The sequence below is a fragment of the Bacillus sp. V59.32b genome, from assembly GCF_003429085.1.
GTDB lineage: Bacteria > Bacillota > Bacilli > Bacillales > DSM-1321 > Peribacillus.
The window spans coordinates 1-44,013 of record NZ_QVTC01000076.1 but is presented as its reverse complement, the minus strand read 5'-3'; the positions used below and the strand labels follow the sequence as shown (position 1 = coordinate 44,013).

Annotated in this window: 33 protein-coding genes, 1 other RNA gene, 1 pseudogene and 1 riboswitch; of the genes and pseudogenes, 11 read left to right on the top strand and 24 right to left on the bottom strand. The window is 38.0% G+C overall.

From position 1 onward, the window contains the following. Nucleotides 1-390: 390 nt before the first annotated feature. The gene (locus D0463_RS16170) at nucleotides 391-1,290 is read left to right on the top strand and encodes a YitT family protein (RefSeq protein ID WP_117308407.1); all 900 of its coding nucleotides are present in this window, start codon (nucleotides 391-393) and stop codon (nucleotides 1,288-1,290) included. 207 nt (nucleotides 1,291-1,497) lie between these two features. Next, on the top strand, nucleotides 1,498-2,793 hold the full coding sequence (locus D0463_RS16165; protein WP_117308406.1) for a hemolysin family protein: 1,296 nt from the start codon (nucleotides 1,498-1,500) through the stop codon (nucleotides 2,791-2,793). A gap of 67 nt (nucleotides 2,794-2,860) precedes the next feature. Here D0463_RS16165 and D0463_RS16160 read toward each other — a convergent pair whose 3' ends face one another. Then, the gene (locus tag D0463_RS16160) at nucleotides 2,861-4,687 is read right to left on the bottom strand and encodes an APC family permease (RefSeq protein ID WP_117308405.1); all 1,827 of its coding nucleotides are present in this window, start codon (nucleotides 4,685-4,687) and stop codon (nucleotides 2,861-2,863) included. 131 nt (nucleotides 4,688-4,818) lie between these two features. Further along, nucleotides 4,819-4,967: riboswitch (cyclic di-AMP (ydaO/yuaA leader) on the bottom strand. A 486-nt stretch (nucleotides 4,968-5,453) separates the two neighbouring features. Beyond that, nucleotides 5,454-5,774, bottom strand: a complete 321-nt coding sequence (locus D0463_RS16155) for a hypothetical protein (protein ID WP_117308404.1) — start codon at nucleotides 5,772-5,774, stop codon at nucleotides 5,454-5,456. A 274-nt stretch (nucleotides 5,775-6,048) separates the two neighbouring features. Between D0463_RS16155 and D0463_RS16150 the strand changes: the two genes are divergently transcribed. Beyond that, a complete protein-coding gene (locus D0463_RS16150) occupies nucleotides 6,049-7,380 on the top strand; it encodes an amino acid permease (protein WP_117308403.1) in 1,332 nt (443 codons plus the stop codon). Between the two features lie 79 nt (nucleotides 7,381-7,459). On the opposite strand, the gene D0463_RS16145 is transcribed toward D0463_RS16150, so the two are convergent. The 5 genes from D0463_RS16145 to D0463_RS16125 all read right to left on the bottom strand — a co-directional run bounded on the left by D0463_RS16145 (nucleotide 7,460) and on the right by D0463_RS16125 (nucleotide 11,645). Further along, on the bottom strand, nucleotides 7,460-7,789 hold the full coding sequence (locus D0463_RS16145) for a MerR family transcriptional regulator (protein WP_117308402.1): 330 nt from the start codon (nucleotides 7,787-7,789) through the stop codon (nucleotides 7,460-7,462). A gap of 325 nt (nucleotides 7,790-8,114) precedes the next feature. Next, complete coding sequence (locus D0463_RS16140) at nucleotides 8,115-8,471, bottom strand: hypothetical protein (RefSeq protein WP_117308401.1); 357 nt, start codon at nucleotides 8,469-8,471, stop codon at nucleotides 8,115-8,117. A gap of 129 nt (nucleotides 8,472-8,600) precedes the next feature. Then, entirely contained in the window at nucleotides 8,601-9,857 is a 1,257-nt protein-coding gene (locus tag D0463_RS16135) for a DUF445 domain-containing protein (protein ID WP_117308400.1), read from the bottom strand. A 282-nt stretch (nucleotides 9,858-10,139) separates the two neighbouring features. Next, entirely contained in the window at nucleotides 10,140-11,039 is a 900-nt protein-coding gene (locus D0463_RS16130) for an aldo/keto reductase (protein ID WP_117308410.1), read from the bottom strand. A gap of 297 nt (nucleotides 11,040-11,336) precedes the next feature. Next, on the bottom strand, nucleotides 11,337-11,645 hold the full coding sequence (locus tag D0463_RS16125) for an iron-sulfur cluster biosynthesis family protein (RefSeq protein WP_117308399.1): 309 nt from the start codon (nucleotides 11,643-11,645) through the stop codon (nucleotides 11,337-11,339). 206 nt (nucleotides 11,646-11,851) lie between these two features. Between D0463_RS16125 and D0463_RS16120 the strand changes: the two are divergent. Further along, nucleotides 11,852-13,482, top strand: a pseudogene (locus D0463_RS16120) (alkaline phosphatase). 74 nt (nucleotides 13,483-13,556) lie between these two features. Here the strand turns inward: D0463_RS16120 and D0463_RS16115 are convergent. After that, complete coding sequence (locus D0463_RS16115; RefSeq protein WP_117308398.1) at nucleotides 13,557-15,314, bottom strand: methyl-accepting chemotaxis protein; 1,758 nt, start codon at nucleotides 15,312-15,314, stop codon at nucleotides 13,557-13,559. A gap of 184 nt (nucleotides 15,315-15,498) precedes the next feature. Continuing rightward, nucleotides 15,499-16,035, bottom strand: a complete 537-nt coding sequence (locus tag D0463_RS16110) for a PilZ domain-containing protein (protein ID WP_160118459.1) — start codon at nucleotides 16,033-16,035, stop codon at nucleotides 15,499-15,501. A gap of 284 nt (nucleotides 16,036-16,319) precedes the next feature. Here D0463_RS16110 and D0463_RS16105 point away from each other — a divergent pair, with 284 nt between their 5' ends. The 3 genes from D0463_RS16105 (at nucleotide 16,320) to D0463_RS16095 (ending at nucleotide 18,191) form a co-directional block, all read left to right on the top strand. Then, nucleotides 16,320-17,018: an SDR family NAD(P)-dependent oxidoreductase gene (locus tag D0463_RS16105; protein WP_117308396.1), complete on the top strand. Its 699-nt coding sequence runs from the start codon at nucleotides 16,320-16,322 to the stop codon at nucleotides 17,016-17,018. 141 nt (nucleotides 17,019-17,159) lie between these two features. Continuing rightward, nucleotides 17,160-17,705 carry a PadR family transcriptional regulator gene (locus D0463_RS16100; protein ID WP_117308395.1) on the top strand — a complete coding sequence of 182 codons (546 nt, stop codon included), beginning with the start codon at nucleotides 17,160-17,162 and terminating at the stop codon, nucleotides 17,703-17,705. Between the two features lie 15 nt (nucleotides 17,706-17,720). Then, a complete protein-coding gene (locus tag D0463_RS16095; protein ID WP_117308394.1) occupies nucleotides 17,721-18,191 on the top strand; it encodes a DUF4188 domain-containing protein in 471 nt (156 codons plus the stop codon). 9 nt (nucleotides 18,192-18,200) lie between these two features. Here the strand turns inward: D0463_RS16095 and D0463_RS16090 are convergent, their stop codons facing one another. From D0463_RS16090 to treP, 6 genes are all read right to left on the bottom strand, one after another. Then, nucleotides 18,201-18,800, bottom strand: coding sequence for a response regulator transcription factor (locus D0463_RS16090; protein WP_117308393.1), 600 nt, complete (start codon nucleotides 18,798-18,800; stop codon nucleotides 18,201-18,203). Then, nucleotides 18,797-19,933, bottom strand: coding sequence for a sensor histidine kinase (locus D0463_RS16085; RefSeq protein ID WP_160118458.1), 1,137 nt, complete (start codon nucleotides 19,931-19,933; stop codon nucleotides 18,797-18,799). The genes D0463_RS16090 and D0463_RS16085 overlap by 4 nt, the downstream gene beginning before the upstream one ends. Before the next feature lie 92 nt (nucleotides 19,934-20,025). Then, nucleotides 20,026-21,015, bottom strand: coding sequence for a Delta(5) desaturase DesA (gene desA / locus D0463_RS16080; protein ID WP_117308392.1), 990 nt, complete (start codon nucleotides 21,013-21,015; stop codon nucleotides 20,026-20,028). Nucleotides 21,016-21,154: 139 nt separating this feature from the next. Beyond that, a complete protein-coding gene (locus D0463_RS16075; RefSeq protein WP_117308391.1) occupies nucleotides 21,155-22,183 on the bottom strand; it encodes a GGDEF domain-containing protein in 1,029 nt (342 codons plus the stop codon). Nucleotides 22,184-22,350: 167 nt separating this feature from the next. Continuing rightward, nucleotides 22,351-23,067: a trehalose operon repressor gene (treR, locus tag D0463_RS16070; protein ID WP_117308390.1), complete on the bottom strand. Its 717-nt coding sequence runs from the start codon at nucleotides 23,065-23,067 to the stop codon at nucleotides 22,351-22,353. Nucleotides 23,068-23,193: 126 nt separating this feature from the next. Continuing rightward, the gene (gene treP / locus D0463_RS16065) at nucleotides 23,194-24,627 is read right to left on the bottom strand and encodes a PTS system trehalose-specific EIIBC component (protein ID WP_117308389.1); all 1,434 of its coding nucleotides are present in this window, start codon (nucleotides 24,625-24,627) and stop codon (nucleotides 23,194-23,196) included. Nucleotides 24,628-25,516: 889 nt separating this feature from the next. Here treP and D0463_RS16060 point away from each other — a divergent pair. From D0463_RS16060 to D0463_RS19495, 3 genes are all read left to right on the top strand, one after another. Beyond that, complete coding sequence (locus tag D0463_RS16060; RefSeq protein ID WP_117308388.1) at nucleotides 25,517-25,696, top strand: Fur-regulated basic protein FbpA; 180 nt, start codon at nucleotides 25,517-25,519, stop codon at nucleotides 25,694-25,696. A gap of 485 nt (nucleotides 25,697-26,181) precedes the next feature. Next, nucleotides 26,182-27,054: a helix-turn-helix domain-containing protein gene (locus D0463_RS16055; protein WP_117308387.1), complete on the top strand. Its 873-nt coding sequence runs from the start codon at nucleotides 26,182-26,184 to the stop codon at nucleotides 27,052-27,054. Nucleotides 27,055-27,097: 43 nt separating this feature from the next. After that, a complete protein-coding gene (locus tag D0463_RS19495; protein WP_160118457.1) occupies nucleotides 27,098-27,265 on the top strand; it encodes a hypothetical protein in 168 nt (55 codons plus the stop codon). A 1,407-nt stretch (nucleotides 27,266-28,672) separates the two neighbouring features. Here the strand turns inward: D0463_RS19495 and D0463_RS16045 are convergent. Further along, on the bottom strand, nucleotides 28,673-30,796 hold the full coding sequence (locus D0463_RS16045; RefSeq protein WP_254052835.1) for a hypothetical protein: 2,124 nt from the start codon (nucleotides 30,794-30,796) through the stop codon (nucleotides 28,673-28,675). Nucleotides 30,797-31,260: 464 nt separating this feature from the next. Further along, complete coding sequence (locus tag D0463_RS16040) at nucleotides 31,261-35,217, bottom strand: hypothetical protein (RefSeq protein ID WP_117308385.1); 3,957 nt, start codon at nucleotides 35,215-35,217, stop codon at nucleotides 31,261-31,263. A 1,063-nt stretch (nucleotides 35,218-36,280) separates the two neighbouring features. Between D0463_RS16040 and D0463_RS20160 the strand changes: the two genes are divergently transcribed. Beyond that, nucleotides 36,281-36,412: a hypothetical protein gene (locus tag D0463_RS20160; RefSeq protein WP_301950654.1), complete on the top strand. Its 132-nt coding sequence runs from the start codon at nucleotides 36,281-36,283 to the stop codon at nucleotides 36,410-36,412. A gap of 5 nt (nucleotides 36,413-36,417) precedes the next feature. Here D0463_RS20160 and D0463_RS16030 read toward each other — a convergent pair whose 3' ends face one another. From D0463_RS16030 to D0463_RS16000, 7 genes are all read right to left on the bottom strand, one after another. Next, on the bottom strand, nucleotides 36,418-37,149 hold the full coding sequence (locus D0463_RS16030) for a hypothetical protein (protein WP_117308383.1): 732 nt from the start codon (nucleotides 37,147-37,149) through the stop codon (nucleotides 36,418-36,420). A gap of 159 nt (nucleotides 37,150-37,308) precedes the next feature. Then, nucleotides 37,309-37,941, bottom strand: coding sequence for a hypothetical protein (locus D0463_RS16025; RefSeq protein ID WP_117308382.1), 633 nt, complete (start codon nucleotides 37,939-37,941; stop codon nucleotides 37,309-37,311). Continuing rightward, entirely contained in the window at nucleotides 37,931-38,842 is a 912-nt protein-coding gene (locus D0463_RS16020; protein WP_117308381.1) for a hypothetical protein, read from the bottom strand. Before D0463_RS16020 ends, D0463_RS16025 begins: the two co-directional genes overlap by 11 nt. 744 nt (nucleotides 38,843-39,586) lie before the next feature. Beyond that, nucleotides 39,587-39,948, bottom strand: a transfer-messenger RNA (tmRNA) gene (ssrA, locus tag D0463_RS16015). Between the two features lie 123 nt (nucleotides 39,949-40,071). Then, on the bottom strand, nucleotides 40,072-40,539 hold the full coding sequence (gene smpB, locus D0463_RS16010; RefSeq protein ID WP_117308380.1) for an SsrA-binding protein SmpB: 468 nt from the start codon (nucleotides 40,537-40,539) through the stop codon (nucleotides 40,072-40,074). An 80-nt stretch (nucleotides 40,540-40,619) separates the two neighbouring features. Beyond that, nucleotides 40,620-42,977, bottom strand: a complete 2,358-nt coding sequence (rnr, locus tag D0463_RS16005; protein WP_117308379.1) for a ribonuclease R — start codon at nucleotides 42,975-42,977, stop codon at nucleotides 40,620-40,622. A 71-nt stretch (nucleotides 42,978-43,048) separates the two neighbouring features. Continuing rightward, complete coding sequence (locus D0463_RS16000) at nucleotides 43,049-43,789, bottom strand: alpha/beta hydrolase (RefSeq protein ID WP_117308378.1); 741 nt, start codon at nucleotides 43,787-43,789, stop codon at nucleotides 43,049-43,051. Nucleotides 43,790-44,013: the final 224 nt, after the last annotated feature.

The following is a 44,013-nucleotide window of genomic DNA, read 5'->3' as shown; positions in this document are numbered from 1 at the left end:
TCGAGGAGTCTCGCAGATTCCCTTCCCAAAAACAACATTATCGTTTAACAGAGCCTATTTTTAAGCTGCTTAATAGTTTTATTTGCTTATATATTGATATAATCATATTAGATATTTCTTCGATAATCAGAAGGTCCCCCTTTTTTTCACACATCCTGGTTTAAAAATCAATTTTCTGCAGGACATTAAGGTAAAGAATATAATGAAGGATCATGGCATATTTTCTTTAGCGAAAAGTAAAAAGGACTTCTAGAATTTATACTCTAAGCACATTTATAAGAATGGATGATTTTCTATCACCGAAAAAATATTACCCATCCTCTTTTCATGCAGCATATCGCTCCCTAATGCACAGTATTTTTCAGAAAATAATTAATCAAGAGGTGGACAATGATCAATACAATTCATCAACCTGAAAGTTTAACGAAAAAGCAGCATCGCCGACGTTCAAAAATTTTGCTTTTCCAGAGGATATTGCTCATTACGTTTGGTGCTATTTTAATGGCAGTGGGCCTTGAAATCTTCCTTGTACCCAATCAGGTAATTGACGGCGGAGTGACAGGTATATCGATTATGCTCGCCTCTACCACAGGCTGGGGAATCGGTGTGTTCTTATTCATTTTAAACTTGCCTTTTATCTTTATTGGCTACAAACAGATTGGAAAAACCTTTGCTTTATCGACTCTCTACGGAATCATCATCCTTTCGATATCCACGACATTACTTCATCCAGTACCTCCTTTTACGGATGATCTGCTTTTAGCCACCGTATTCGGCGGAATTGCGATTGGAGCAGGAATCGGCATTGTCATTCGAAACGGCGGGTCTCTTGATGGAACCGAGGTATTGGCTATCCTTGCCAATAACAAGCTCCCTTTCTCGGTTGGGGAGATTATCATGTTCATCAATATTTTCATTCTTGGCAGTGCCGGATTTGTTTTTTCCTGGGATAGAGCCATGTATTCGCTTATCGCCTACTTTATTGCTTTTAAGGCCATTGATGTTACGATTACCGGACTGGAAGAATCAAAATCGGTTTGGATCATCAGCGACCATTATCAGGATATTGGGGATGCCATTCTCCACCGCTTGGGACGCGGAGTGACTTATTTAAATGGGGAAGGCGCTTTTTCCGGAGACGATAAAAAAGTGATCTTTTGCGTCATCACCCGGCTGGAAGAAGCTAAGCTGAAGGACATTGTAGATGAGGCTGATCCTAGTGCCTTTTTATCAATAGCAGATATTGCGGAAGTGAAAGGCGGACGTTTTAAAAAGAGAGGGATTCATTAAGTATAGCTAGAGGCCAACTCAGATATATTGGCCCCTAGCATATTTAGATTGTACCTTCAAATTCTGGGGGACGTTTCAGAACAAACCACTTTAATATCACTTTTCGAATGAAATAAGTTTGTGATGAGCTTCTTTCAGGGTAATCAAGAAGAAGACTAATATTTCTTAGCACATGGAGGTGAACGCCTTACTAAGTAAGGCTACTTTTTGGAAATTGTTAATGTAATCTTATTGATCTTGTTAATTGCTTTGACCGCATTTTTCGTTGCAACCGAATTTGCGATAATCAGAATTAGAAGTTCAAGGTTGGAACAGCTTATACTTGAGGGCAAGGCAGGAGCCGTAGCGGCTAAAAGGGTAACTTCACATTTGGATGAATATTTATCCGCCTGCCAATTAGGGATTACCGTTACAGCATTGGGAATAGGTTGGCTGGGGGAACCTACAATTGCAGATTTCTTAGAACCGATTTTCCTTAATTATAATATCGGGGAAAATACATCCCATATTATTGCCCTAATTATCGCCTTTTCCCTCGTAACCTTTTTGCACGTGGTAGTGGGTGAACTTGCTCCGAAAACGGTGGCAATCCAAAAATCTGAAGCTGTTACTCTTGCATTCTCTAAACCAATTATTTGGTTTTATAAATTAATGTTTCCGTTTATCTGGGTCCTGAATGGATCTGCCCGTTTCATTGTAGGCCTGTTTGGATTGAAACCAGCTTCAGAGCACGAGTTGGCCCATTCGGAAGAGGAACTGCGGTTTCTTCTCTCTGAGAGTTATAAAAGCGGGGAAATTAATCAAAACGAATTGAAATATGTAAACAACATCTTTGAATTCGATGAGCGGATTGCTAAAGAAATCATGGTGCCCCGCACTGAAATCATCAGTTTTTCGATCGATGATAAAATTGATGATATCCTGACAACCATCCGGGACGAAAAGTACACTAGATACCCTGTAGTTGACGGTGATAAAGATAATATATTAGGGATTGTTAACATTAAAGAAATACTCACAGCTAAGATTTCGAGAGAATCTTTGATGGAAGAAATCCCGTTAAAGCCGTTTATTAAACCGATTATCCGCGTCATTGAAACGATACCGATCCATGATTTATTAGTTAAAATGCAAAAAGAACAGACCCATATGGCCGTTCTTTTTGATGAATATGGCGGAACCTCAGGGATTGTAACAGTTGAGGATATCCTTGAAGAAATTGTCGGCGAAATCCGCGACGAATTTGACGCAGATGAAATTTCCGACGTTCGTAAATTGAATGAGAATCATTATATCTTTAATTCCAAAGTGTTAATCACAGAGGTGAATGACACTCTCGGAACCCATCTATCTGAAGAAGATGTCGATACGCTCGGAGGATGGTTCCTGACCCACAGCTATGATGTCAAAATTGGTGATGAATTAGAAGAAGAAGGTTATACCTTCAAAGTTAAAGAGATAGACGGCCACCATATCTCATTTATCGAAGTTAAAAAAACCTAAATAATTCTTTATCAACAGAAAAAAAAGGGGATCCCTCGTATGAATAACACGAAGGATCCCTTTTTTATTATTTCTTTAGATGATAAGGTACGGTCGTCACAATTATATTCCTTCTATAAAGCAGATAAGCACGAATTAATAAGCTGGATTGATTGTGAAGAATATTGTGCCAGCCTTTTTTTGGGATAAATTGTGGGATGATTACCGTTACCCGGTATTTCGATTCCCTCGCCTTTTTTTCTACTTTATCTATAAACTTAGTCAGCGGTTGAATGATGCTCCGGTAAGATGAGTGTAAAGTGACAAGCCTTATATCAGGCTGCCATTTACTCCATCTCTCTTCAAATCGTTTTTCATCTTCCCTATCAAAAGCAACGTACACAGCAATAATCTGATTGGCTGACAGGGATTTCGCATAATTCAATGAGTTTTCAACCACATGAGTAATCCCGGCAACAGGGACTATAACGACATTCCCTTCAATCGGGATAGCCGGTTCGCAACTTTGTATACTCAATTGTTCACCAACGGATTGATAATGCTTTTTCACCCGGTGAAAGGCAAAAACAATGAGCGGCAAAAAGATTAATACGGGCCATACCTGCCCGAACTTTGTCAAAAAGAAAATCATCATGACGGTAAAGCTAATCAAGGCCCCAACAAAGTTGATCGCTAATTTAACCATCCATCCTTTCGGTTTTTCACGGATCCATTTTACAAGCATTCCTGTCTGCGATAGAGTGAATGGAATGAACACTCCAACTGCATAGAGAGGAATAAGCTGTTCGGTTTGTCCGTTAAACACAACAATCAAAAGGATAGACGTGACTCCAAGCGTAATGATTCCATTTGAGTATCCCAATCGATCTCCTCTGATCGTGAACATTCTAGGAATGTACTTATCACTCGCCAGATTGAACGCAAGTAAAGGAAAGGCCGAGTAACCGGTATTCGCAGCAAGGACCAGGATCAACGCAGTTGTACCTTGTATAAAGAAATACATGAAGTTCCTTCCAAAAGTTTCAGATGCAATCTGTGATATGACCGTTTCTTCCACTTGAGGAGAAATTCCGTAATAATACGCTAAGACAACAATCCCTGAAAATAAGACGGCAAGCAAGCCACCCATAGCAAGCAATGTTTTGGCTGCATTATTTGGAGCCGGATCCTTGAAATTCGGAATAGCATTGGATATAGCTTCAACCCCGGTTAACGCAGAACTTCCAGATGCAAACGCCCTTAATAATAAAAACAACGTGATGCCTGCAACTGGTGTTCCAATTGGAGCATGCAGATCCGGTGAGACATCACCGGTAATGATTTTATACAACCCTACCCCGATTAAGATAAATAGCGCCAGAACAAACAAATAGACCGGGTATGCCAGAATAGAAGCCGACTCGGTTATCCCCCTCAGGTTTAGGATCGTAATGAAAACAACCAGTAAGCTGGCAATCGCCACATTATGGTCATGCAAAACAGGAAACGCGGAAGTAATAGCATCCGTGCCGGCTGAAACACTCACCGCAACGGTCAGAATATAATCGACCAGAAGCGAGCCGCCTGCTATCAATCCCGGATTCTCTCCGAGGTTTTCCTTCGACACCACATATGCTCCGCCACCATGTGAATAGGAAAAAATGATTTGCCTGTATGAAAGAATAAGAGCCGTCAAGAGTATGAGTACTCCGATTGCAATCGGAATCGAATACCAAAAAGCGACTGTACCTACTGTAATTAAAACGAGCAGGATCTGCTCCGGGCCGTAAGCAACTGATGAAAGAGCATCCGAAGAAAGGATAGCCAATGCTTTCCGTTTGTTTAATTTTTGTTCCCCTAGTTCTGTTGATTTTAATGGCCGACCGATTAAAAATCTTTTTAACGCGGATATCATAACCCCACCACCATCATTCTGTTTTTGTATATTTCCTGCTGTTTAAACAAATTTCCCAACAACAAAAAGCCCACAAGGCACAGCAAACAGCCTAGTGGACATTCAAGAAATTTTTGTCTCACCAGCTCCACTTCCTCTCTCAAGAACGCTTACGGAGTTAGCTGTCGGATTCGGGCCAAAAGAGTAGCCCTACCTACGTTAATAGGATTCACCCCAGGTGAAAAAATCACCTTAAATAGTGGGTCCCCCGCTCCAATAAAGGATTAAGCGATATAGAAATCTGAAACTGATGATAACTATACTCCTGTGTACAAAATTTGTAAATAACTATTTTTAAAATTTTTTAAGGCTTGTTCCCCTGACCTAAATAATGTGTTTCAATCACTTCTTCTATTAATTTATCCTTAACGTTTAAGACTCTATCTTTATGAGAATCCCAATAAAATTGCCATTTTTAGAGTACATGAAGCGGCATTTAATCAAGAACCAAAAACGGGCATTATTGGGACATTCCTTTTATGTAAAATGGTTTCCAACCTTAACGTACTTTTTTACCGTTTCTCTGTCTGTACCCTATAAAAGAATAAGAGCCTTACTACACTTCATATGTAGCAAGGCTCTTTATAGTTATTTAATTTATATCATTTCAATCTCTTCTTGGCCTCAAAATCGATAAAAGTTGTTTAATTGGTTATTCTACTAAAGCTCCTGTTAGTCTATTTTCTCAAACCTCTAGAAAAAACCCTTCTGAAAAAACGAAGTGTTTTTACATACTTTTCAATTCTTCTTTTGAAACAACACGCCAACCGTGTGCTTCAAGTTTCCCTATATAGGTTTCTATCTTAATTTCTTCCATTTCTAACACAAGTGGGTGTAGCGAAACAAAACATTCGTTTAAAGCATAATTGATCGTAACTTTTACAACTTCATATCCATTATGAAATCCAGAATGGAATCCTGGATCATCTATTATATCCCCTTCAACAGGACGAATATTAGATTCAAATGTTTTCATCATTAATTCTTGAATATTATTTTCTTTTTGTTCTTTTACTGATGCAATAAAAATCATCAAATTAATTTTCATTGTAGTAGTCTCCTTCTTTACATTTAATTGTACCAATACTCATTTTGTTTTTACATATATTATTCAATGAAAGTTTCTATTATTCAATTATATGTCTCGATTTCAACACCTCATTCATTTCCTTATTTAATTCTATGTCGCCTCGGTGACTCCTGTTTATATGACACATGTTGACATCTTCCATTAAAATGTTATTTTAATATAATGTACTTTAACACCCAAAAGCACGAAAGTGTGTATAGATAACGATTTTAAGAAAGGCAGGAATACCCATATGGAAGAAAGGCATCATGATTTACAAAAAGGGTTATTGCCCAGGCATGTGATGTTTATTGCACTGGCGGGCATGATTGGAACCGGTATTTTTAAAGGCAGCTCAGATACATTAAATATGGCAGGCCCAAGTGTCGTCTTTGCCTATTTAGCCGGGGGGATCCTACTATTCATTGTCATGGCTGCTTTAGGAGAAATGGCGATGGCTTTTCCGGACTCAAACGTTCAAAACCTTGTTAATAAAGCGTTTGGTTTTCGGATATCCTTTGTCGTTGGATGGCTCTATTGGTTTAATTGGATCATTGTAATCATTGTCGAATTGCTGGCAGCAGGAAGCTTCTTGCAATACTGGTACCCCTCTGTCCCGTTATGGCTTTTCAGCTTGCTTTGTGCTGCGGTAGTAATCGGGATTAATTTGTTTCATGTAAAGTTTTATGGAGAACTTGAGTTTTGGTTTGCAGGAATTAAGATAATTGCAATTATTGCTTTTATTGTTCTAGGACTTCTGATCATATTAGGTTTTTTTCCCAGCTCCACTCCCGATCCCTTCTCAAACTATACGGCACATGGCGGATTTTTCCCTAATGGGCTCAACGGAATTTTTAGCGCGCTATTGGTTGTTATGTTTTCCTATGGGGGCGCTGAATTAATTGGGGTGGCCGTGACAGAAACGAGAGATGCTAAGAAGGTGCTCCCCAAAATAATCAAAGGGGCCGTTTGGCGGGTTATCTTTTTTTACATCCTTCCGATTCTTATCATTTGCGGGATCATGCCCTGGAACCAAGTTTCGGGCGAAGACAGTCCTTTCGTTCAGGTTTTCAGTTTATCAGGACTCCCCGGGGCCGCTCATATTATGAATTTCGTTCTGTTAACAGCTGTACTTTCAGCCGCTAACTCGGGCATCTACGCCACATCTCGAACATTGTATTCAATGGCCCAAAGCGGAGAAGCGCCAAAAGGCTTGTTGCAAACAACTAAAAAAGGCATTCCTCTCAAAGGAATTCTGCTAGCTGCAACATGCCTATTGATCGGTGTGTTCTTGGCTTATATGTCACCCGAACGAATCATAAGTTATTTAATGACCATTCCGGGTTTTACGGTTCTTCTGTTATGGATAAGTATTTGTTCAGCTCAACTAAAGCTCCGGACGGGGTACAAAGAACAACCTGACTTCCGGGTGAAGTGGCATCCATATACGACCATATTTGCGATCGTCTCGTTATCGCTTATCTTTCTTGCTTTTATTTTTAATCCAAATAATCTCATCGGATCTGCCGTATGTCTGGTGACTGTATCAATACTTGCAATACTCTCGTTCATTGTCCGAAAATGAAAAGGAAAAAGTCTTAAAAAACACTTTGAAACCTTATTCAAAGTGTTTTTTTCTCTTTTAGGTATCTGCCTTGTTTATTTTATTTTTTTCGTATGCCAAATTGGGCATTCAACTGGCCTCTGAGCATTCTTTCGCGGGTTGTTCGCCGATCTTCCTTCTTGCCCTCTCTTATCATTTCCTGCCTGATTTCGTATGTTTGTACACCATCTTCTATTTTATTCGCGATATCCATTAAGTCTTCAACATCGGCAAAAGAGTACTTGCGGTTACCCTTTTCCGCTCTTTCGGGAAAAATGAGATTTCTTTCTTCATAATATCGAATCTGCCTTTCGGACAGACCCGTTAACTCGCTGACCACTCCTATTGAAATCACCTTTTTATCTTTATAAGATGCATCTCCGTTTCCCATATCATCACCTCGGACAGAAAGTTTATGTTAGGTAATATAACATAAACAAGGCCGAATGAAAATAAATTCCAAAGAATTATCTGTATTTTTAGATAATAAACTTTAAAAATAAAAGTTATGTTATATAATCTAACAAATATTATGATGATTCATACTTATAATTCTAATAAATCCCGATTACGGAATCAACGGATAGTTTTACGGAATAATTCGAATTTTTACGGAATTTACGCTTAGTTTTACGGAATAAATGAAAATTTTACGGAATTACCAAGAAGAGGGTTCCCTTCCATTTTAGGCGGAAACCCTCTTTTAATGAACATAACTATTCATCCAGCTTATAACGAATATAATCATAGTTCGAGGTAGGAATCACTTTCTTAACATTCCCTGCTTGGTCTTCATAGAGCTCGTACTCCCGGTATGTTTCCACAAGATATCCGTCTACCTCTTCACGATCGACCAGTCTTTGATCTAGCTGTAATGTCAAATTTTCTTCAGATGTCTCCTCCTTTTCTTCAGGTATGGCCATGGTGGTTTCATTATTAGCACCGCTCGCTTGTCCAAGCAATAAAGGTTCAGTGTCATACAAAGTTTTCACATATTCAGATTCAAAATATGCGACTGGAACCAAAACTATAGCAAGTAACAGCAGAGGATAAATCTTTATTTTATTTTTCAAAGATATTTCTTCCTTCCTTATCCTATCGTAATTTCTTATCTATTCTATGCATGGTTTTCCAGGGAAATGTCTGTTCTTTAAAAGCTCAAAAAAGCCTCTCAGCATAATGAGAGACTCTTTAAAATGCAATTATACGAGCATTGTAAATCCTGTTAAAAATAATCCGATAATAAATCCGCAAACCGCTCCATTAACTCTGATCCATTGCAGATCTTTCCCAACGTTATTTTCAATCATCTCTATGAGCATCTTATCATCCAGCTTATCCAGGTTCTCCTCTACAAGCTTGCCAATTTTCGAGTGATTGCCTTCTATAAGAACGCTAGCTTGTTCCTGAATCCAACCTTCAATCTGATTGATTCTTTGTTCATCCGCTTTTATCTCATTTAACAAATTTGTTATAAGCGGAAGGAAATATTCATCCATGAATCGGCTGTCTTGGACAAAGGCCAAGACGTGCTGACGAACCTTTTCGAGGATACCAGTTACCTGTTCAGCCGGCTCCCAATCTGAAATAAGACGATCCTTCAGATTTTGTATTTCTTCTACTAATGGCTTGTTCTCCCCTATATTCCGCAATGTCGTGCGAAGCCGCAAGAGGATTGCCTCGCGGTTTGCATCGTCTTCCTGACGCAGGCTTGCTATATTGTTCAGCAAAAGGTTCTGGAGAATATTTCCGAGCTTTTCTTCGTTCACCATGCTTTGAAAAGACTTAAGCGCAAACTGAAAAATCCCGTCTACCTCGATTTTATCGATCGCACGCATTGCGAAGCTCCCCAGTTGATAATTACGGTTTTTTTGGACTAACCATTCTTCCGCTTTTAACAGTAAAAGATCAAAGGCCTGTTTGTCATAACTGCTCAGCAGTGCTTGATTGGCAGCAGACTGAAGAAGCCCGCGCACTTCAAGTGAAGTGAGTGACTCCTTCAGCTGTTTCTCAATAAAAGGCGCTACCCTTTCGGTGTCAATATGGTGGATTAACCGAGTTAAAGTCTGTACGATTCCCTTTTTCAAATAATCCGAGTGAAGCTCTTTTTCGGTAATGTTCAGCAATTTCTCGGTAAAATGAATCTGTTTTAATTTATCTTTAATACTTTCTTTTGAAAGCCAGTCGTTTTCTATCGTAGAGACTAGCGCCTTTGTCACCCGTTTTCGATTTTTCGGTAAAAGCGCAGTGTGAGGAATAGGCACTCCCATTGGATGCCGGAATAGAGCCGTCACGGCAAACCAATCAGCCAATCCCCCTACAAGACCCGCCTCAAAGCCGCCTTGTAATAAATCAATAATGAAAGGCCCTTCAAAAGGAAGAGTGGAAATAAACCCTGTCCCCATGACGGCCAGTGAGATACCAGCTAAGTGCTTTGAATTTTTAGACATATGATTCATTCATCCTTTGTGTAAATAAATATATTATACCCAAATGATATAGTCATACTCTACTAATTACAACGCCTAACAAAAGAAGAACCGACCGTGCGCATCACGACCGGTTCTTCTTTATCTTTTTCCGTCTATTTTTGATTCACTTTAAAACTTACACTTTTACCTTCTTTTTGATCACCATAATGTTTTTTATCATGAACGTTTGATAATAAGCCCGATAATTCTTATGATGCTTGATGGACAAATAAATAACCCCTCAGCGGGAACATCCGAGGGGACAAATATTCATTTAATATCCAAAGGCATCTTCTGACGAGGTTTAGGAAAAATGTCATCAATCCGGTTTAGTTCTTTATCGGTTAATTCAATTGTCGCCGCTTCGGCATTCTCCAAAACATGTTGTTCCTGGACCGCTTTAGGTATGGCTATTACTTGATTCGTCCGTATCGTCCAGGCAAGAGCGATTTGCAGCGGTTCCACATTATGCTTTCCTGCAAGGTCGACCATGACCGGATCGCTCAATAAACGGTTTCTTAAAGAACCGCCTTGAGCAAGGGGACTATACGCCATAATCGGGATATCGTGTTCTTTTTCCCAGGGGAGCAGATCAAAATCAATCCCTCTGGAACCAAGATGGTATAACACCTGGTTCGTCACACATTTTTGCCCGCCCGGGGTGTTCCATAACTCTTCCATATCATCGGTGTCAAAATTAGAAACTCCCCACCTTAAGATCTTACCTTCTTTCTTCAGTTGTTCCATTCCGGCAATCGTTTCCTCTAACGGAATATTCCCTCTCCAGTGCAGAAGGTATAAATCTAAATGGTCAGTTCCTAACCGATTTAAACTGTTTTCGCACGCTGTTGAAATCTTCTGTAATCCTGAATTGTGCGGATACACTTTCGATACTAGAAAGACATCCCCTCTCATCCCTTTTATCGCTTCGCCTACTAGTCGTTCAGAACCGCCATTTCCATACATTTCAGCCGTGTCAATCAGTTTCATGCCCAATTCGATTCCAAGTTGCAAGGCTTTGATTTCCTTGCTTTTCGCTTGAGGGTCCTCTCCCATGTACCACGTCCCTTGCCCTAAGCATGGAAGTGATGTTCCGTCAGACAAAGTCACTCTGCGCTTTTCAAGACGATCTTTGATTTCGGCTACTTTGTTTTGATCCGGTAAACTCATCCGCATCCATTCCTTTCCACTGTAATCGCTCCCTAACATCTTTGGATACGTTCCTTCATTAAATAAGGTTTCCCTACTCTGGAAGATAGAAACCAGAAAAACGGCGACATTCTCCTTTGGAGCATTGCCGCCAGCCCTATTGGTTACAGGATTCGCATAACCGGGCTACTATCATCACATGGTTATGGTCGCGTATAAGGATAGAATGATCGCCTTCTGCCCGCCATGCCGAACCCATAGCGCTACCTACTTTATTGGCAAGGTTTCCACTTGCCTAAAGACCTCTGGTTGTATCTTCTATCTTGCCAGTTTAAGATTATAACGATAGACTTCTTCGTCAGATGAAAGTTTAAATCCAAGAGAAGGATTGAAATCTAAAGATATATTGTGATACAGATGTTTTTGGCTTTCTTTCGAAACTAAAATGGGAATATCCTCAATGACAAACAAATCACCATCGGTTTGCTTTTTATCGATTTTAAGATGATGTTCGGCATATAAAGAACAGCTGCCAACATATATCGCTTCTATTCTGACACCTTCATTTTCCTTAAAGTCATATTTTTTCAATTCCGCTGCTGCGGGTGGTTTTATCATAATTTCCATCATCATCACCCTTTCTTCATACTTTAACTATACTCCTTCTTCAAGAAAATAATGGGTGAAGATATATGTAACTTTATTACATTTCATAAATTGAAATAAAATTACATATATTTTTAACGTAAGTAAAATAGTAACTTAACATTCCTCCTTTATTAATTTGTTGTTAGAAAATTCTAATTTTCTTGGAGGGAAAAGGATTGAACAAAATGAGCAAAAAAGTAGCAGGGTTTACTTTGGCTGGGGCAGTTGCTATTTCATCAATGGGGTTAGCTGCCAATAAGGAAGATGTTCAAGCAAAGGATAGAAAAAAAGAACCGACTAACGTAATCATGATGGTCATGGATGGGACAAGTGCCGGTGCCACGACCCTTTCAAGATGGTATAAAGGCGAAAATCTCGCTATCAATGAAATGGTCGCAGGCGGCGTTAGAACGCATTCTGCAGAATCGGCCATCACTGACTCAGCACCAGCGGCAACAGCACTGGCTACGGGGAATAAATCAAACGATAAATTCGTTGGTGTCCTACCTGCAGTAGTCAATTCACCGGGGGTTAAGCCTGTTTCCGCAAAAGATGCTCATAAACCGGTTGCAAACGTATTGGAAGGTGCCAACAAGGGAAAGCGACGGGTATCATTTCAACATCCGAAATCCAGCATGCGACACCAGCCGGCTTTTCTTCTCATGTGACACATAGAAGCAATTATGGCGACATTGCTGAACAGCAAGTCTATCAAAATATCGATGTAGTGTTAGGCGGAGGAAAGGAATCCCTTTCTCCCGGAACAACAAAAAATGCAAGAAAAGATGGCGAAGACCTCATGAAAGTTCTGCAAAAGAACAAATACGACATCGTTGAAAATCGCAGCGATCTATTAAATTCAAAATCGGACAAGATTTGGGGAAGTTTTGCCCCAAGCGCACTTGCTTACGATTTTGACCGCGAAACAACCAAACCTAGCGAGCCTACTTTAGCAGACATGACAGGTAAGGCAATCAGCACACTGAATAAAGATAAAGACGGTTTCTTCTTGTTCGTGGAAGGAAGCAAAGTTGACTGGGCAGCACACGCAAACGATTCGGTTGGAATGATTAGTGATGTATTAGCATTTGACGCGGCTGTTGAGAAGGCTGTTGATTTCGCGAAAAAGGATGGAAATACAATGGTCATCGCCGTAAGTGACCACGGGAATAGCGGAATTACAATGGGTAACCAAAATACGAATGCTACCTATCCGGAAACCCCTGTGTCAGCGTATATCGATCCATTAAAGAAAGCAAAAATGACGGTTGAAGGTGCATTAAGCCAACTCAAATCAGACAAATCGAACCTTAAAGAAGTAGCAGCATTATATGGTCTGGATAACTTAACGTCTGAAGAAGAAGCAACCTTACATTCTTCTAAAAACCTTGCTTCAGACATGGTAAAAATGCTCGCGAACCGTGCAAACATCGGCTTTACAACGGGAGGACACACAGGTGAAGACGTATTCCTATATTCTTACGGACCTTCCAGACCCATCGGGCTGCTTGAAAACACGGACATTGCCAAAAAGATGGCACAATTCATGGGCTTTGATTTAAATCAATTAACAGAAAAACTTTATATGAATGGCCAAGACGCATTAGAGAAAAAAGGCTACACAACCCGCATTGATGTGACAGACCCAAATAACGTAGTTCTGATTGCCGAAAAAGGAAAACAAAAAGTACAATTCCCGGCAAATAAAAACATCATGATCCAAAGTTCAAATCAACAAAAAACGGTAAACACAATCAATGTGTATAACGGAAAAGACTTCTATATTTCTGAAAGTGCATTGAAGCTTGTGAAATAAGCACTCTCTTCATAGTATGCATGACAAAGGACACATCTTAACCGATGTGTCCTTTGTCCATTTTTCTCCCTTTACTAGATCTTAAATTGCCTTGCAAGGCTTTGCAGTTCTTGTGCGGTTTGAGCCAACGTGACTGTCGCAGCACTTACTTCTTCAATGGATGCGGTTTGCTCTTCCGTGGCAGAGGCAACCTCATGCGTATATCCGCTTGTCTTGGCTGTTATCTCATTCACACCAACCATTGTTTCCACTAAGTTACTAGTTCCCTCGTTAATTTGATTCATAGAGCTTGTTACGTCTTTCAGTCGGTCTACGACTTGAACAACGGCAGTCCCAATCTCCCCGAAAGAGCTCCCAGCGGTATTGACTAATTCTGTTCCTGTCTTCACGGCATTTTCACCATTTTTCGTCGACTCTACCGCCTTGTTGATACTCTCCTGGATGTCTTTTATCAATCCATTGATTTGCTGTGTCGATTCACTGGATTGTTCTGCCAATTTGCGGACTTCATCAGCTACAACGGCAAAACCTTTGCCATGCTCCCCAGCTCTGGCAGCCTCAATTGCCGCGTTTAGAGCTAGTAAGTTCGTTTGTTCCGCAATGCCCTTAATCAGCGATACTATTTTTTCAATTTCAGATGACTTCTCATGTAATAGTTGAATGGCACTTCCTGTTTCAGCAGTATTACTATTAATTATACCCATTTGTGTAATCGCTTGTTTTACGATTTCTTTCCCTTTCTCGGATTGCTCCAAAGAGAAATTTGTGGCTTCCGTTACACGTTCCACCTGATCTGAAATTTCTATCACATCATTCGAGATTTCTTTAGTAAATTGTGTTGATTGTTCAACTCGGTTCGTTTGTTCTTCAGCACCTGCTGCCACGTCCTGCATCGATCCTGCAATTTGCTCTGTTGCTTTAGATGTTTCATCTGCGTTCGCACTCAGCTGTTCAGAGGAAGCTGCTACTTGTTCGGAAGTTTCAACAACATTCATGATTAATTCTTTTAGATTTTCTACCATCTTGTTAAAGCTGTCCGCCAACGATCCAACCTCGTCATTACTTTTCACTTTCACTTTCTCTATCGTTAAATCTCCCGCAGCCACAAGGGTCATCTCTTCGGCTATTTTCCTTATTGGATTTGCGATGCGTCCCGAAAAGAACCATGCGATCACCGAGCCAGCGAGCAATGAAATACCTAATGTAATTAATAAGACATATAAAATGGAATTAGCGCCGCTATTAAAATCCATCATATATGTCCCCGCAGAGACCACCCATCCCCAATTCTCTTCTTTTTTTGCAAATGTTACTTTAGGCTTGATGCTTTCCGGGTCATTAGGCAACGGCCATTGATAATAGGCATATCCATCGCCTTTAAATGCAGCGTCAACAATTTCTTCCCCCACATTTACTCCATTGGGATCTACAGAGTCAAATAGATTATTACCTTCTGTGTTTGGATGAGCCAGTAGTTCTCCCTTCTCATCCATCACAAAAAAGTAACCGTATTCGCCCATGTTAATGCTTTTATCAATCTCTCTTTTACCGTCAGACCCTTTTTCACCAATGAGTGCAACCTTAGCTCTCTCTTGAGCTTCCTCTAAGGAAAGGGCTCCTTTTTCAACTTCTTGATTAAGATTTTCAATTAATTTAATAGCCATATTCACATTATTAGTTAAGTTTGTTTCGCCAAGTTGGTCTAGATTTGCTTTACTGGATTGATAGCCGGTAATCCCGATTACCAGAGATGGAAGCGCTAACAAAATTAAACATAAAAAAATGAGCTTTGTTTTGAGCGTAGTTACGATATTTTTCACTTTTAGATTCATAACGCAATCCCCCGACGCTTTAAATTAGGACTATTTTCATAGTAAATAATGCCTAATTTCAATATAACAAATTTTCAGATTATTACAAGGGGGTATAAAAATATCGTCATTATTGCCACTAAAAAAACAAGCAAAGCTGCTCAAGGCATCTTGCTTGGTTTTTCAAACAATAATAGATATAAAACTAAAAAATCTCTTCAAACTGTTTTCTTCTTCCCGCTTCGATATTATTTAAAATGATGCTTAAATCTGCAATCATTTCCCTTTTTAATTCAAAAAATTCAAATCCGTATCTTAGCTCCCCGTTTAGGTGGTCCTCTCTTCTTACAATCTTGCCCATGAGATTAAATTCTTTTTCTCCCAATGTAAAATATATTTCTCCAATAATTTCATATTTTACAGGCAGCTCATACGTTGAGACAAACTTCACCCCCGTAACACTTATGTTTTCCACTTGGCCAATAAACCGCTTGTTTCGTAAAGATTCAAACTTTTCATTGCCAAAGTCAACAATTTTAACGGTACATTCTATGTACGGGACTAATACCCTATGTGCTCTTTTTTGGATGGAATACTCTATTGAAGTTTCATTGCTTCCTTTTTTCGGATAGTTGTTTGTAGTATGGTATAAGTTCAAATTCTTTAATTTCTTTTCACTGCGTAAATATAATATTAGTAGCAATACGATCAGAAATGCTTCAAATAATACGAGATAATACACTTCTTCACCTCCAACAAACCAAGATCGCTTCTCACATACAAAAGGGATGAATCCAAAAAAAATGTGGAGTCATCTCTTTTAATTAGTTCTTTATCATTAAAACCATTTACCTAATTTATACAGTAAATACTTCTAAAAGTCTAGGAGAAATTAAAATTTTCTAACATTTAATAGATATACAGCAATTGTTTTTATAATTTTCAGAATATATTGACTTTAAAATTACTATATTGTACATTAGTTATCACATATAACTAATAATATTAAAGAAGAGGAGGACATTGATGAGCTGTTTGAAAGGTAAAGTGGTACTGATATCTGGTGCGGGCAGCGGCTTGGGAAAAGAAACAGCTCTTGCTTTTGCGAAGGCAGGAACAAATTTAATCATTTGCGGGCGCGGTTATGGCAAGCTTGAACAAGTGAAGGATTCCATCGCTAACCAATTTGAAGTGGATGTCTTTCCTGTCCGCGCGGATGTATCGTCTGAGCATGATGTGAAAATGCTGATAAAAACAGCGGTAGACAGATTCCAAAAGATTGATATCTTGATCAATAACGCAGCCGTTTTCCACCAGTACCATGTAGTCGATAGTCCCCTCGATTCGTGGGATTACCAAATCAACAATAATGCCACGAGTGTATTTTTAATGATGAGAGAAAGTCTGCCGATTATGAGAAATCAAAAATCAGGACATATTATCAATATTACTTCAGGTTTGGTCAGGGAAGGCGCTGCAGGTTTTGGCGCATACGCAGCAAGTAAAGCAGCGGTAGAAGCACTGACCTATTCTGTTCAAGACGAGGAAACTAAAAACGGTATCCTTGTAAATGTATTTAATCCCGGGGTAATGAAAACTAATCTGGCGACCATTGGTGATGATCCTGCCAATGTAGCACCCTATCTGGTAGAATTGGCCCATACTGATTCACTTAAGGAAAGGAGGGTGATTCAGTTAGAGGATTTTCAATTGTCCGGCGGTTAATCCCATTATAAAATACTTTGAAAAGCCCATCATATTTGGGCTTTTTTTCATGTTCCTGAAAATGATACTTTCTAATTATTTCTTTATTTGGTATCATATATCTAATTGATATATATCAAAAAGATACAAGGAGGTGATTTCATGACAAAAGAGAACCATACAAAGTATGCGGTACTCGGCTTGCTCACCATAGGATGTCATACCGGGTATTCCATAAAACAGATGATTGATGGGAGTTTGAATCATTTCTGGAAAGTTAGCTACGGGCAAATTTATCCGACCCTCAAGCATTTAGTTGAGGAAGGTCTGGCGACTGTAGTTAATTCCACTCAAGATGGGAAACCCGATAAAAAGGAATACCATATCACAGAAAAAGGAGAACTCTCCCTACAATCTTGGCTTCAAACACCCATAAATGATATTCCCACCGAAAAAAACGAATTATTGCTGAAGCTATTTTTCAGCCGTCATCAGAGCAGCCATATAACCATCCATCACATCGACACATACCTGGAAAAACTTCAACAACGATTTATCACCTTTGAAAACATCTCAAACATGATTACAGAAAACCTAATGGAGCAAGCAGATGCAAAATTTTGGCTCACCACATTGGATTATGGCAAAAAAATGACGCAGGCCGCTATCGATTGGTGTGAGGAGACAAAGAAAAAAATTCAAGAATAAAAGGAGGTTATTCAGATGGGTAAAAAAATTTTCCCGGGACGTTTTACTTCTGCAAACGAGAGCGAAATTGTGATATTCATAATTGGGATGCGGGTTAATAAGTGGTGGGCCGTCCATAAATGGGGGCCGGTATTTAAAGCGATACCTTCAATGATACGCGAGCTTTATATGAATAAAGAGCTTGGATGTTTATCAATGGAAACCTTTTGGGGATTACGCTCAACACTGATGGTTCAATATTGGCGTTCCGCTGAAGATCTGCTTGCCTATGCGAAAGGCCAAAAACATTTAACCGCATGGGAAAATTTCAATAAAAAAGTGGGAAATAGCGATGCGGTAGGAATTTATCACGAAACCTATGTCGTTCCTAAGGGCCAGTATGAATCCATCTATGGAAATATGCCAGCATTCGGGCTTGCCAAGGCAGCTGGACACAAACCGATTACACCTTCCTTGAATTCAGCCCGCCAACGACTTAAAGCATAAAAAAAGAGACTACTTAAACCATCCCTTTTCTTTGGATTGAGTAATCGCTTCTATCCGGTTCTTTACTTCCAGCTTATCTAAGATCATTGAAATATAATTTCGTACCGTTCCCGTTTTTAGCCTAAGTTGGTCAGCAATTTCTTTTGTGTTTTTTCCATCGGCAATCAGTTCTAATACTTCCCGCTCCCGTTCGGTAAGAGGATTTTCTTCACTGTATATATCATCCATGAGTTCTGGTGCGTAGATTCTCCTGCCTGCCTTAACGCTGCGGATTGAGCTCGCCAGCTCTTCGCTAGGGCCATCCTTTAGTAAATAGCCGCTTACCCCTGCTTTTAACGCGCGTTGGAAGTAACCTGAACGGGCAAAGGTTGTTAATATGATGACTTTACAGCCTAGCCCTCTCAGTTCTTCCGCCGCCTCAAGACCATTTTTTCCAGGCATTTCAATATCCATGATACACACATCCGGCTGATATCGCTGGACAAGACTAATGGCTTCTTCCCCATTACTCGCCTTTCCAACGACCTCCATATCCTCTTCCAAATTGAGCAGTGAACCTAAAGCTCCCAATAGCATTCGCTGATCTTCAGCAATGACAATTCGAATCATTTAAGCTCCTCCTTATCTGTCTGCTTTACATCATTTGGGACTTTTATGAGTAATGTTGTCCCTTCTTGAGCGATAATCTCGAGGCTGCCATTGACGAATTCCAGGCGTTCCTTCATTCCAATCAGACCGTTTCCTTTTGTAAAGTCGTTTTCCGTCACGCTGCCGACTCCGTTATCCCTAACAGTAATGACAATTTCGTTCCACGATTGCCCGATCGAGATATGGCACATTGAGGCTCCGCTGTGTTTGACAACATTTGTCACCGCTTCTTTCAAACACATACTTAGAATATTCTCAGTCAACAAGGAAACATTCGTTAAAGCTATTTCCTCCTCCCCTACAAACTCAATCTCAGCTGCTTTAAGGATTTGTTTGACACGAATGATTTCTTCTTTCAATCGGATGCCACGCATTTGCGACACCATCTTCCTTACTTCATTCAATGCTGTTCTAGCGGTCTGCTGAACATCCTTCAATTCATCTCGTGCTTGCTCGGGGTCATTGTAAACTAATTTACTGGCCAAATCGCTCTTTAGTCCAATAAGGGAAAGCTTTTGTCCGAGTGTATCATGAAGATCGCGGGCAATCCGCTGACGCTCCTCAAGCTTTCCCAACTCAGAAATCCGATTGTTGGCATCTTCCAGTTTTTCTTCAAGCTGTCCCATCTCATTCCGATTCCGAATGCTGAATGGGAGAAGGATGACACTTATCCAAATGATCACGACAAATGGCAATTGCTTTAAGAACTGGTCATCCTGTAGAACGACATTAAGGTTGATTGAGACGGATGTGCTTACTAAATGAATAATATACAGTGTGATAAACGGATAGCGGCCCTTAATATTTCCGATAAAGTAGGCAATATAAAAGGCAAAATACACATAGTTGAACAGGCTTGTCGATGCAACCGATATACCGATCAATAGAATCGTCCATATATAAACAACCCATCCGTTCGATATAAAAGCTACGCCGTAAAAGAAAAAGAATAAGATTGTCAATAAAATTCCTACGATGATTTCAGTCGTGGAGGAAGATTCAAATATAAAATAGAACGGTAAAATGCTCAGGACCGCCCATATATAGGGCGATATCCCGGTGCTTTTCAGGAATATCATATACCTTTTCAGCATGTTCGAAACCTCTTTTTTTGGTATTAGATATTAACACTCTTTGCTATTTTATCACAGTCATCCCAACTGTCCTGCAATCAAATCTGATCCACTTACGACTTAATCTCTTTATATCCCACGAATTTCTTCTTTTGCTCGTCCCATAGGCGGAATTTAAGTGAACTCAAGCTGGTTGCCAGACTGATAGTCGGTACATTCTGCAAAGGCTGAGTGTTATTGTGAGCCGCTTCAAGCTTATAGTTAGGGACCCTCGGGCTTAAATGGTGTACGTGATGGTAACCGATATTTCCTGTGAGCCATTGCAGTAGTTTCGGAAGCTTGTAGTAGGAACTCCCTTCAACCGCTGCTTTTACATATTCCCAGTCCTTATCTTCTTCAAAATAGGCATCCTCAAAGGTGTGCTGGACGTAAAAAAGCCAGATCCCGGCAGCGCCTGAAATCCAAAAAATCGGCACTTGCACTAAAAGGAATGATTCCCATCCGAGCGTCAGTCCTAACACGACTACCAAAGCAACGATCGCGACATTTGTCAGATAAGTATTCAGCCGCTCCTTCAATCTTGCACCTTTTCTGTTAAACCTGTTTGTAATAAGGAAAACATAGATTGGACCCAAGCCAAACATGACGAACGGGTTTCGGTACAAACGATAAGCCAGTCGCATCCAAATGGACGCTTCCCTATATTCATCCACCGTCAGCACCCATATATCCCCGGTACCTCGCTTATCCAGGTTGCTGCTTGTTGCATGGTGGACAGAGTGCTCGTGCTGCCATTGGCTATACGGGAAAAGAGTTAATATGCCGGTGAACGTTCCAAGTATTCTGTTGGCCTTCCGGTTCCTAAAGAAAGAGTAGTGGCAGCAATCATGAAAAATAATGAAAATCCGCACCAGAAATCCTGCGGCAATCACTGCCAATCCAAGCGTCAGGAAATAAGAAATGGACAGGCTTTGATAAGCAAGATACCATAGCATAAAAAAAGGAACCATGGTATTAATGAGTTGCCTAACACTGTTCTTTGTATCCGATTTTTCAAATGGGGCTACATGCTTTCTTAAGCTTTTTACATTATTTTCGCTCATTTTATCTATTTCCCTTCCTCATTCATTGTTATGATTAATGATAAGTAATCGAAATAGATTTTTGAAGACATACGTGTCATGCAGCGTATATGATAAATGTCATGTTTAAGCTGTCAAACAGGCAAATTAGGCTAAATTTCTACAAAACAGACACCCGGTTCCGCCCGTTTTCTTTTGATAAGTAAAGGGCAGAATCGGCACGGTTAAGCAAAGAGCGTTTATCATCACCTTGTTCATATGTAGCGATTCCAAAACTGGCCGTAACCGTTTGAACATCCATAAACAGATGAGCTTCAATAATCGAGCGTATTCGCTCTGCCTCCTCTTCCGTATTGGTCCCGCCGGTTACAATCATGATAAACTCCTCTCCACCCCATCTTCCTAAGAAATGTTGATCCTTTTTGTGCGCACTTAATAAGGATGAAATTTTTTTCAGTACCGAATCGCCAATATCATGCCCATACTTATCATTGATCGCCTTAAAATGATCGATATCAAGCAAAATAATCGAAAAAGCTTTCCCATTACGGAATTGCTTATTTAATATTTGATCGATTTTCCGTCTATTTGGGAGACCCGTTAAATAATCAGTACTCGCCATATCCTCCAGCTCCCGATTTTTTAGAAAGACCTTAAAAAGTTCCTGGAAATAAAACATCGCAAAAATAAACACGTATTGGGAAATAAAAAAATTGAAGAGAATTCTTGTTGTATCGTCAGGATATTGAAATTGCCAATATGCAAAAAAGGTCATCACTAAATTTACTGTTTGGATGCTTAATGCATAAATTAAAGCTTGTTTCTTAGGGAGCGATATAAAAATGGCAATGAATAAAAAGGGAGCCCAAAACAAAAACGTACCTGAATCTAACACATCTTCACGAGGAATTTCAACGAATAAAATATGGCGCAGATATATAAAAAGAATGATTGGTACTAGACCCAGCGTTATAAGTTCGACCGTCCTAAGCGAACTCTTCTTTATCATTAATAACAAAAATCCGATTAAAAACCAAGATAACATAAGGTAGTCTTTTAATTTATCTTCAAAGTGTAAGGTTGAATCACTATGCCTATAGTGAAACTGATTGACTAATAGAGATAAGCTAAACAAAGGAAATACCACTAAATATATTCTTCTTTTCAGCTGTTGGAATTCTTTAAACATAAAGCAGACTCCTCTTATCCCAGGATGATTTTAGGTCTTTAGTATTATTTTTTATTCCATTATACAACAAATTGTTTATCTAATGTGTTTTTATATACAAACAAAAAACTCGTCATATTGACGAGTTCGATTTGATAGTATTCTAATTCAATCATTTTTAGTGAGTCTCATATACGTGTTCTCCGCGCAAAATCAACAAAGCGAAATTTATCAGGTCGATGCCTGGATTCCGTATATTGAAAAAGGCTCGCATTATCTAAGTATACATAATTTTTGATAACGACAACATTATGAAATCCTTCCAGATCTAAAAGAGTCCGGTCCTCATCAGAAGGTTCTTCAACAACAATCTCTTTTTTTGCGAAACTAATATTTAAGCTTAAATCATTCTCCAGATAATCATAAATAGAGTGTTCGCAAATATCTTTTGTCAAGGTCGAAACATACTTCTTATTCAGGTAATCTTTGTCTAAAATGATTTTCTTGCCGCCGATCTCCCTCGTTCTGATAACCTTCCACACCTGATCCTTGTTTGACAGTTGAAGCTGTTGCTTGATAAATTCATCGGGCTTTATTAAAGTCAGTTCGTTGACAATCGTTTGTGGTTTGTTGCCCATTTTCTCAGCCAGTTCTTTAAAACTCACGAGACCGGAAACAGGGAAATCAAACTTACTGATGTCTATCACAATGGACCCTTTTCCTCTTACCTTTTGAATATATCCGTTTTGCGAAAGCAGGTTTAACGCTTTTCTAATCGTCTCCCTTGACGTGCTGTAGCTTTCTTTTAATTCATGTTCAGACGGCAGAAGAGTGGCAGGCGGAATCTCTCCGCTCTCTATTTTTGCTACAAGGTCACTATAGATTGTTAGAAACTTGTTTGTCATAAAAAAGAATCCCCAATCATTGATTATATATTTATATCCGGAATGCTACTTACATTATAGTATAAAAAATAAATTGTTTATAAAGAAAAGGAGGGAAACACAAGCCCCCTCCTTTTTACTGATTTCTTATTTTCTCTTAAAAGAGATTTTTCCCATGTTTGTTTTAGCAAACACGATTGTCAATACGAACGGAACGACAATCGCTACAACCATAGCTACAGCAAACATTGCGATATGCTGTGACTGGATGGATAGGATTCCTGGCAGTCCGCCAACCCCAATTGAGTTAGCCATAACATTGCTTCCTACTGATACGACCGCCGCAAAGAGGGACCCGATCATGGCAGCTAAGAACGGGAAGCCATATTTCAAGTTAATACCGAACATAGCCGGTTCTGTTACCCCTAAGTAACAAGAAATGGCGGCCGGAATGGAAACCTGCTTTTCTTCTTCGTTCTTTCTATTGATATAGATCATAGCGAGCACCGCAGAGCCCTGGGCAATATTGGACAATGCAATCATTGGCCACAGATTTGTCCCGCCAAGCTCACTCATCAGCTGAAGATCAATTGCGTTGGTCATATGGTGTAAACCCGTTATAACAAGCGGCGCATATGCAAATCCAAAGATAGCTGCAAATAACCAGCCAAAAGCAGATGTTAACCCGGAATAAACAATATCAGAGATGAACTTTCCGATTTCCCAGCCGATAGGGCCAAGGATTGTGTGCGCAATTAATACTGTTGGAATTAGTGCAAAAAACGGTACAACAATCATTGAGATTGAATTTGGCACAATGTCACGAAGCTTTCGTTCTAATACAGCCAAAAGAAGTCCTGCAAAGATTGCTGGAATAACCTGCGCCTGGTAGCCGATCATATCAATCTGGGCAAAACCGAAATCCCAGAAAGGTATGTCTGCAGCTTTAGCGCCAGCAACACCATAAGCATTAAGCAACTGCGGTGATACAAGTGTGATACCGAGAACGATCCCAAGAATTTGAGATGTTCCCATTTTCTTTGTAATAGCCCATGTGATTCCGACTGGGAGGAAGTGGAATATCGCTTCACCAATCAGCCATAAGAAAGAATGGACTCCGGCCCAGAACTGGGAAATTTCGATCAGTGCCTTTGTATCATTTTCAAACATTTTAATGTCACCGATTACATTTCTGAATCCAAGAATCAGACCACCAACGACAAGCGCTGGAATTAATGGCGTAAAGATATCCGCAAGATGGCCAATCATTCTTTGCAGCCAGTTCATATTTTGCTTTGCGGCAACTTTTGCTTCTTCCTTAGAAGTGCCATCAATGTTCGCTAGTTTGACAAAATCGTTATAAAAAGATGAAACTTCATTCCCGATGATAACCTGGAATTGTCCGGCTTGTGTGAAAGTTCCTTTCACAAGAGGAATCGATTCTATCTTTTCCACATTCGCCTGATCTGGATCATTTAAAACAAAGCGCATTCTGGTTGCACAATGGGTAACAGCGGCAATGTTTTCTTTGCCACCAATGTGCTCCAGCAAGTCTTTAGAAGGATCTGTATACTTACTCATTTCTTAACCCCCTGATAAATTGGAATACCCAATTCTCTTTTATCTTCTATAATCAAACCCTTATTTATACAGGGCACTGTTTACGCTTTCAAAAATATCCCCTGTATATACAAGTTTCTGTTTACGCTTTCATTTTATCCTGTATATACATGTTTGTCAACCGAAAAAAACCTAACTTTATTAAAAATATAATATGGAATCAATGCTGTGGATGATGCCTTGTTTAAATCAAGGTATTTCAGAGTGAAACGAAGAGCCAACGATTCGTAATTCACGGATTATCCGCTGCAAATAATAGACATGGCCTTTTATTTTGATAGGATTTCCTTTAGGTACTCCGTGGAAAAGGATCAGCTGAATGACAAGCACTTCCCCCCATCCCTTATAAAAACCTTGCTATTCGGAAGATTTCCTGACATACCTCTAATCTTTATAAAAAAAACCATGTTAATTTATCTGACATGTTTGCTGAATCCTTTTAAAAAATTATTTATGATGGGAAAAATAGTGAAGGAGGTAAAAAATTTAGAGTGCCTTTATTGATTGAGCTGTCCATCATCGCCGCATTTCTCCTGCTCGGTAACAGCATTTTTTATCTGATTCAGCTTCCAGTATCGGGCAGTATAGTTGGGGAGCATTAGGATGCATGGCCATGACCGCCCCTGCAATCCTCCTCTCCTGTATACTTCCTTTCCTCCTGCTCATCATTTAAAAAAGAAAGAAGGCCTGAAAGATGGAACAGCGAAAAGAAATCCTGTTAGCCCAAAAAATAATCCAATTGGATATATTGAGAGATCAGCTGTATGAAGAGTTAATCAAAACCCTGGGATCCCGAGGACATGAGTTACTAAGAATTATGCAAAATAAATAAAAAAAGGAGTGTATCAACATGTCCATTCAACTTCGGAACGCGATTGATAAATTAAGACAATGTTATATTGATAAGCTGCTGCATGCCGGTGTTTTTAAAGAAGGGGATGCCCAGCTTTATCAGCTTACTGTTAGTGAATTGGAGAGTTTGTGCAGGAAGGTAAATATTGCAGAGGAGAAAGGTTGTTTAATACAGTAACCACCACTTTAACGAATAATGCGCCCTTAAGGACTTCACCCATACAGAAAGTGTTATGATGTTTCCCCACACTAGATCCCCTTAGCAGGGGATTCTCTTCGTTTATAATAATTTTTTCTATCATCTTTTCAGCTTCAGTTTATTAAAGAACGCTCTTTTTATTCTTATTTCTGACTCTCTTTTTTGAAGGCAATGTTGCTGAAGAATAGCCACACTTATAACAGTCCGGATGATTCTTTTGTTGGCAGCATAGTCTACCTTCTTCCAACAAATTACCTCTTTTTCCATCATATAATCAAGTAGGTCTTATTACTCATTCCTTGGGATCCATCAAATAATTTCCTCGATTTGAATAAAAATCTATAATTAAAAAATAATTATCCATTTTTGCAGATTTGTTCTAGTTTTGTTGGTATTATAGGGATAATAGATATCAAATTTTGTTTCCATTCAGATGCATTGAACTGTAAAAAGGACTGAGATAAATGACAGCAAACAATATCGGAAGTGTGATAAAAGACCTACGAATAAGCCGAAATATCAGTGCAGAAGAATTATCAGAAGATGTCTGTGTAATTGAGGCATTATTAGATATTGAAAGAAATATTGGCTCTCCCACGGTGAGTGAGTTAATAAAATTTGCAGAGAAGCTGAATGTGGAGATTACCTATTTTTTTAAAGCCTGCGAAAGTGCGAGATTTAATCATATCGAAGGCATTCAAAGTATTATTCGTAAATATATTAGAAAAAGAAACTACGAACCCATTAATGATATCGTTCAGCAAGAACTTGCGGCAGCAAAGGAAATTCCCCTTTCTTTTTATCAATTTTTGAAATGGCATGAGGCCATATGCCATTTTTACATAAACAAGGACAAAGAAGCTGCGATTGATAAATTATATGAGGCTCTTTATATCACGATGAAAGACGGCATCGTCCTTCATGGAAGAGAGGTCGAAATCCTTAATAGCATCTCCGTCATTCATCATGAAACAAAAGACTTCGAGAGTGCTTTCCTTGTATGCGAAGAGGCTTTGCAGCATTTGGATAATCTTCCGGAATTAACGGATCAAAACTTATATGTTCGCCTCCTTCATGGAGCTGCCCAAAATCTGACGGAATTGAACAAATATAAAGAATCTCTTGTATACACGCAGCACGGCATCGATCTATGTACATCAAACGATTCGATGTATTTACTCGGGGAACTATTCTTTCTAGCAGGGGAAAATCTGATCCAGCTAGATGAAAAGGAAAAAGGGCTCGAATTTATCGAGAGTTCCAAATTCATTTTTAACTTACAAGGCAATGAAAAATTTGTAAAATTAGTAGAAAGAGAAATGATAAGACTACTATAATTTAGTAAAACAGTTTATTATTAGAAAAAGGAGGGTTGATTATATGAAGAAACTTATTTTATCATTAGCAACACTTTCTGCATTGGCTGCATTCGTCATTTGTGCACCTCAAAGTCACGATACAGCAGGGCTGCCTCCGCAACATAGCATCGAATCTGAAATCAACATTGCAGGATTGCCGCCTCAGCATAGTCTTGAATTGAATGATTAAATAGAGATAGGAACCACCTGAATTTCAGGTGGCTCCTATTTTTGTTTAACAAACATTGGTTATTTCAAATTCATGTAGAACATAATTGATGAATTAATTATATACAATATTTTTCCCCAACAAGCAGGAGAGTAAAAAATGTATAGAACCTATCACCATAATTATAATAATGGCCATTATAATAAGTAAGGAAAAAGGAAACATGGCCCAGTACAAATAACTAAATATAGTTAAAAAAGCTAATATCAGTATACCGCTTATGGTAAGTTTAACTTTACTGCTTGCTTTCAAAAGGAAATTCAGAATGTTAATTATTGAGCTTAGTAAAACTGACCCAGCACTCAAAAAGAATATGCTGCTTATATTATCTTGGATAGAAGGGTAATACTCATCCCGAATTGGTAAACTAATAGAACATATAAACATAGACAAGAACAACGAAAGTATAATCCAACCCCAAAAAATGTATATTTTTATTCTTATCATATTATTCTCCGTTTTTTACATTTTCTTTATATTACCATGCTTAGAACTCCCTCAAAGAATTTATCAAATAATTAAATAATAAACAAAGGTAAAAATATAACAATACAAATCCAATAGATCCTTAATAAGCTTTTAAATACCTCTCGAACTTTATATAATAAAAGATCAGTCCATAAACTCGTTAAGTTAAAAAAATGGATTGTATTAAATTATTTAGTAAGCATGAGTTTGCCAAACGGAAATTTTATGGTAATACAAACAATGATTGCTAGACAGCAATTTTTCGTTATCTCTAGCACTTATGCTTTCAAATAACTTGCCATTCAAGTTGATCAACCATATTGTGGCATTGAGTATTCCAAAGCATAAAATGGCATTATTGCCATAATATCATTGAAGTAACATTTAAGTCTTATTTGGGACTGATTAAAATCAGTATTTTCTTCTTTTAATAACGCAGTTAGTCCTGTTAATAATGCAGCCTAATACCGGTTTAGCAAACCATTTATGCCCGTTTTCACACTCCCACTCTACAGGTGTCTGGCTATTTATGTATTCAGTAGATAGGCACTTACCGCCCCTTGATATTGCTAATTCTTTTAGTGTATCAATAGTAATATTTGAACCCATTTATTTCACCTATTAATTAGACTTTAGAATTATTATAACGCAGGTTTTTGTAAATTAAATGGAAGGAAATTGATTAATGAATGAATTATTTAGTATAGAAGTATATTTTCTTTAAAGGAATTGTTCCACAATCTGGCCCTTAACAAAAAGAAAGAGCGTAATTCTTGCTGAAGAATTGCGCCCGTTTTGTTTAATATACTTTTCTGTTGAACAGTATCGTTGTACTAAGCCATACTAGGGTATCTTGGAAGTAACATTAATACCACAAGATATTAGCATCCACGTTAAGTATTACTTTCCTAACTCATAAAAGTTATCAATTTTTCTAAATGCTTTTTTCTTACATAAAAATAAATGATTGATTGGTATTACCTCATCCTCAATTTCAGTTGCAGCTTTTTGAAAGCCTATTTGCCAAGGATTTTCTAAAAAATTCAATAGCTTATTGGCAGTAAGCCCCCCTTGAAAAACACCTTTCATTTTTGGTGGCATTATCTGTTTTATTGGCTTGCCTTTCTCAAAAATTGTTGGCAACCTTTTATAAAGTAATGTCGTGAAAACTGTATAGTCAGTAATGATTACTCTATCCAGTTCCAACTTTCTAGCTAGTTTACAAGAATATATAATCATTCTATATATTCGTCTTGGCTTCCAATCTGTTGCTAAATTACATTCCTGATTCTTGTTAAACTCGTCAATCACATGAATTAAATTAGAACTATAGAAATCACATATTCTGTTAGTTTGTTCTACATCTTCTGGTATTTTTTTATTATAAAAATCATACCTTTTTCTTTGTGTAACAGGCTGAGTTGTATGTTTACACTCACATAAAAATAAGTCATTTCCTAAAAGAAAAGCAACATCACATTGATATTCATCGTTTTCTACTTTTCGTTTAATACTTATAGCAGGAATTTGGTTATTCCTTAAATCATTAAGAATTCTATCCTCATAACAGTAACCCTTAAAATCAAGGTTCATATCTTCCTTTGTTGCCATAGACGTAAGTGCTATTACATCTTGTAGGTTACTAACAAGTGATGGGACGGTTATAACATTTTCTCCTATTTCAATAAATGGAGAGTCAAACCAATCTACTGAGCTCTTTTTAAATTTTAATTTGTTGTATATAAATCTTGCACTATCCCTGTCTATACCATGCTTAATAAACATTTTTATCCAATGATCGCGAGTCGTTATATACAACCAACTGTTTGGGATACCATTGTCAGGAAATATATTTTTATTTAAAAATTCTCTATTATAGTATCGAACTATAGCATATGCCCTTAGCCATTTTACAAGTTCAATGCCATTAACTTTATAATCCAAACTATCACTAGAAAAATACTCTAAATATTCATCGTATGATGCCTTTTCCCATTCATCTATAAAAGCATCTGGTGCTAAAGAATTAGTTAATGAAACTTGTTTTATTAATACATTCTCATCTCGGTTACTACGGATATTCGTTTGTCTATATGATTCAAACCGTTGGATTTCTATTTTCTCGTCTAAAAAACTTTTTAAGTCTTTGGGGATAATATCAGTATATTGTCCATTACATATCAATTTATAATTGCCAAACTTCCAGTCTTCTAGGGCATCAAACAGAACATTTCTTATATCTATTAAATGAAAATATTGGATTGATTTCTCAATATCAGCCCATTCTATTTCTTCTTCTATTCCACAACAATTAAATTTGTTATTTTCATAAAGGTATCCATGAAAAATGAAAGCTTGTACAACTTTACTTGCTTGTTGCAATGTATAGTCAATAGCATCAATTAACTGATTAGCAGATAATTTATCAATGCCTGTCGCCTTTCCTTTAATACTTTTCTGAATGTCTACATCTCCATAAAAGTCTTTATTTTTACCACCATTAAACCTAAGATCCTTTAATGCTCGTACATAGATTTCAAAAACTATTAAGAAAGCAAAAAGTTTATTTTCGTCTGGAACTTGTATAACTTCATTAAATTCATTTTTATTGTAATAATCGTCAAACAAGGCATTAAACGGTTTTATATCATATTCATATTTTTTAATCTCAGCCAACTCACCTTGTGTCAAATCGGTTGAATAAATTTTTCTTATTAACCGCAAATAAATCTCATATGACTTTGAATCCGGATAAGCATTTACCCCTAATCCATTCCCTTTAAAAGCAAACAATATTTCTTGCAATGTATGTTTTTTAATAAAAGCATCAATCTTATCATGTTTTTTTAAAACATCCATTAGTTCATAGAAAGCTTTACTATTCAATACCTCACCAGCCATCGTATTATTTATTTGTGATCCTATTATCTCATAGGCTTTATTGATATATCTAGACACATGTAGAAGCAAAATTGAATCAAGCTCGTAGACATCTGCTGCTGACTTTAACACTATATTGCCCAACTTCCATCCTCTCCTGTTCACACTTCTAAATCCAGATCACCTGAATTTTTCCTTCTCGTAAATTTAATTGCTTTCTTTCACATAACTAAATAAAAATAAAGACCTTTGTTGCACAGTAAGAGTCAAATATGAAAAAAGATCACTTCAAAAGTGATCGGGTTAAAATACATATTTAGTGACTAATATCGTTGTACTGCGCAGCATTACATTCTTTTGTTAACTATTCTTTGTCCAAATAGACACCTATATAGTAAATTCCTCTAATACTAGCCTTTAATTACATAAGTTTATTCTAAAATATGATCTGGCTATTTTCTTATCTGCTCTACCTTAAATAATTTACAAATAGATAACTGGACCTTTGGATTAAATCACCTTAATAAGATGGGTGCCTTTCACCACCGATATACAGCAAAAACTTTGCCAAAGGATTAAAAAAGGGGTTGTTATCTAGTTAATCTTTACTACAAATCATAACTGGCCAGTTCTCTCTGCCCCATTGACTCCGATCGATACTGGTCAGAAATTTCCTTTAGTGTTTGGGACAGTTTTGGGTATTCTATTCTTAATGCTCTCGCGTAATCCTCATATCGAAGCGCAAGTTCTTGCTCAGCCTTACCTTCTGTACCAAAGTAAGCACCTCTTTGATTAATTTTCCCTAGGTAAAATCCTCGCTTCAAGTCTTCCGAATAATGCAACTCAAAGACTTCCCGTACTGCTTCCATTGGAAAGATATCATCCTCTCCTTTTGGGGAGTACGCAAATGACTTCCCGAGTGTTTGTCTGCCTATATCTTCTCGTTTTTTAGAGTCAATTTGTTTAAGGTATTCTTCCGTATAGCTCGTTAGTTCATGTACTTTTATATTTCCATGATCATCAAGACATGGGCAAAATTCTAATTGAAATAAAATATTCCATGCTTGTCTACTAAGACTTTGCTCTGCCTCACTGCGGTCAACGGGTACTTCTTCTTGATCGGAAGCTTTGTAAGCAGAAGAGACTAATTGTGCAAGGAAGCTTGGATTTATTTGTAATTCTCTTTTCAAATATTTTGGTTGGATTCTATTAACTAATACGTTGAAATACCCCCACTCCAACGCACAAACTCGTGTATACAATGACTCATTCAATTTCTCCTCTTCATATATTTTCTTAAACGATTGAACAATATAATGTATATCGTAATGCGCAATTTGATAGTCACTGCCAGGGTTATACATAAGATGCTCTAATGCAAGGATATGCTTCTCGACATCCTCCTTAAATGCTCGATGAAGCATTTGAAAGGCATTATGAAAATTTTGATAGGTCAATAGTTTATCGAATACAAAATCCCGAGTTGTTTTTTCCTTTATTTCTCTATGGTACGTGAATGCTTTCCAATACCGTTCTATTCCTTGTTGATGGAAAGAGGATAAGTATTCCAAGAATTCATCATTCACCCTAGCCACACTTAACAGACTAACCGTTATTTCAGTATTCACCTCTATTTTCCTCAGCAAATCCTTCACTGCATGGAATCCCTTCGCTTCATAGATGGTAGACATATACGCGATAAGGACATCTATTTTCCCTGATACGATTACCTCTTCTACAAATGCTAAGTCTATCTGGTAATCATGAATATCAGCTGCCATGATCGATCCAGTCGCTCTTAATCCCATCACTGCTGTCGGATCATCAAGGTTAGAGAGAAATAAGGATAAGCTAAAATCAGGATCTTGCATCAGTCTCTTTATTGCTTGTACCCGTTCTTGCTTTAACTGTCTCTGCTGTTTTTGAAAATCATCATTAAAATCTTTATCTTTTTTATATGGCTCAGGATGTAAGTCTGTCAGTTGATCCGTTTTAAAAAGGTAAAGGTAGTCAAAACTAGCTTGTTGAAATACGATCTTGTCAAAGACCTCACGTTCGATAATGTCAACGTACTTCTCATCTAGACTCCATTCAGCATCGATAAAGTAACGATGATTATGAATTAGATCGCGAACTGTTTCTTTCAATAAGTACTTATCCTGATCAAATCCTGAATTATCAATAGCTTGTTGCACACCATGTATGACTTCTTTTTCTAAACCTAACTCAAAGAAAAAGCATTTTTCAAAAATAACGGCCCATCTCTTTAAATTTCCTGCCGCTTCACGGATAGCAAACTGCATATAGGATTTGTACGTATGTCCAATTTCACTTTGGTATTTCAATTCATACTTCTGGTTATAGTTTCTGTAGTGTGGTCTAGACATACTCATAGCAGTATGCCCTGGTGATCGATCAGGTACCAACTTAGCCAGTAGCTCCCAACCGATCGTACTAGTTTTAACAATATGATTTGTCAGCTTAATCTTTTCATTTATTGAAATATTAATATCATGGTACCAAGCAAGTAAGGCACGACTTAATGTCTCAAAAGGACTGTTTGTTATTGGATAGTTAATTTCCCGCTCGGATAACTTTGCTAAGACACGTACAGCACGTGGAACAAAGTCTTCTAAGCACAATAATTTCTCCAATCCCCATAGAACATGTGTATAATAGTTTCTTGCTCCAAACCCATCACTAGTTTGTTCGAAAAGCTGCCAAATTTGTGAGTCTTGCTTTTCCACTTCTCTTTCTAGAACGGAAAGAAATACTTCTGGAGAGGCTTCTGCAATGTCCGATAACGCTTCCGAAATAGCAAACCATTTTTTCTCGGTTGTGATGTTTTTAAACACTTCTACCAACAGATCATCTACCCACGATTGCGTAGAAAGAACGTTGAAGTTATTATCGATACCGTTCATATTAGCAATCATAATCAAGGTCCTGATTATTCCTTTTTTAATCGTATCTGAATGTTTTGGTCTTTTATTAAATATACTTGCTTGAAAATGGTCTTCTATTGGTAAATCAAATTTTGGAGGAACATCTAGTAACAGTTCTTGTACTAGTTGTCTAAACGTGTTCATATGTTCAGCTGTTATATGTTTAAATAGAATTTCCCACGCTTCTTCCACATTTGCTAGCTTGTATATTGTTGTACCAAAATTCGTGTATTTCAATAAATATGGATCTTCCCCACCAATAACAGCTGCTAGCTTAGACATATACTCCTTGTCATCCACTCCTGCAAATCGACAAACTACAGCAAGATCATCCTTTGAGTCCGTCCAGCTCCCAACCAATAAGGCAGGAATCAAAACATCCACGTCATGTGCCTGCCATTTAGGTAAACCCATTTTTCCTTTAAACACAATTCTTTTAAAAGTAGTGAAAAGCCCACTGGATTTCTCAATAATCTCATTCGCTCTCCGTACATCGTTTATTTCTTCCTGCAACTGCTCCCGCATGTTCCGGATTATCCTTTTTTTCAACTCTATTGGAGACCTATTCCCCACATAATCCTCTTCGCTATATGCGATGATATTCGTATTATTGGGGATAATATCGACTTCTGCTGCACTAAAATTAGGAATGAGAATCTTGCCCTGACATTTGACTTTAAGCGCATTCCAATTATCGATAGAATCAATTATATATGTTTGTTGGGCACGCTGTTTTTCTACATATTTTAAAATGTATAATATATATAATACAACTTCTTCACGCGTCTTTCCTTTCACATAGATAACATCCTGTGACAGTTGTTCCAAGAAGGACTCTTCAAAACTTTTTTCTTTATAATTGAAAAACTTTAAACTAATAGCTGGTTCAGTCTTATCCCTTAATGACTGTTCCATCTCATCGATCGTTTTGTACAAGTGCCCGTAAGACTTCATGAACTGAAGGAGTTCATTTAATTTGTTTTCAGTACCACCACTAGAATAGACAGAATAGAATTCCGATTCCAATATGACCTGGTTTTTAAAAGCCTCATAGGTATTCCTGATTTCATTTTGCATGGTTGTTGTGAAGGTTGGCACATCATCCATTTCTATTTCCATGATGGTGATTATGTCTTCAATTAATTGTTCCCAATAAACTTCTTTGTTAAATCGATTATCTTGATAGTCTTCCATTACAGCCTTTTCCCGTTTGTAATCCAGTTCTTCTATCTCTTTTCGGTCATCTGCACTTTTGTTTGCAATTTTCCATTGAGCAAATAGTTTATCCGTGCCGGTTAGTTGCTTTTCTGTCACATGAAAGACTGCCAGTTTAGCCAAAAGAACATCAACAAATCGACAACGTTCCTGTACTTTCATCGCAGCTTGTTCTTTGTCATTCTTCGCTAATTGAAGTAATTTTTTTATTTGTTCCGGTAAAGTTTTGCCTAACAAGGTTGCTGCAGTAGAGGCAGTTGCTCCTATCACTGGAAATGCAGCTAAACTAGTAGCTGTTATTGTAACAGCAGCCAACATGGCAACTCTATCAATCGTTGGTGTCTTTCCATTCACATAGGCAATGGTTTGCTTTAAATTTGGATTGGTTGGTTGCTTTTCACTCAAAGCTAGTGGCCTCCTTAAAGATTTTATAGTTTGCTATAACTATGTTAAAAACCGCAACCTCGGTGTGCTTCGTTATACAATAAATTTCCGTCTTTTGTAGCGGAATTTCTGTAGGAGCTGCACTTCTTTTTGGAGGAATTGCTTGTATCACTAATAACATCTTCGGCAATCTTTGACCAATCATTAGGTTTTGGTTTGCATAAAAATGCTCACTATTACCTGTTGGTTTTGTGTCGCGGTTAATCTTGCTTTCAATGAAATCGAAAAATTCATCTCTACTTATATAATTTAGGTCTAGAGTCCTTCTTGCAACAACAATCCATAAACAGTTAAACCTATGCTTAATATAATAAGTATTATGGACAAGCCAATTAATACTAAAAACAAACTTTTTACCACCTTTCTATTATCAGTATCCTAACCTAGTATATTTGTAATTCTAACATATTATTAATTCCTTTAAATGATGAGAAATTAATAGAAAGGTTGAAACAAGCCCTCCATTTTGGAGAGCTTTATAATAACTTTACGTTTTGTGATAAGTTCAAAAAATCATTGTCCACGGTATTGTAAGCTAGCAGGTGCCACTTTTTAAAGGACATATATGTTGTAGAATAAATGGTAAAGTTCCTTTCCTCTCAGAAGATTTGTAATCTAGTCTGAATGCATTCTATAAAGACTAAAAGGAACAATTTAAAAGGCACTTGATCAATATGGAAAGGAGCCTGATTGTGGTAGAAATAAAAATAATTTATAGGAGAATTCTCAATAGAAATACTCCTCTTTAGGTTTCAGATAACGTAGCATATTCACATTTTCAAAGATACAATGAAAAAAGGAAAAATTCCTCCTTTTGTCGAATTATATTAATTGGTTATAATCCAATACTCTAAAAAGGAGGAATATATATGGATAATATAAAAAATCACATTAGACAAGTTTTTAAAAATCAGCAGAAGAAAGGTCCATTGACGGTATCAAAGTCTCACCGCCACCTCCTCCGAATCCTAGAAAATGATAAAAGGCTTTTCAGAGTGAATAATGTTAGGAAGGAGTATTTATTTTGTCCAAAAAACAACCTCATTCTAAACCTTCAATTAAAAAAACTGGGTCACCATCGTCTATAAATCCAGGAGGGAAAATTAACGGTTCAGTAGATGGTAGAAAGGTTTCACCACCACCTAAAAAAGGATAAGAGTATTAGCTATGTTCAGGAATGGTTTTGGCTCTTGGATTCTTATGGTTTATTTCCTTTATAACCATTCCTGATTTAATATCAACATATGCTCTCTTTACATCGTAGTCATAATCATTGTTTATCGAATCAATCCACTGTTGTATATCTTCTAAAACAAGACCTTTATCAACCTCTAATGGTCTTGAAACTTTGGTCATAGACCCTGCAATAAATTCTTCTGGTTTGTCAATTTTATAAACAATCAAGACTGCCTCCTTCATATCATGGTCATTCTCTTCATTATCTTCAAGTTCTTTGTTAATTTTAATGAAAAATTCTTCCCAAACTGAAGAACTAGAAGACAATGGTCCAATTTTCCTCGTTTTTCTTACTTCATTTATTCTATTTCTTAAAATTTCATGTCCCCATAAACTCCACAACCAGCATATAAAATAACTTACTAAAAAGCTAACTAATAAAAATAATACTAGATATCTAATATCTGAAGTGGCTTTGTTTAAAGACTCCACTGTCCATACTTGATCTACCGATAAAATTTCTATTTTAATAAAGGCACTCCAAGTATTTAGTACTAATAATGAAATAAAACTTACAGGTAACCACAATAACGCTGCTATTCCTGACAATTCTGGTGCAGTGTGCTTAACTGTTGGGTTAAGTCCAAAGACTTGTAGCCAAAAATAAGCCATTAACCCAGGTAAAATAAATACCAATGTAGTCAGAAATTCTGCCATGATTTCACCTCTTTAAAAATTCTCCATTCTCTCTTTCAACCCTTTTTAAATAGAAAACACTTCTTTCAATATTGTTTACTCTCCCCAAGATGCATAATTAGAGCGCTATCCACCCATTGGATAGCGCCTGATTGTTGAAGCACTTCCATCTATATATGACTAATATATTCTATCATTGAGAATCGTCAATATAGGCTCATTACATTTTTCTCTACTATAGAAATACTCATCATTTTTAATAGGTCCTAAGATTTTAGGTTGTTTTGTTTCGTCTTTTTCAGTTGCAATCACAAGGGTTGCAGCAAAATTCCCTTCCTCTACTGTTGTCTCATGAAATATTCCTTTTTCGACTATATAGAAATCTCCTTTATTATGTACCGTACTACTTTTAAGACTACATGTTAATAATACTTCGGTTGGAATTAGTAATGATCCACCATTATTATATTCAGCTTCAAATGCCCTATATTTATGACCATTATCAGTTCCTAATTCATAAATATGATTGGTAACAGTACCGGTCAAGATAAAACTATTCACATTAAATATATGATCATGAATTGGCATATGGGGTAACTGAGTACTTCTAAATCCATCTAACCAAACATGTAATCTTAAATCACCTATATTAGGGATATTACATAGTTTAGAATGAACAAACCCTAATGGGTGCCAATTAAAAATGATATGATCACTATTTTGATTTATATATTTTTTAAAGTCATTTACTATTTGATCGGGTGATTCTTTTTTTAATAGTTTATTTGTTAGAAGTTTTAATTCAGTATCCATATGGATTTTCTCCTTTTTTTACCAATTCAGCTATATCATTAAAATCAGCATCATCAAGTATACTTATATCCAATCCCAGAGAAATGATAAATTTCCTTATTTTTTCTCCGTTTAATTCATTAAAGGGGATACCTTCTACATTTACATTAAGAATTTGGCTTTGACTTAAACTTAACCTTAAATCCTCAAGATAAGATTTAAAAAAGAATGTTTCTTTTTCACACATTAGAGCTGGTTCACTAGTATCTTCTTTGGTTATTACAAGTAGCTTGGTTGATAAGTCTATCCTAAACATTGAATAATGGTTTATAAGGCCTATGGTTAAATCTAACAACGGCTGCTCTCTTTTCCAAGAGTATGCAGATACCACTGTTGCAAAAATTTCCATTTTTATTTTTTTTAAATCCCAATTTTTTTTAATACCGGACCTAACTCTATTTCTATAGTTCACATAATTTGAACAGACAGTATCATTATCAGGGTTAATCAATATTAACACTATTTTTTTTGAGAAGTTTGAGAATCTCGCATCAGTAGCCAATTTAGGGATGGTTTTTGACCTTGTGAATCTTCCAGTTCCACCTGCGAACCAATATTCATCCGTATCTCTTGCTTTCTCTAAATAGCCTTTAATTTCTTTCGGTTCAATTATATCCATTTGTGATTCTTTCACTACCCGAGGAGTAAGCCAAAATGCAAGAGAAGCTATAATTACAGTACTAACTCCGGTTGATAGTAAGGCATCTAGGATAGTATTAAAGATAATGACGTATTCTTGGTTTAAATATAGGGAAATTTTAGGCATTAACATTAGCCTTATTAATAATAAAAGTATAAATAAAACTCCTGTTATGATGAAAAAAATTTTTCTTGCATATTTTGATAAAAATATTTGTTCCATAAACCCTCCTAAGAAAACTATTTATTTTTACATAATCTTCTAGCAATGTAATTTGAAAATTTATGTATATTGTACCATTAAATAGAAAACAATCTTCCGAAATCTGACCCGATAGCAGGACAAAAAAAATCCTGCACATCAACACAGGGTTTTTGATACATTTTTTCCAAATTATCAATTTTTATTATAATCGATCAGACTTTTTTAAGGACATAATTTCAAAGACAAGAGGGAGTACAACGTTTCTCCCCTTCTTCTTCAACTAAAGGGGGCGTTAGCTAAATAATAAAGGACATAACATATTAGTCATATGAAATATGTTATGTCCTTTGGTCTATTTACTTTTTTAAAATTTAGGCCTTGATAAAACATTGGAAAATTTATGCTTCATGTCACAACTACTAATGATTATGGAAATGATTTTACCAGAGCTGATTTGAAAAATAATTAAATAAAAGCATGGCGCTAACGCCATGCTTTTTTCCCCTGTAGAGTCAGTTCTCGACTCTAATGTAATCGACAAGTACGACTTTATTGCTTAGGCTACATTTTATTGTTTAGTTACCTACTTTCTTGTTCATAAGCAAGAAACTGCCAAGCGTATCATTATCGATTTTTGATAAGTTATAAACCATAAAATTGAAGTATATTATTGCCTAAAGTTTATTGAAGCATTTCTTTGCCAATCTGGCAAAATTATGGTTCAAGTCACAGAAAAACAAAAAACCACCAAACAACTATGTATGGTGGAGACGGTGGGAGTCGAACCCACGTCCAGACATAACGGCACTTAAGCTTCTACGAGTGTAGTCGATATATTCGCATTTCGCGAACTCATTAGCCTATCGACAGGCGGCAGAGCAGCTAGTCTGGTTGTTCTCTTCCTTCATCCTCAGACGGTGGAATCCGGCGTAGCCCACTTAGAGTGAGTCCCTTACCCTACCACATGGGCAATGGAGGGAGGAACCGCAATCAACTGTTATTAAGCAGCGAAAGCGAGGTTGTTGTTTTGTTTGCCAGTTATAGGCGTTGACGTTTTAACGAGGCCGATCCCCTCGACTCGCAACTTAAGCTCGAACTATCCCTGTCGAATCCGTAACGTCCCCATGATAAAAATGGAGCGTACGAGAACGAATAGTCAGCTATATTGCTGATATTCAGTTGTCATCGGTACATTACTTATTATAGCATATTTGCAGTAAAATTCAATTGTAAGGTCCTGTAAAACCCTACATCTTCTGGCTATCGCGGAAGGCACGCTCGATATCGCGTTTCGCTTCCTTCTGCTTCAGGTCCTCACGTTTATCGTATTGTTTTTTACCTCTGCCAAGCCCGATTAACACCTTGGCGAAGCCATTTTTCAAATAAACCTTCAAAGGGACGATCGTGTATCCCTGCTCTTTTGTCTCGCCAATCAGCTTATTGATCTGTTTGCGGTGCAGTAAAAGCTTACGGGTACGAAGAGGTTCATGGTTATAACGATTACCCTGTTCATAAGGGCTGATATGCATGTTGTGAAGGTACACTTCACCTCTTTCAATCTTGGCAAAGGAATCCCTCATTTGGACTTTGCCGGCACGAATGGACTTGATCTCTGTTCCCTGCAGCACGATCCCGGATTCAAAGGTTTCTTCAATAAAATAATCATGATTCGCTTTTTTGTTTTGTGCGACCTGTTTTCCTTCTCCTTTTGGCATCTCTACTCTCCCCTTACCGCAGAATTGTATCAAATAGATTGCTGAAAGAGAGCCTGCAAAAGAGGCCCTCATTCCCAGAACTATCTTTTTCTCGGTTTCTTTTTATTACGCTTGGCAGAAGGTGCGTTTTCATAAAACTTCTTCTTTTTCCTCGGTTTTCTATCTGAAGAAGAAGTTGAACCTTCTCCGGAACTGCTCCGGCCTCTGCCTCCACCGCTATCACCTTTGCGGCGGGTCCGATTACTCGGTGCTGCTTTAAAGATTCGTTTTTCGCCCGTTTCACGGCTGCGTGTATTTTTCATGCCAATGATTTCAAAATCCACGGCGCGCTCGTCTTTATTAACGTTTGCAACCCGGATAGAGATTTCATCACCAATACGGAAAACCTTTGCCGTACGTTCCCCAATCATCGCCAGCTGGCGCTCGTCAAAGCGATAATAATCGTCCGACATCGCACTGACATGAACAAGGCCCTCAATTGTGTTCGGTAGTTCGACAAACATCCCGAAGTTCGTGACAGAGCTGATAATCCCGGCGTACTCCTCACCGATCTTATCAAGCATGTATTCCGCCTTTTTCAAATCATCCGTTTCACGCTCAGCATCTACCGCCCGGCGTTCTCTTTTTGATGTGTGATCAGCGATTTCCCGCATGCGCGCATTCCATTTTTCACGTGTTGTTTGATCCAGCTTGCCTTCTATTAGGTATGTCCTGATCAAACGGTGTACAATTAAGTCCGGATAGCGGCGGATTGGCGACGTGAAGTGTGTATAATAGTCTGTCGATAATCCAAAATGCCCTAGACTTTCAGGGTCATATTTTGCCTGCTGCATCGAGCGGAGCATGACAGTGGAAATAACCATTTCCTCTGGCTTGCCTTCTACCGCTTCAACAATTTCCTGAAGTGCCCGCGGATGTATAGAATTAGCTTTTCCCCTCACGATATAGCCAAAGTTCGTAATGAACTCGAAGAAACGCTGCAGTTTTTCTTCTTTCGGATCTTCGTGGATCCTATAAAGGAACGGGACATCCATCCAATGAAAATGTTCGGCAACCGTTTCGTTGGCAGCAAGCATGAACTCTTCAATCAGACGTTCAGCAACAGATCGTTCCCTTAAAACGACTTCAGTTGGATGGCCATCTTCATCAACTAAAAGTTTAGCTTCTTTAAAGTCAAAGTCAATCGCTCCTCGGTTCATCCGTTTATTCCGAAGGATCTCCGCAAGCTTCTCCATTTCTACAAACATGGGAATCAATGGTTCGTAACGCTGGTGAAGTTCTTCATCCTTATCAACAAGGATTTTATTCACATCGCTATAAGTCATCCGTTCCGTCGTCTTGATAACACTCTGGAAAATTTCATGTTTCACGACTTCACCCTGTGCGTTAATTTCCATTTCACAAGAAAGGGTAAAACGGTTTACTTTTGGGTTCAATGAGCAAATTCCATTCGAAAGACGGTGCGGGATCATCGGAATAACCCGGTCAATGAGATAAACACTAGTTCCACGCTCAAAAGCTTCCTCGTCGATGGCCGAGTTTTCTGTCACATAATGGCTAACATCCGCTATATGGACACCAAGCTTGTAGTTGCCATTTTCAAGTCTTGTTACTGTTACGGCATCGTCCAGATCTTTCGCATCCGCTCCGTCAATTGTAACGATTGTTTGATCGCGAAGGTCTCTCCGGTCCGTAATTTGGCTTTCATCGATGGTATCAGGCGTATCATTTGCCTGTTGTAATACATCATCCGGAAACTCCATCGGCAGACCATGCTTATGAATAACAGAAAGAATATCAACACCGGGATCATTTTTATGCCCGAGAATTTCAATGACCTCTCCCTCAGCGCTCACCCGTCCTTCCGGGTATGATGTAAGCCGGACAACTACTTTATGTCCCTCCACCGCTCCTTGTGACACTTCTTTCGGAATAAAGATATCATTGGCGATTTTCTTATCATCCGCTATGACAAAACCGAAGTTCTTGCTTTCCACATATGTACCGACTACCTCAGTCACTCCGTGTTCCACAATCTTTTCTACTGTTCCTTCTCTTCTTGAACCTGAACTTTCTGAAGATACCCTGACTAACACGATATCACCGTGCATCGCATTCTTCGTTTCGGTCGGCGGGATAAAGATGTCATCCGCGCCTGGTTCATCCTCAGGTGTTACAAATGCGAAACCCTTTGCATGACCCGTCAGCTTACCGCGAATCAGATTCATTTTCTGCGGCAGACCGTAGCGATTGCTTCTGGTCCTGACAACGAGACCTTTTTCCTCCATTTTCACGAGCGCTTTAACAAATTCCTTGAAATCAATAGAATCTTCTATTCCTAGCGCTTCTTCAAGCTCCTGGACTGTTAATGGCTTGTAAGCTTCCTCCTTCATATAAGAAAGGAGCCTATCCATATGATTTTGGATATTTTCTTCCATTGTTTAACCCTCCTTAACGGGTAAATGTGAGTGTGTATAGATAATGAAGGAGAAAGCTTGCTTTAGAAAAATTACTCAGCCCAATCCAGACTTTCTAAAAACTGATAAACATCTTCATTAAGTTGCTCTCGTTCTTTATCTAAAGTAATGACATGTCCGGATTCTTCATACCATTTTAAATCCTTTATGTCTGATTCCACTCCATTATAAATGATATTGGCGCTGTCTGTATTGATCATCCGATCGAGCCTGGCCTGAGCGATGAATACCGGGGCATAAATATGATCCACATGCTCGCGGACATCGGAAATCAGCTCCTGCAGTCCTTTTAACGTATCCATCGGCTCGAAAAGCTCCATTTCCTTCTCGATTTGTTCAGGAGTTTTTTCTTCACGCTTTTTAAATTCCCTGGCGTACTTCAAAACTCCTTTATACATCGTTTCTTCGCTTTTGAAATACATTGGCGCACACATTGGTACGATACCCTTTATAGGAACAGTGTAACCTAATTTAAGGGAAAATACGCCTCCTAGCGAGAGTCCGGCAACTGCAATTTCATCATGACCCTGATTCCTTAGAAAATCATAGCCCATCATGACGTCCTTCCACCAATCACTTGGCCCTGTCTTAACCAGTTCCTCCGGCGGTACCCCATGACCCTTGAAATGCGGCGCATGACATGTATAGCCCCTCTTCTCCAAATAACGGCCGAGTATCCGTACGTCAGAGGAATTGCCTGTGAATCCGTGCAAAAGCAAAACCGCCCGTTTGCCCCCCTCGAAGGTAAAAGGCTGCGGCAGATTTATTTTCATAGTAAAAACCCCTTTTTCTGCTTCTTGTTGAAAATTTATTCAATCGATTGAGTAGTAAACGGCAATAAACATATTTTATCCGCGAAGTTCTGTTTAAAACCTATACCTTGATCACCCTTTTATTAAAGCAAACTCTTGCGGTGGATTCCATTTGTTAGCTTATAATTAGGCTCTGTTAAATTCCATTGTTGATTTTCAAATGGTCATGGAATCTACTCGCTTTC

Excerpts from the sequence above, each read along its gene's own strand:
- D0463_RS16170 (WP_117308407.1), top strand. The coding sequence starts at position 391 with ATGATCAATACAATTCATCAACCTGAAAGTTTAACGAAAAAGCAGCAT.
- D0463_RS16160 (WP_117308405.1), bottom strand. The coding sequence starts at position 4,687 with ATGATATCCGCGTTAAAAAGATTTTTAATCGGTCGGCCATTAAAATCA.
- D0463_RS16155 (WP_117308404.1), bottom strand. The coding sequence starts at position 5,774 with ATGAAAATTAATTTGATGATTTTTATTGCATCAGTAAAAGAACAAAAA.
- D0463_RS16150 (WP_117308403.1), top strand. The coding sequence starts at position 6,049 with ATGGAAGAAAGGCATCATGATTTACAAAAAGGGTTATTGCCCAGGCAT.
- D0463_RS16145 (WP_117308402.1), bottom strand. The coding sequence starts at position 7,789 with ATGGGAAACGGAGATGCATCTTATAAAGATAAAAAGGTGATTTCAATA.
- D0463_RS16135 (WP_117308400.1), bottom strand. The coding sequence starts at position 9,857 with ATGAATCATATGTCTAAAAATTCAAAGCACTTAGCTGGTATCTCACTG.
- D0463_RS16130 (WP_117308410.1), bottom strand. The coding sequence starts at position 11,039 with ATGAGTTTACCGGATCAAAACAAAGTAGCCGAAATCAAAGATCGTCTT.
- D0463_RS16125 (WP_117308399.1), bottom strand. The coding sequence starts at position 11,645 with ATGGAAATTATGATAAAACCACCCGCAGCAGCGGAATTGAAAAAATAT.
- D0463_RS16115 (WP_117308398.1), bottom strand. The coding sequence starts at position 15,314 with ATGAATCTAAAAGTGAAAAATATCGTAACTACGCTCAAAACAAAGCTC.
- D0463_RS16105 (WP_117308396.1), top strand. The coding sequence starts at position 16,320 with ATGAGCTGTTTGAAAGGTAAAGTGGTACTGATATCTGGTGCGGGCAGC.
- D0463_RS16100 (WP_117308395.1), top strand. The coding sequence starts at position 17,160 with ATGACAAAAGAGAACCATACAAAGTATGCGGTACTCGGCTTGCTCACC.
- D0463_RS16095 (WP_117308394.1), top strand. The coding sequence starts at position 17,721 with ATGGGTAAAAAAATTTTCCCGGGACGTTTTACTTCTGCAAACGAGAGC.
- D0463_RS16090 (WP_117308393.1), bottom strand. The coding sequence starts at position 18,800 with ATGATTCGAATTGTCATTGCTGAAGATCAGCGAATGCTATTGGGAGCT.
- D0463_RS16085 (WP_160118458.1), bottom strand. The coding sequence starts at position 19,933 with ATGCTGAAAAGGTATATGATATTCCTGAAAAGCACCGGGATATCGCCC.
- desA (WP_117308392.1), bottom strand. The coding sequence starts at position 21,015 with ATGAGCGAAAATAATGTAAAAAGCTTAAGAAAGCATGTAGCCCCATTT.
- D0463_RS16075 (WP_117308391.1), bottom strand. The coding sequence starts at position 22,183 with ATGTTTAAAGAATTCCAACAGCTGAAAAGAAGAATATATTTAGTGGTA.
- treR (WP_117308390.1), bottom strand. The coding sequence starts at position 23,067 with ATGACAAACAAGTTTCTAACAATCTATAGTGACCTTGTAGCAAAAATA.
- treP (WP_117308389.1), bottom strand. The coding sequence starts at position 24,627 with ATGAGTAAGTATACAGATCCTTCTAAAGACTTGCTGGAGCACATTGGT.
- D0463_RS16060 (WP_117308388.1), top strand. The coding sequence starts at position 25,517 with ATGTCCATTCAACTTCGGAACGCGATTGATAAATTAAGACAATGTTAT.
- D0463_RS16055 (WP_117308387.1), top strand. The coding sequence starts at position 26,182 with ATGACAGCAAACAATATCGGAAGTGTGATAAAAGACCTACGAATAAGC.
- D0463_RS19495 (WP_160118457.1), top strand. The coding sequence starts at position 27,098 with ATGAAGAAACTTATTTTATCATTAGCAACACTTTCTGCATTGGCTGCA.
- D0463_RS16030 (WP_117308383.1), bottom strand. The coding sequence starts at position 37,149 with ATGGCAGAATTTCTGACTACATTGGTATTTATTTTACCTGGGTTAATG.
- D0463_RS16025 (WP_117308382.1), bottom strand. The coding sequence starts at position 37,941 with ATGGATACTGAATTAAAACTTCTAACAAATAAACTATTAAAAAAAGAA.
- D0463_RS16020 (WP_117308381.1), bottom strand. The coding sequence starts at position 38,842 with ATGGAACAAATATTTTTATCAAAATATGCAAGAAAAATTTTTTTCATC.
- smpB (WP_117308380.1), bottom strand. The coding sequence starts at position 40,539 with ATGCCAAAAGGAGAAGGAAAACAGGTCGCACAAAACAAAAAAGCGAAT.
- rnr (WP_117308379.1), bottom strand. The coding sequence starts at position 42,977 with ATGGAAGAAAATATCCAAAATCATATGGATAGGCTCCTTTCTTATATG.
- D0463_RS16000 (WP_117308378.1), bottom strand. The coding sequence starts at position 43,789 with ATGAAAATAAATCTGCCGCAGCCTTTTACCTTCGAGGGGGGCAAACGG.